This is a genomic window from Paenibacillus sp. FSL A5-0031 (assembly GCF_001956295.1).
Taxonomy (GTDB): Bacteria; Bacillota; Bacilli; order Paenibacillales; family Paenibacillaceae; genus Pristimantibacillus.
On record NZ_MRTD01000028.1, the window covers coordinates 1 to 56,056 of the forward strand.

Sequence of the window (56,056 nt, forward strand, 5' to 3'; positions counted from 1 at the left end):
TCCCGAAGGATTTGCGAGGCAGTTATTACTCGTTGTTCAGTTTTCAAAGAACAATTCATTCTTTCGTGTCAACCGCGTGTGTCTCAGCGGCGACAAGAAATAATATATCACAGGGGCCCAATTAAATGCAACCCCTTTTTTAAAAAAAGTTTTAAAACTTGATTTTATCGATAAGAACGCGCATTTAAAGCATAACGCGATAGCTCTTTCGGGGAGGCAATACGTGCATACATACGGAAGATGATCTTATATCTTCTGGTTATCGCTTGCTTAATATCACCATCTAATCTTGAATCATTCAAGTCGAGCAGCATTTCATCCAGCTCTTTGCGAAGGACGTAGTCGAGTTCTTTGCATTCTTTATCGTTGAATAGTATTCCGAGCATAGCCGTGAGTGACCTCCTTAAGTTGAAAAGCGCAACTTGATCGTCCTTTAACGAACAAAAAAGCAACGTCTCACGCAAATGCGTTTCGACACTGCTTTACTGTTATGCTCAAATATTGGAAAAATTATTACATCTGCAACAACCATAATGTAATTGTACTTTCAATTACCGCCGCAATAAGCAGTGTTATCGTCAAAATAACCATGACAGGAACGGTACGAACAACGAAGCTTTCAAGCTCTCGGCTTATATTCCCTGTCTTAGATCTTGAAAATACAAGAGACCCGGCCGCTTTGAAGATGAGTACTCCAAAACGCATGCCATAAGCACATGCAATAATAATCGCGGGAATTTCCAGAATTCCGTGCGGCAGCAAACCTTTAACAATAAGCTCCATCACATACCCGCCGCCATGTAGCTCAGCTGTCGTTTTCAGTAAATAACCGATCATCATTCCATTTACAACTAAGAAAAAGAACGGCAATACCCCAAACAAAGCACCTAAGTACATAACCAGTATCGATTTGACCGCATTATTCAAAAAAATGAAGATCATCATCGTTAACGTTGGATTTTTGGAATCATCGATCATTTCAGCGAGCTGTCCTAGCCCTTTCAGCTGTTCATCAAGAAAAGCTCTGAACGCCGGGTTCGTGCCTCCGATAACCATGCCTGCTAAAAATAATATAGATCCAAACGCTATATAGGGATTCATTTGCTTAAAATGCTCCCAAATCAAACGCCATTTAAACATTTTATCCCCTCCGCAGCTTGTAAGTTCGCAAGATGGATGAATATCTCTGTAGTACGAGCATAGATTGTACTACAAGCGTAAACGACGGCAGCCTTCGATGGAGGCAAATACTCGTTTCGCAATTAAGGATAAGTGAAGTATAAAGGTCGGATTTATACTTTCTTATCTTTGTACAAGCTTCCATTAGAGAGGAGTGCCCTTCCCAATGAACGTTTTTTATGTTCTGAATGGCCGAAAGTTGAAAAGGTATTTCTTAATCGCTATCGCTGTCGTATTTTCCATTGGCATCATTTACGCCGAACGTGACAACATCACCGTCTTTGCTCCGCAGCAGCCGGCTGCAATCTACAGCGTACCCACTGACAAAAAGGTTGTTGCTCTTACCTTTGACATTAGTTGGGGCGATAAACGCACGGAACCCATTCTTAATGTGCTAAAAGAGAAAAACATTAAGCAGGCTACCTTCTTCTTGTCTTCACCATGGAGCCAGTCCCATCCCGAGATCGTCAGAAAGATTCAAGAGGCTGGTTATGAAATAGGCAGCCATGGCCACAAACATGATAATTACAGCAAGCTTAGCGATGAAGAAATTCGCAAACAAATTACGACTGCACACACCATTTTATCCGACGTAACGGGAAAACAACCGAAATTGATCCGACTTCCTAACGGAGATTTTGACAAGAGGGTACTGCGCATTGCTGAAGAGCTGCAATATAAGGTAATTCAGTGGGATACGGATTCACTCGACTGGATGAACATCGGCACCGACAAAATTATTAATCGGGTCGTTACGCGTGCTCATCCTGGCGACATCATTTTGTTCCATGCGAGTGATTCTGTAAAGCAGACACATGAGGCGCTTCCGATCGTTATTGATCAGCTGCGTGAAAAAGGCTATGAGTTTGTTACGGTAACCGACCTCATCACACAAACTGAGGTTGACGGCAAAGCGGTGCAGGACAAGACATCCTCTACATTCCCGCAAATTAATGCTGCTGAACTAGAATATTAAGTTAAACGACCGGCTTCGCAGCAATCGCTGCTGAGTCGGTTGTTTGTTTTTTGACCAAACGGTGCATCATCATAATTTGGTATGCATTGCAGACGAATAAAGGAACCATCATAAATACAATAGCAGATACGTTCGTTTCTCCTTGCAGCGCAGGCCAAGACTCAATGAATGTAATGAAGAACATCAAAAACATGGTCGGCACAAAAGCGGTTTTGTTCGTTTGCTTAACCTTGAACCATGATACTGCAACAGAAAATAGAAGCAGGGTAAGCGGCAATGTCCAGAAAAACCAGTTGTTCAGGCGCTGCTCATACAACATATACCCCAGCCCTATTGCTGCGAATATCGTCGTATAGCCTTGCAGCGCATTCCATAAATATTTTTTGCCGAATACGCTAAGAGCGATGTAGTTTAACGTTAAATAAGCGAAAAAGCCCATTTGGCTAAACGCTCCAATCATTAAACCAACCAAACCCATCATTAATGCATTAAAGCCGACAGCCTTAAAGCCTAAGAAACCAAACTCCGGATCTACCCAAGCCATCAACGCCCCGGTAATTACGCAGGCAAGCCCGCCTACTACCATGCCGCTCCAAAATAAAAAGAACCACTTTTTTAAATTCACGTTCATTATCCTCCTGTTATCCACATTACCCTTTATTTTACCACGTTCACAATAAAAAGCTAAAGTCTGTCCATGATAATCCGGTGAACTTTGTACATAATAACTATACGATCCATCACTTTTCGAACGATTTGTTTATCCAAACGGTATGCAGCAGCAATGACATAGGAAGGAGCTTGCGAATCATGCGAAAGAGCTTTGCTTTATTTTCGGTTATTTCAGCCATGTTATTTGTTTTATCCGGCTGTGGCGCCGAGTCCTCTGGAGGTAGTAATGAGCAGGTCAGCTACAAGGATTTGAAAACGATGGTTATTGATATCCTCAAAACAGAGGATGCGCAAAAAGCGCTGCAGGAGTCATCACAGCAAATTTCCGGTTATAGTGGCCAAACCTCTAAGCTGCTGTCTGTGCAGGATCAGGAGGAGGTTCGCTTAGCGGTTAAGGATGTCCTTATTTCTCCTCAGTACGACAAGGTAATCAAAAAGCTTATGGTTGATCCACGTTTCGCGGGGGAATTTGCCAAATCCGTTAATAAGCAAAATAAACAAATCCATAAAGAACTAATAAAGGACCCCTCCTATCAAGCTGATTTAATTAAGGTGCTTAAAAACCCTGAAATGGACAAAATGATTCTTGAGGTGCTGCAAAGTACGCAATACCGCAAGGAAGTGATGTCCCTTATGCAGGATGCGATGCAAAATCCATTGTTTCGACTTGAAGTGCTTGATCTGATGAAAAAAGCGGTACAAGAAGAGCTTAAACCAAGCCCAGACCAGAAAGTAGATAAAAAGAAAGAAGAATCAGGCGGTGAGCAAAAGTCTGATGAAGAAGGCGGCGGCGGAGACGATTCAGGCGGCGGTGATGAACAAGGCGGCGATTCGGCTATGTAGCGGTAGAGGTATTGTTTTCATCGCATAAAATGAATTCAAAAAAGCCCGAACAGGTTGTCCGCATGGCAGCAATGATTAGCTGCCTTAGACAACGGTTCGGGCTTTTGTTATTTGACTATTTGCCGCATTTCGCTAATACGCTGTCTGCAAGCTCCAAGTACATCTTCCCTGTTTCAGTATCGGCTTTGTATACCGACGGTGCAAAGTCAGGCTCAGATACATGGTTGTCCGGCGCCCCCAGTGGAATTTGAGCAAGCAGATCTGAATGAAGCGTCTCTGCGAGGCGTGCGCCGCCACCGCGGCCAAATACATATTCTCTCTCGCCGGTAACTTTAGATTCGAAATAGGACATATTCTCAACGATTCCAATGATTTCGTGTTCCGTCTTAATCGCCATTGCGCCTGCCCTAGCTGCAACGAATGCTGCTGTAGCATGCGGGGTAGTTACGATAATTTCTTTGCTTTGCGGAATAATCTGATGAACATCAAGCGCCACATCTCCCGTACCCGGCGGAAGGTCTAGCAGCAGGTAGTCAAGCTCGCCCCATTCAATCTCTTGGAAGAAGTTGCGCAGCATTTTGCCAAGCATCGGTCCGCGCCACACGATTGGACTGTTGTCCTCTACGAAGAAGCCCATGGACATCACCTTAACACCAAACTTCTCAATTGGGATGACCCGTTCATTCACAACATCCGGGCGCTCTTCAATCCCCATCATATCTGGCACGCTGAAGCCGTAGATATCCGCATCGATGATGCCGACGCGCTTGCCCCTGCGGGCTAAAGCGACCGCCAAGTTGACGGTCACTGTCGATTTGCCGACCCCGCCCTTGCCGCTCGCGACGGCGATGAACTGCACCCCGCTGGCAGGATCCAGCAGCGGGTTAGCTAGGCCGGCTCCGTGCCCCTGAACGGGCGCTGGGCCGCTAGATTTGCCAGCACCGGCGCTAGCCGCAGCCGGTGCTGCAGCTGCCGCTGGCGGCGGCGTAGACGCGCCTGCGCCTGCGGCAGGCGCTGCCTCGGCCCGAAACCGGAAATGCACGGTTTCGGCGCCCAGGCGCGCCAGCGCCTCGCGGAGCGAGGCTTCCAGCGCGGGCTCCATTGCCGCGCCAGACCCAAGGACCGTCATCGAAACTTGACGGTCCCGAACCATTACATCACGGATGGTAACCCCATCCGCTTTATGCTGTGCCGTCACGATTTCGACGGCCTCTATAACTTGCTCTCGTGTCAACATAGGTTGTGTCCCACCTTTATATAATTAAAACTATATAATAGTTAGTATAACACAGTAAGCCCATGAACCAAGTCATAGGGTGCAGCTTTGCTTCATTTTCGGCGAAAGGTTTCTTACTTGTCGGTTACCTCATCTTGCAGCACGCTGCCGCTCAGCTTCTCCCCTGCAGTATATCTCAGAATACCCTCATAGATGGACGCAGCTACCGATCTTTGGTACTCCGTATCCGCCAGCCGCTGTGATTCCCCAGGGTTAGATAGAAAGCCCACCTCAACGAGTGCCGTTGGGATGTTCTCGATTGCCTTCAGCACATAAACATCCTTCACGGTAGCGGCAACTCTTGTCGTATTTTCTAAATTGCGTTTAATCTCATCTTGTATAAAGGTTGCGAGAATCCGATTGTCTGGGTGATTGTCCGGATGAAAGAAGGTTTGTGCACCCGTCCACTTAGCTGAAGGGATACTGTTCATATGTATGCTTATGACTGCGGCCGGATTGCTGTTTTTAATAAGGGACACTCGCTTCTTTAAATCCTCTGTCTTGCGCTTGCTATAGGCTCTTGAATCCCCCGTTGCAAGATCGTAATCGCCTTCCCTTGTCATAACGACGACCGCTCCAGCCTGCTGCAAATAATCGCGCAAATAAAGCGCAATCGCTAAGTTCAAATCCTTTTCGATAATGCCCTGCTTACTGACCGCACCGCCGTCTGCCCCGCCATGCCCGGCATCAATGGCTATAGTCTTGCCTGACAAAGGCAGCGTCCAATAAGACCATGCTTTTTTTGAAGGCATCGATTGTGTAAGCAGTATGCCCGTTAGTGCAATAACCAGCAATCCGATACTGATGCGAATTAAACCTTTATACGTCAACCAAATGACAACATGCCGATCAATTCGGCGCATAAAAAAACCACCCCGTTTTCCATCAAATGAATATACAGCAGCAAGCAGCTTAATCAAGCCAAATGCACACATTCATTTATATGGGACGAGATGGTCGTTTATGAGACAAACCTTAAGTTATTCGGTTAATTAAACTACTGGTTGCTCAGACATGCCTTCAATCAGTATTTTAGCAACCTCAGGACGGGAGAACTCAGGCGGCGGGCAAATGCCATCGCGCAGCAATGCGCGTACCTTCGTACCCGAAAGCGTCAAATGATGCTCCTTGTCATGAGGGCAAGTTTTTGATGTAGCCATGTTGCCGCACTCTTTGCAGAAGAAGCTGTGCTCGAAATAAAGTGGAGTAATGCCTAGATCTTCTACTGGAATCGTTTTGAGCAGATCCTGTGCTTCGTATGTTCCATAGTAGTCGCCTACACCGGCATGATCGCGTCCAACAATAAAATGCGAACAGCCATAGTTTTTACGAACAAGAGCATGGAAGATCGCCTCACGAGGCCCAGCGTAACGCATAGCTGCCGGGAATACGCCAAGGAATACACGATCCTTCGGGTAATAGTTGTCAAGCAGTGCGAGATAGCTCTTCATCCGTACATTCGCAGGAACATCATCCGATTTCGTTTCACCAACGAGCGGATTGAGGAAAAGCGCATCAACGATTTCCATTGCTGTTTTTTGAATGTATTCATGCGCGCGGTGAACCGGATTGCGAGTTTGGAAGCCAACAACGGTTTTCCATCCCTTTTCTGCAAATAAACGACGCGTTTCCGCTGGGTCAAAATAAAACTCGTTAAACTTCTCAGGCTGCGGACGGTTCAGCACCGTAATTTCTCCGCCTACATTTATGGAAGAGCGTTCGAACAGCTTTTGGACACCTGGGTGCTCCAAATCATCAGTCTTGAACACATTCACTGATTCAACTTTATGGTCAACCGTATAGATGCTATCAATGCTGATAATTGCGTATGTTACGCCATCTTCACCGATTAGCGCTGCACGTTCTCCTGCGGACAGATCTGCTGCCTTCGCTTCTTCTACAGCAAGCGTAATAGGAATGCTCCAAACCGTGCCATTTGCTAGACGCATGTCTTTCACAACGGACTGGTAATCAGCTTCGTTCATAAAACCAGTAAGTGGGGAAAATGCTCCAACTGCGATCAAATCAAGGTCCGATATGGCCCAAGTGTTGATCGCAATCGATTTAAGGGTAGCAGCTTCAGCTAGTAATGCTTCACGTTGTTCGCCCGTAGCGACACGGTTAACGAGTACGCCGCCGTGCGGTAGAATTTGACTCATTGATATTGCTCCTCCTCGAGAGTGCTTATTTATGCAATCCGCATTCTGTTTTTTCTTGACCTGCCCAGCGTCCAGCGCGTGGATCTTCACCAGGCATTACTTTGCGCGTGCATTGCTCGCAGCCGATGCTCGGGTAGTTTTGATCATGCAATGGGTTGTAAATAACATCATTCTCGCGAATATAGTTCCATACGTCCTCGGATGTCCAGTGAGCGATTGGATTAAATTTAACGAGCCCGAATTTTGTGTCGTACTCAATTTTTTTGGAATTCGCACGAGTAGGTGCTTGATCGCGGCGAATACCCGTAATCCAAGCATCATATTTCGAAAGAATTTGGGTTAATGGTTTAACTTTACGAATGTTGCAGCATGCGTTCGCATCGGATTTCCAAAGCTCTTCGCCAAACTGAGCAGCTTGCTCCTCAGGTGTAATTTCAGGCTTTACTTCTACGAATGGAATGCCTGGGTAGCGCTTAGCCATCAAATCACGAGTTTCATACGTTTCTTTGAAATGGTAATCCGTATCTAAATAGAAAATGTCCGTTTTTGGGCTAATTTTCTGCAGCATATCAACAAGCACAACATCTTCAGCACCAAAGCTGCATGCAAACGTAATATTTGGGAAAGTTTCTACCGCAAACGCAATAATTTCTTCCGGTGTTGCGTTTTCCAGTTCAACTTCCTTTTGTTTGATAAGCGCTTCTTTTTCAAAAAGGTTCATTTTTTTGTCCTCCATTTTTAATTCCTAGTAAATTGCTCTGTATAAAAATTATACGTCCAAAAAGTGAAATGTTCAATATAAGTTTTAACCAAAATGAAATAAAGTTTGAAATTTTTATGGACATACCAAAAAAACACCTTATGCGTCTTCCGATCAGCAAAGGTGTTTTAAGAGGAAATCAGTATAAGTTGAATGTTTTTAAACAAAAAAATGCCCTCTCTGGCAAGCAGAGAAGACATTTTGAAGTATTAACGTTTCGAGAATTGTGGAGCGCGACGAGCCGCTTTAAGACCGTATTTTTTACGCTCTTTCATACGCGGATCACGAGTTAGGAAGCCAGCACGTTTTAGAGCCGGACGGAATTCAGGGTCTGCTTTAAGCAAAGCACGTGAAATACCGTGACGGATAGCGCCTGCTTGACCGGACATACCGCCGCCGTTAGCAATTACTAGAACATCGTAGTTAGACAATGTGTCAGTAAGGTTAAGCGGTTGTTTTACGATCAGCTTCAATGTTTCTAGACCAAAATATTCATTAAGGTCGCGTTTGTTAATAATGATTCGTCCTTCACCCGGCACAAGACGTACACGTGCAACAGAGTGTTTACGACGACCGGTTCCATAGTATTGCACTTGAGCCATGAAACTTGTCCTCCTCTTTATTACCCGCGAAGTTCGTAAACTTCAGGGTTTTGTGCTTGATGCGGATGTTCAGCACCTGCGTATACTTTAAGTTTAAGCTTCATTTTGTTACCAAGACGGTTCTTAGGCAACATGCCGTGTACAGCCAGTTCGATTACGCGTTCTGGCTTGTTTTTAATCATCTCTTGAGCCGGAGTGGATTTCAATCCGCCGGAGTACATGGAGTGACTGTAGTAAATTTTATCTGACATTTTCTTACCTGTCAGATGGATTTTTTCAGCGTTGATAACAACAACGAAATCGCCTGTATCAACATGTGGCGTAAATGTCGGTTTGTGTTTGCCGCGGATCAGGGCAGCAACTTCACTCGCCAAGCGGCCTAGCGTTTTGCCTTCCGCATCGACGACGAACCATTTACGATCAACTTCAGTTGATTTAGCCATATAAGTGGTACGCATGGATGATCCTCCTTAATTTCATACATTAATCGTTTTTATAACAACGTAAACGTTGATTTGTTTGTTCATTGTTGATAGCCAAGTTTGTGACAATCTCAGTCGGGGCTGTGGGTTAGCCACTTCGAAAGCACAAGTTATATTCTACTATAAAGAATAAGTAAGTGCAAGTAATTTATAGTGATTTATCCCTGTATTTCGCTGGAATATTCAACATCCATCAACATCAATCCATGCGGCATTGCCGTAGGACCAGCAAGCGAACGATTTCGCCCCTCAAGGATGTTTTTGATCTCCGATGAAGCCATCTTCCCTTCGCCAACCCATAGTAAAGTTCCCATAATGACTCGAACCATATTGTACAGAAAACCATTGCCTGTCACGTACATATGCACGATTGGGCCTTCCTGAACAAAATCTGCTTCATAGATCGTACGAATATGATGAGGCTTGGTTGAATGTATCGATGTGAAGGAAGTAAAGTCATGTTTACCTACTAGGTAGCTGAGACCTTCCCGCATCGCATCCACATCAAGCGGCGTCGGATGATGAAAGCGATATTGTCGGCCAAATACATCAGGAAACTTACCAGTATCAATCGTATAGCGATACGTTTTGCGCTTAGCGGATCTTCTTGCATGAAAATGTTCTGGCACATCGAATGCTTCTATAATGACGATATCCTTCGGCAACCGCGTATTAAGCGCAATCGCCCATCTCTCTGTCGGAATCGTAGATTCCGTATAGAAATTGAATATTTGTCCCCGCGCATGCACTCCCGCATCTGTGCGACCCGATCCAATAATAATGGTCGTCTCGCCCGTCAGCTTCTTTATGGCCTTCTCTATTTCACCCTGAACCGTTCTGCCGTAAGGCTGCGTCTGAAAACCGTTGAAGCCTGCCCCGTCATAACTGACCTTTACGCATATATTCCTCAACCTATCCCCCCTTTAACTATAGGGATACCTAAACGTCCAAAATTCCCTCTTGCTAAGAGAACCTAAGATGCTAAGCCTTATGGACACCTGTAGGTATCACACAAGCTCATCTATTGCCCCTGGCATGAATAACAAATCATTCTTTTCAAACAAAAAAAGGTGGCCGCAAGGGTCCACCCTTTTCATTAAAATATAAGAAGTATAGGGAGACCCTAATACTTACTTATATTTTATTGCGTTGGCAGCTCATCCCCCACGTTGGCAGGCACAAGCCGTTTACCGCTCGCGTATAAAGCTTGGACAAGGTTTAACGCTGTGGACAAGCTTATACATTTCATTTATTAGGTAACCTACGCGCGGTCAACCAATTCTAGGTAAACCATAGGCGCAGCATCGCCGCGACGGGGTCCTAGTTTTAGAATACGCGTGTAGCCGCCTGCACGCTCCGCATAGCGAGGTGCTAGATCGGAGAATAGCTTTTGAATAGCGTCTTGTGTACCATCGACAGTTTCGCGACGAACATAAGCAGCTACTTGACGACGAGCATGAAGATCACCTTGCTTAGCTTTAGTGATCAGCTTCTCAGCGATTGAACGAACTTCTTTCGCTTTAGCTTCAGTCGTTTGAATACGCTCATAAAGGAACAAGTCAGTAACGAGGTCACGGAACAAAGCTTTCCGTGCACTAGCGTCACGTCCTAATTTTTGATATGCCATCTTGTTTTCCCCTCCCTTGCTCTTAAGTCTTCACTAGTTGGTTACTACTCTTCCATGCGAAGGCCCAAACCAAGCTCTTCAAGCTTCTCTTGAACTTCCTCAAGGGATTTACGGCCTAGGTTACGGACCTTCATCATATCCTCTTCGGATTTCGTAATTAGCTCTTGAACCGTGTTGATTCCAGCGCGTTTCAAGCAGTTGTAAGAACGGACGGAAAGATCAAGTTCCTCGATCGTCATCTCTAGAACTTTCTCTTTCTTATCTTCTTCCTTCTCAACCATTATTTCAGCGTCTTTGGCTTCATCGGTCAATCCAACGAACAAGTCCAAATGCTCGGTCAAAATTTTAGCGCCGAGGCTCACAGCCTCTTCCGGTCTAATACTACCGTCAGTCCATACTTCAAGCGTTAGCTTGTCGTAGTTAGTTACTTGACCAACACGCGTATTTTCAACGCTATAATTTACACGAGTAATTGGCGTGTAAATCGAATCTACAGGAATTACACCAATCGGTTGTTCGTCTTTCTTGTTGCGATCCGCTTGCACGTAACCGCGTCCCCGATTAGCAAATACCCGCATATGGAGCCGCGCGCCGGAGGCCAAGGTTGCGATGTGAAGATCAGGGCTTAAAATCTCGACATCGCTGTCTGCTCGAATGTCGCCCGCTGTAATATTCCCTTCGCCATCCGCGTCGATTTCCAACACCTTTTCTTCATCGGAGTGGATTTTCAACGAGAGGCCCTTCAGGTTCAGAATGATTTCGGTAACATCCTCAATCACTCCGGGAACCGTAGAGAACTCGTGAAGCACTCCATCGATTTGAACCGAAGTTACTGCTGCACCCGGCAACGACGACAACAAAATTCGGCGAAGCGAATTCCCAAGCGTCGTGCCATATCCGCGTTCAAGCGGCTCGACGACGAAACGTCCGTAAGTTCCCTCATCATTCAGTTCTACGGTTTCGATTTTCGGCTTTTCGATCTCAATCACTAATAGTACCCTCCTTCAAACGTCGCTCCGTTAGCTTACGTTATTTTAAGTCAAACCTTGTAGTATGCCAAACCTTCACAACCATTATTCACAAGTTGTTGATATTTGATACCACATCAGATCCAACTATACGCGACGACGTTTCGGAGGACGGCATCCGTTATGAGGAACTGGTGTTACGTCTTTAATGAGGTTAACTTCCAATCCAGCAGCTTGAAGCGAACGAATCGCAGCTTCGCGGCCAGCGCCTGGTCCTTTTACCATCACTTCGACAGTTCTCATGCCATGCTCCATCGCAGCTTTAGCAGCTGTTTCAGCAGCCATTTGAGCTGCGAAAGGCGTGCTCTTACGTGAGCCTCTGAAGCCCATGTTACCAGAGCTTGCCCATGAAATTGCATTGCCGTGAGGATCCGTGATCGTAACGATCGTATTGTTGAATGTCGAGCGAATGTGCGCAACGCCAGTCTCAATATTCTTCCGGTCGCGGCGTTTTGTACGAACGACTTTTTTTGGTTTAGCCATTGTCCATTATCCTCCCTTCTTATTTCTTCTTGTTAGCTACAGTCCGACGAGGACCTTTACGCGTACGTGCATTTGTCTTAGTACGTTGACCGCGAACAGGCAAGCCGCGACGGTGACGAAGTCCACGGTAGCATCCGATTTCAGTCAGACGTTTAATGTTAAGTGAAATTTCACGACGCAAGTCGCCTTCTACTTTAACAGATTTATCAATTGCTTCGCGAAGGCGAGCAAGTTCGTCTTCTGTCAAGTCACGAACACGAGTGTCGTAGCTAACTTCAGCTGTATTCAAAAGTTTTTGCGACGTTGTTTTGCCGATACCGAAAATGTATGTCAGGGCGATTTCGACGCGTTTGTCACGCGGCAAGTCTACACCAGCTATACGTGCCATAGGCTATATTCCCCTCCTTCTATCCTTGTTTTTGTTTGTGTTTCGGATTTTCACAAATCACCATAACGTTGCCTTTGCGACGAATGACTTTGCATTTTTCGCAGATCGGCTTTACCGAAGGTCTAACCTTCATTGTGATTACCTCCCGAATCTTTCGTAATAAGCCCCAAATTGAGCCTATTTACGATAGGTGATGCGCCCTTTTGATAAATCATAAGGCGATAACTGTATAACCACCTTGTCTCCTGTCAGGATGCGAATAAAGTGCATTCTGAGCTTACCGGAAACATGTGCGAGAATTTGATGACCGTTCTCCAGCTCCACCTTGAACGTGGCATTCGGCAACGGTTCAATAACCGTACCTTCGACCTCAATGATGTCTTCCTTAGCCAACCGTCATTCTCCTTTCGCATTTAAATACTTCTGAATTGCATAACGTAACTTTGCGTTGGTCACCCTGCCGGTCTCTTGCATACTGCTTGAAACCTCAGAACTAATTGCAGGCTGTAACTCGAGATGCAGAACGTTCTTTTTCTTCGGTCCATCGAATCGGCGCTTATGGCCATCGGCAATCATGACGAATCGCTCATCAACGATTGCTAGGATAACAGCATAGCTTTCCTCATCTTTACCGCGAAGTACTTTGACGAACTGACCAATCTGGGGACGAGCTTCCATCGTCATACTATGGTTGCTGCGGCAAAATGGTCAATATTTCAAAGCCGTCCTCTGTAACAGCTACTGTATGCTCGAAATGAGCACACCATGAGCCGTCTTCCGTTACAACCGTCCAATTGTCTTCGAGCGTCCGGACATATCGTTCACCGATATTAACCATTGGTTCGATTGCAAGCACCATTCCGGTCTTCAGACGAGGTCCGCGATCTGGTATGCCGTAGTTCGGTATTTGTGGTTCCTCATGGAGGTCCGCGCCGATTCCGTGCCCTACGTATTCCCGTACTACGGAGAATCCTGCATCTTCAATTACCTTTTGAATAGCATGCGAAATTGTATATAGCCTAATATCCGGTTTGACGAGCGCAAGCCCCGCATAAAGCGATGCTTCCGTCACATCGAGCAACTTCTGAACTTCAGGGGTTACAGCTCCTACCGCATAGGTCCAAGCTGAATCACCGTGATAGCCTTCAAATTGCGCACCGATATCGATACTAATTATATCGCCTTCGTTCAACTTGCGTGACCCAGGGAAGCCGTGCACCAGCTCATCATTCACAGAAGCACAAATGCTGGAAGGGAAACCATTGTAACCTTTGAAGGAAGGAGTCGCATTTTGACTCTTAATGTACGTTTCAGCGATTTGGTCAAGCTCACGAGTAGTGATGCCTGGTTTCACAGCCTGCGCCATCAATCGATGCGTTTCCGCAACAATGCGTCCTGCTTCCCTCATATAACGCAGCTCCGATTCGGATTTGCATATAATCATTACAATGAACCTCGCAAGCAGGAAACGATGTCTGATGTTACAACATCAATGTCCTTCTCGCCGTCGACTTCGCGAAGGAGACCTTTAGCACTGTAGTAATCGAGTAGAGGTGCGGTTTTGGATGTATACTCATCCAAACGAGTTCCGACCTTTTCCTCTGTATCATCAGAACGCTGATACAATTCTCCGCCGTCTTTGTCGCAGATACCTTCGACCTTAGGTGGATTAAAGATTACATGATAAGTCGTACCAGTCGTTTTCGATATGCGTCTGCCCGTCAAACGAGCAAGCAGCAAGCTGCGATCAACTTTTAAATTTACAACATGGTCAATACTGCGTCCGAGCTCCGCAAGCATAACATCTAGCGCTTCTGCTTGTTGCAGTGTGCGAGGAAACCCGTCGAGCAAGAATCCATTTTTGCAATCGGCTTGTTCAAGTCTTTCCTTTACAATGCCGTTCGTGATCTCATCGGGAACGAGCAAGCCTTGATCGACATACTCTTTCGCTTTGATTCCGAGTGCGGTTCCTTGTTTCATAGCGAGGCGGAATGCATCACCAGTGGAAATGTGGGGAATACCGAACTCTTCTACGATCCGTTCAGCTTGTGTACCTTTACCGGCACCCGGAGGGCCCATGAATAAAATGTTCATTGCTGAGTTCCTCGCTTTAAGCACAATAGGCTCGGGCGGGCTGCCGCAGAGCGCCTGTTGACGAACGCGGAAGCCCGGTCAGAACCTATTGTTATTTATTGATAAACCCTTTGTAATGGCGTTTGATCAACTGGCTCTCGATTTGCTTCATCGTATCAAGTGCAACACCGATAACGATTAGTAATGAAGTACCACCTAGCTGCACTGACTTAGGTAATCCAGCAAGTGTCCCGAAGAATACCGGAATGATTGAGATAACCGCCAAGAAAATTGCACCTGTCAACGTAATACGCGACATAACGCGTGTTAGGTAAGACGAAGTTGGCTTTCCTGGACGAATACCTGGAATATATCCGCCATTTTTCTTCATTTGATCGGCCATTTGAACCGGATTAATCTGAACGAAAGTGTAGAAGAAGGTAAACCCGATGATTAATAATACGTACAATACCATACCAAGCGGCTGGTCATAGCTCATATTCTTAATAATCCAGTCTGCCCAACCCTGAGTGGACCAAAACTGAGCAATCGTAACCGGGAACATGATGAGTGAAACCGCGAAAATGACCGGAATAACGCCTGCGCCGTTCACTTTCATCGGAATGTGCGTCGATTGTCCGCCGTACATTTTCCGTCCAACAACACGTTTTGCGTATTGAACAGGAATTTTACGAATACCTTGCTGTACGAATATAACACCGACGATGATTGCGATAATCGCAATCAGAATCAGTACCATTTTGATAATGTTCAGGAACAGTTGGTCTTGAGCACCTACGAACTGATCTTCGACGATCGTACGAATGTGTCCAGGAATACCAGCTGCGATTGCTGCAAAGATAAGAATGGAAATACCATTTCCGATTCCTTTTTCCGTAATTTGCTCACCCAGCCACATCAAGAAAGCAGTACCTGCTGTCAAGATAATAGCGATAAGCAAGTAATCAACGAATGTTGCGCCAACGATCATTTCATAACCGTATTGACGGTTAAAGCCGATCGCCGTTGCGAAACCTTGGATCATACCAAGAACAATCGTACCATAACGAGTGATTTGTGCGAGCTTACGTTTACCGTTCTCGCCTTCCTTTGCCCACTCAGCAAATTTCGGGATAACATCCATAGACAACAACTGTACGATAATCGACGCTGTAATATATGGGGTAATTCCGATTGCGAAGATAGAGAATTGGAACAAAGCACCGCCGGAAAACGTGTTAAGCAAGCCGAACAGTTCCGAACCGGCTGTATTAACTTGCTTAAACACATCTTTGTTTACATCAGGTACCGGAATAAAAGCACCGATGCGGTATATTAATAGGATGAAAAGGGTGAAGAGGATCCTTGTACGAAGATCCGCCACTTTCCAAATATTGGACACGGTCTTGAACAATTAGATCACCTCGGTTTTACCGCCGGCAGCCTGGATTTTCTCTACCGCAGATTGAGAGAACTTGTTTGCTTTAACAGTAAGTGTAACGCTAACTTCACCATTACCCAAAATTTTGATTCCTGCGAGCGGGTTCTTAACGATCCCAGTCTCGATGAGAACTTCTGGAGTGACTTCAGTACCTGCTGCAAAAGCATTTAGCTCTTCAATGTTGACAATTGCGTACTCTTTGCGGAACGGGTTGTTAAATCCGCGTTTCGGCACTCGACGATACAAAGGATTTTGTCCGCCCTCGAAACCAGGACGAACGCCGCCGCCGGAACGAGCGTTTTGACCTTTGTGACCTTTACCGGCGGTTTTACCGTTACCGGAACCGATACCGCGACCTTTACGCTTTGGCGCTTGGGTTGAGCCCGGTGCTGGTGCTAGCTCATGCAATTTCATCGTTCGTGCACCTCCTTATTTATTTCTTGGAACAGCTATCTATTCTTGTACTTCTTCTACTTTTACCAAGTGACTAACAGTGTTAACCATGCCGCGGACAGCTGGGCTATCGTTCAAAACAACTGCTTGACGAATCTTCTTAAGACCGAAAGACTCAACCGTTGCACGTTGTTTCTCGTTGCGACCGATTAAACTGCGAACGAGGGTGATTTGCAATTTTGCCATCTTATTTCCCTCCTTAGCGTAACAGCTCTTCGACTGTTTTTCCACGAAGCTTAGCAACTTCTTCCACGCGTTTAAGACGGGAAAGACCTTCAAGCGTTGCATTAACCATATTCATGGAGTTCGAAGAACCTAGCGATTTCGTCAAGATGTCGCCGACACCAGCAAGTTCAAGAACTGCACGAACTGGGCCGCCAGCGATAACGCCAGTACCTTCTGAAGCTGGCTTCAAAAGAACTTCACCTGCACCGAAATGTCCGAGTACAAGATGGGGAATAGTCGTGCCAACGATTGGTACGTGGATCAGGTTTTTCTTAGCATCTTCAATACCTTTGCGGATTGCATCAGGTACTTCGCCTGCTTTACCGATCCCTGCGCCAACGTAGCCTTTACCGTCGCCGACTACTACTAGTGCACTAAAGCTGAAACGGCGTCCGCCTTTTACAACTTTAGATACGCGATTGATATTAACAACTTTTTCAGTCAGTTCTAACGTATTTGGATCTACACGCAAGTCGTTTAACCTCCTTATAAATAAAGTCGATTAGAATTCTAGGCCAGCTTCACGAGCTGCTGTAGCAAGTGCCTGAATTCTGCCGTGATACAAGTAACCGCCGCGATCAAATACTACTTGGGTTACACCCTTAGCTTGAGCGCGTTTCGCAATCAATTCTCCGACTTTGCTAGCTGCATCGATGTTACCACCGTTGCCAATTGCTTCAGTCAATTCTTTATCCTGTGTGGATGCAGAAACGATTGTTACTCCTGAAACATCGTCGATTAATTGAGCATACATATGCTTGGAGGAACGGAATACAGATAGACGCGGACGTGCAGCTGTACCGTTAATTTTTTTACGAACACGAAGGTGTCTTTTCAGACGAGCCTTGTTTTTGTCGCCTTTCGTAATCATACAAAGTTCACTCCTTTCTTTCAGCCTTAAGACGCTATCTTAAGCAAACGAACCGTTTGCTTATTTTTTCTTACCAGCTTTACCTTCTTTGCGGATGATGCGTTCGCCTTCATACTTGATACCTTTACCTTTATACGGTTCTGGTTCACGTACGGAACGAATTTTCGCTGCAGTTGCGCCAACTAGTTCTTTATCGATACCACGAACAGTAATCTTAGTGTTCGCAGGAACGTCAAACTCGATGCCGCTATCTGGAGTAATCTCAACTGGGTGAGAGTAACCAACGTTAAGTGTGATTTTGTCTCCAGTTTTGCTTGCACGGTAACCTACGCCAACTAGCTCCAAGTTCTTGGAGAAGCCTTCAGTAACGCCGCTCACCATGTTAGCGATGATGCTGCGAGTTGTTCCGTGCAACGAGCGATGCAATTTATTATCGGAAGGACGTTCTACTAGGATTTCAGTTTCAGTTACATTCACAACCATATCTTTGTGAATTTCACGAGAAAGTGAGCCTTTCGGTCCTTTTACAGTAATAACTGTGTTGTCCAAGCTGATTGTTACGCCGTTAGGCACTTGGATTGGTTTGCGACCAATACGGGACATTGTTACACCTCCTATCTTTGTGACTTGTTACTTACCAAACGTAGCAAACTACTTCGCCGCCAGATTTAACTTGGCGAGCTTCTTTATCAGTCATAATCCCTTTGGAAGTGGAAATAATTGCAATTCCAAGTCCACCGAGTACACGAGGGATTTCAGTTGATTGTGTATAAACGCGAAGGCCTGGTTTTGAAATACGTTTCAAGCCAGTAATAACGCGTTCTTGGTTAGGGCCGTATTTCAAGAAAATACGGATAATCCCTTGTTTGTTGTCTTCGATATATTCAGCGTCGCGGATAAAACCCTCGCGCTTCAAAATCTCAGCGATTTGCTTCTTCATTTTCGAAGCGGGCATTTCCACGGTCTCGTGACGAACGACATTCGCGTTACGAATACGCGTCAACATATCTGCAACCGGATCAGACATAACCATTGTGTTAACCTCCTTCCCAAACTAGGCTGATTACCAGCTTGCTTTTTTAACGCCAGGAATCTGGCCCTTATGTGCTAACTCACGGAAACAAATCCGGCAAACTTTAAACTTTTGCAAAACAGAATGCGGACGGCCGCAACGCTCACAGCGCGTATACGCGCGCACTTTAAATTTCGGTGTGCGTTGTTGCTTCACTTTCATCGAAGTTTTTGCCACTGGGTATTACACCTCCTAAAAGTGGATTACTTCGTAAACGGCATGCCCATTTGGGTCAGCAGTTCACGAGATTCTTCGTCCGTTTTTGCCGTCGTGACGATGACGATGTCCATACCGCGCACTTTATCGACTTTGTCGTACTCGATCTCTGGGAATATCAATTGCTCTTTCAAACCAAGCGTATAGTTACCGCGGCCATCAAAAGCTTTGTTTGATACACCGCGGAAGTCACGTACACGCGGAAGAGAAATGTTGAACAGTTTATCAAGGAAATGGTACATACGCTCACCGCGCAAAGTAACTTTAACCCCGATTGGCATGTTCTCACGAAGTTTAAAGCCTGCAATAGACTTCTTCGCACGAGTAACGACTGGTTTTTGACCGGAAATGATACGTAGTTCTTCAACAGCTACATCAAGGATTTTCGAATTGGAAACCGCTTCGCCTACCCCCATGTTGATAACTACCTTCTCAATTTTCGGCACTTGCATAACAGACGTATAGTTGAACTTCTGCATAAGAGCAGGAGTTATTTCGTTTAAGAAACGACCTTTCAATCTTGCTGCCATTGATCATGGACCTCCTTTCCTACCGTAACGATTAGTCGATTACTTCTCCGGAACGTTTCGCGATCCGAACTTTCTTGCCGTTGTCTAGCACTTTGTATCCGATACGTGTTACTTTACCGCTCTTCGGATCGATATGCATAACGTTTGATACGTGAATTGGTGCTTCTTGTTCGATAATACCGCCCTGTGGGTTAGCTTGTGATGGACGAGTATGTTTCTTAACAGTATTTACACCTTCTACAAGAACGCGATTTTCACGCGGGTATGCAGCGATAACGCGGCCCTTCTTACCTTTATCTTTACCGGTAATTACGATAACCGTATCGTCTTTTTTCACGTGCAATTTGTTGTTATGGGATTCGAGTACTTTTTTCAGCCTTGGCATGAGTTACACCTCCTGCACGCTTGTGCTTTCAAGCTTATATAGGTTGTTAGATTACTTCTGGAGCAAGCGATACGATTTTCATGAAATCTCTATCGCGAAGTTCACGGGCAACTGGTCCAAAGATACGTGTGCCACGTGGGCTTTTGTCTTCTTTAACGATAACAGCTGCGTTTTCGTCAAATGCGATGTACGAACCGTCTTTACGACGAACCGAACGTTTTGTACGAACGATAACCGCTTTAACAACGTCACCCTTTTTGACAACGCCGCCTGGTGTTGCTTGTTTTACTGAGCAAACGATCAAATCGCCGATGTGTCCAACGCGACGTCCCGTTCCACCAAGTACACGGATACACATCAATTGTTTTGCGCCAGAGTTGTCAGCAACCGCTAAGCGCGAAAATGGTTGAATCATTTCAACGTCCTCCTTTCGGAAAAATGCTCAGATACTGCATACGCTCATTAGATAATAACAGCAACTTCAACAACTTCCACAAGTCTGAAGCGCTTATCTTTCGATAGCGGACGAGTCTCCATGATTTTCACGATGTCGCCAATCTTCGCTTGGTTATTTTCATCGTGCGCTTTAAATTTTTTCGTAACTTTAATGCGTTTATGGTACAATTCGTGTTTTTTATATGTTTCAATAGCAACTACGATTGTTTTATCCATCTTGTCGCTTACCACTTTGCCAATTAACACTTTGCGGGCATTGCGTTCGCTCATGTTCTTCCTCCTTCCTTCAGCCATGATTATGCATTCATGTAAGGGATTTACTAGCTGCTAATTCCGAGTTCTCTTTCACGCAAAATCGTTTTAGCACGAGCGATTCCTTTACGCACATCACGGATCCGAGTCGGGTTATCCAATTGGCCAGTAGCCAGTTGGAAACGAAGATTGAAAAGCTCTTCTTTAAAACCAGCGACCTGTTGTTCAAGCTCAGCAGAGGTTAGGTTTCTAAATTCACTAGCTTTCATTTGCTTCACCACCCACTTCTTCACGCTTCACGAATTTAGTCTTGATTGGCAATTTATGAGCCGCAAGACGCATCGCTTCACGAGCGGTTTCTTCGGATACACCAGCAAGTTCAAACAGGATTTTACCTGGTTTAACTACGGCTACCCATTTCTCAACGTTACCTTTACCACTACCCATACGCACTTCAAGAGGCTTTTGAGTAATTGGTTTTGCAGGGAAAATCTTGATCCAAACTTTACCGCCACGTTTAATGTAGCGAGTCATAGCGATACGAGCCGCTTCAATCTGACGGTTTGTGATCCATGATGGTTCTAGAGCTTGTAGACCGAATTCACCGAATGCTACTGTAGTGCCGCCTTTAGCGCGACCCTTCATATGACCGCGTTGTTGTTTGCGGTGTTTGACACGTTTAGGTACCAACATGATTAGTTGCCTCCTTCCTGGGGAGCTTTCTTCTTAATCGGAAGGACTTCGCCGCGATAGATCCATACTTTTACGCCGATACGGCCGTATGTTGTAGCCGCTTCAGCCGTGCCATAATCGATATCTGCACGTAGTGTATGAAGTGGTACTGTTCCTTCGCTGTAGCCTTCCGAACGTGCGATTTCCGCGCCACCGAGACGACCGCTAACTGCGGTTTTGATCCCTTTAGCACCTGAACGCATGGAGCGTTGAATTGCTTGCTTCAATGCGCGACGGAAAGATACACGACGCTCAAGTTGTTGTGCAATGCTTTCAGCTACAAGAATAGCGTCAAGATCTGCATGTTTGATTTCAGAAATGTTGATGTGAACTTTTTTGCCTTTAGAAATTTTACCAAGCTCAGTACGTAGGTTTTCTACCTCTGAACCGCCTTTACCAATAACCATACCTGGTTTTGCGGTTTGAATCGTAACGTTCACGCGGTTAGCTGCACGTTCGATCTCGATGTGAGAAACTGCTGCGTCTTTCAGCTTGTTTTTCAAATATTCACGGATTTTAACGTCTTCCATAAGAAGATCGCCGAAATCTTTGCCAGCGAACCATTTGGACTCCCAATCACGGATAACACCGACCCGGAAGCCTATTGGATTTACCTTTTGACCCACACGTATTCCCTCCTTATTTTTCAGATACCACCAAGGTAATGTGGCTGGTTCTTTTATTGATCCGGCTTGCGCGACCCATCGCACGTGGACGGAAACGTTTCATCGTTGGCCCTTGGTTAACAAAGGCTTGCGAGATAACCAATTTGTTCACGTCAAGCTGGTAGTTATGCTCAGCGTTAGCAATCGCAGAGTTCAACAGCTTCTCCAAAATTGGGGATGCAGACTTAGGCGTGTGACGCAAAATCGCGATTGCTTCGCCAACTTGTTTACCGCGAATCAAATCCGCAACAAGCTGTGCTTTACGAGGTGCAATACGAATATATTTAGCGTGCGCTTTAGCTTCTGGCATGTAGGAACCTCCTCTCGTTCAGTTAGAGATGTTTAAGGGCAAATTAACGTCTGCCCGTTTTTTTGTCTTCACCGGCATGGCCTTTATACGTACGAGTTGGTGCAAATTCACCAAGCTTGTGTCCAACCATATCTTCCGTTACATATACAGGCACGTGCTTGCGTCCGTCATATACCGCAAACGTGTGACCTATGAATTGTGGGAAAATGGTCGAGCGGCGGGACCAGGTTTTGATAACGACCTTTTTCTCAGCTTCGTTCAATACCTCGACTTTTTTAAGCAGGTATCCGTCAATAAACGGACCTTTCTTTAAACTGCGACCCATTTGTGTTCCTCCCTTCAAATAAGCGGTAGCGATACTTACGTATCACGCGGTTTTTATCAAGCAGCTATTATTTCGTGCGACGACGAATAATGTATTGGCTTGATGCTTTTTTCTTCTTACGTGTTTTGTAACCAAGAGTTGGTTTACCCCATGGTGACAACGGAGATTTACGTCCGATTGGAGCACGGCCTTCACCACCACCGTGTGGGTGATCGTTAGGGTTCATGACAACACCACGTACAGTAGGACGATTGCCCAACCAACGGTTACGGCCGGCTTTACCGATTTTCACGAGTTCGTGATCTTCGTTACCAACAGAACCAATTGTTGCACGGCAAGTGTTCAAGATACGACGAACTTCACCTGAAGACAAACGAACGGATACATAGTTTTCTTCTTTACCAAGAAGTTGAGCACTAGTACCAGCTGCACGAACAAGTTGTCCGCCTTTGCCTGGTTTCAATTCGATGTTGTGGATAACTGTACCGACAGGGATATTAACAAGCGGCATTGCATTGCCGGGTTTAATATCAGAGCCTACTCCAGATACCACTTGATCTCCAACTTTCAAACCTTTAGGAGCGATGATATATGCTTTTGCACCATCAACATAATGGATCAAAGCGATGTTGGAAGAACGGTTTGGATCATACTCGATCGTAGCTACGTTACCAACGATACCGTCTTTAGTACGTTTGAAGTCGATGATACGGTATTTACGTTTGTGTCCGCCGCCATGGTGACGAACCGTAATTTTACCTTGGTTGTTGCGTCCAGCTTTTTTGAAAAGTGGAGCAAGCAACGATTTCTCCGGTGTACTTGTCGTGATCTCTTCGAAAGTCGAGACCGACATGTTACGACGTGCAGGAGAGGTCGGTTTGTACTTTTTAATAGGCACTTTGATTTCCTCCTTTTCTAAACAGACGTTTCAAAGAATTCAAGTTCTTTGCTATCAGCGCTCAATTGAACGATGGCTTTTTTCCAATCCGGTCTGTATCCGCTATGTTTACCATAACGTTTCGGTTTACCCGCAACACGCATTGTGTTAACGCCGGTTACTTTTACTTTAAAGATTGATTCAATCGCAAGTTTGATTTCAGTTTTGTTTGAACGAAGATCAACTTCGAAAACATACTTTTTATCAACCATGTAATCGCTCGTACGTTCCGTGATAACCGGGCGCTTGATAATATCGCGTGGATTTTTCATTACGCAAGCACCTCCTGTACTTTCTCTACTGCTTCTTTAGTGATGATAAGGTTGTCATGCACCAAAACATCCAGAACATTGATGCCGTCAGCTGCAACGAACTTCACACCTGGGATGTTACGAGCAGACAATGCTACGTTATCTTCATAATTAGCCGTTACTACAAGAGCTTTGCGGCCAACTTTAAGGTTGCTTAGAATTGCTGCGAATTCTTTCGTCTTAGGAGCTGCAAATGTCAGTTGATCCAAAACGATAATCTCGTTTGCAATCACTTTCGAAGACAATGCTGATTTAATCGCTAGACGACGAACTTTCTTAGGAAGTTTGAAGCCATAAGAGCGTGGAGTCGGTCCGAAAACCACACCGCCGCCAACCCATTGCGGGGAGCGAATACTACCTTGACGAGCACGGCCAGTACCTTTTTGTTTCCAAGGTTTACGACCGCCACCACGTACTTCGGAGCGTCCTTTAGTTTTGTGATTGCCGAAGCGTTCAGATGCTTGTTGATTAACAACAGCACTGTGCAAAACGTGAACATTTGGTTGAATTCCGAAAACCGTTTCAGCCAGTTCAAGTTCGCCCACTTGCGCGCCACTCACGTTATATACTGTTACTTTTGGCATTTCCTGTTCCTCCTTTCTTTAAGATCAATTATTTCTTAACAGTTTGCTTAACTTTTACGAATCCGTTTTTCGGGCCCGGAATCGAACCTTTTATTAGAAGAACGTTACGTTCTACATCTACACGGATAACTTCAAGTTTTTGAATCGTAATTGTTTCGTGACCCATATGTCCTGGAAGGCGTTTGCCTTTCGGTACACGGTTCGCTTGGATAGAACCCATCGAACCTGGTCCACGGTGGTAACGGGAACCGTGAGACATAGGACCCGTGCTTTGTCCCCAACGTTTGATAACGCCGGCAAAGCCTTTACCTTTTGAAATACCTGTTACGTCAACGAATTCGCCTTCTGTGAATAGGTCAGCTTTAACTTCTTGGCCAACTTCATAATCACCTAGATTAATTCCGCGAATTTCACGAACGTAGCGCTTAGGTGTTGTGTTAGCTTTTTTAGCGTGACCAGCTTCTGGCTTGTTCGATCTGCTCTCCTTCTTATCGGAGAAACCGAATTGAACTGCTTCGTAGCCATCGTTTTCTTGGTCTTTCTTTTGAAGTACTACGCAAGGTCCAGCTTCGATAACCGTTACAGGAACGACATTACCTTCAGCAGTAAACACTTGAGTCATACCAAGTTTTTTTCCTAAGATACCTTTCATGTTGACACCTCATTTCCTTTCTATAATCGCATATGCTGATATTACAGTTTGATTTCGATATCTACACCGGATGGTAAATCCAGGCGCATCAACGCATCAACCGTTTGCGGCGTTGGGTTTACAATGTCGATCAAACGCTTATGAGTGCGTTGTTCGAATTGCTCCCTAGAATCCTTGTACTTGTGTACCGCACGGAGAATGGTGATGATTTGCTTTTCCGTTGGCAACGGAATCGGCCCGGATACGCCTGCACCGGAACGTTTTGCAGTTTCAACGATTTTCTCTGCGGATTGATCAAGAATCCTGTGATCGTATGCTTTCAAGCGGATACGAATCTTTTGCTTTGCCATATAAGTCCCTCCTTCTTTCGCCCAATTTATTATCGGACATACTCCGTGAGAAAACCCTGCACATGCCCCATGGCAAAGGGGCCGGGTGTGTCGGCAACCTCTCACATCATCGCAACGTCAGACCAACAGTCAATATTATACCGAATCTAATAGGCAAATGCAACATAAAGTTTCTTCTTTCTTTTTACCGTCATACAACTGCAGAAAGATTAACAATAATGTCTTGTAAGCCATCCCTACATTCGCCCATTATGTCCCTTATTACAAGTATTTAGAACACTATCATTATAATAACGGACTTAATGGGCGCTATATGATTATATACATCATCCGGATGAAAATACACCACCAAATAACGCCAACCTTCACATTTACATAAAAAACACGCAGCGACCACATGTCGCTGCGTGCTTTCCTTCTATAATAACAGGGTTGAAGTGAAGTATCCGCAGGCTCTGATTCTACTTGTTTAGAAGGTGCAGGCAGCTATGACTTTTCTAACAGAGCTGCACACTCTCCATCCAACACTTCATATTCAGAGTTATAACGTGCTAACCAAGTACGATACGATCATCCGCAAGTTTCTTTCCGCTTATCAACTCAAACTCACCTAGCAGTTGTTGTACGGTAAGATCCTTTTTGCGTTCTTCTGGTACATCAAGTATAATCCGGCCTTTGTCCATCATAATAAGTCGATTGCCTAGACGTATGGCCTGCTCCATATTATGAGTAACCATAAGTGTAGTCAAATTCATCTCGCGAACTAGGTTTTCCGTTAAAGTCGTAATGAGCTCCGCTCTTGAAGGATCAAGCGCTGCCGTATGTTCATCAAGCAATAAGATTTGCGGTCTTGTAAAGGTAGCCATCAATAGGCTTAACGCTTGGCGTTCTCCACCTGACAATAAACCCACCTTTGCCCCAAGTCGATTTTCGAGACCTATACCGAGGCGCTGCAGCTCTTTCTTAAAAATGGCACGTTTTGCGCGTGTTACGCCAAAGGAAAAACCACGTGACTTTCCACGAGCATAAGCTATCGCCAAGTTTTCTTCAATGGACATGCGTGGCGCTGTTCCTGCCATCGGATCCTGAAATACTCGGCCAATCCAGCGGCTGCGCTCATATTCCGATAGATGACTTATATTGTTGCCGTCAATTCGGACTTCGCCCGCATCCGGTTTCATCACGCCGGATATAATGTTCATTAATGTAGATTTGCCTGCTCCGTTACTACCGATAACCGTAATAAAATCGCCTGGCTTCATAATAAGATTGGCACCAACGAGCGCTGTCTTCTCATCAACGGTACCAGGATTAAACAGCTTGGACACTTTAGCGATCTCCAACATTAGCGTCCACCTCCAGGCTGAATATTATCCAAGGATGCCAGCATTTCTGCCGTTCGTCTTTTAGCTACATTCTTTTGCTTCAATGTTCTTCTTATCGTAGGTATGATCAATGCAAAAATGATGATTACTGCTGTAATAAGCTTCATATCAGAAGCATCCAACCATTCAACACGCAGTGCAAACGCATAAATAATTCGGTAAATAATCGAACCAAGTATAACAGCCAACGTTGCTCTAAAGATTGTACGGGATCCGAATATCGCTTCACCAATAATAACGGATGCAAGACCAATAACGATCATACCAATACCCATGCTATTATCCGCATATTTATTGTAATGTGCGACTAATGCACCTGAGGTCGCAACTAGTGAATTCGACAAAGCCACGCCAAAAATCGTCGTAACATCTGTATTTGCGCCAAAGCTGCGAATCATGCGAGAGTTATCCCCAGTTGCACGAAGACTCAATCCGAGATCCGTACGGAAAAATAGATCGAGAACCAACTTAACCACAACAACAAAAATGATCATAACAACTAATGTGGATACATTACTAAATAGATTTTCCTGTCCCCTTAAGGAAACGTTTGGTTTTCCCAAAATTCTTAAATTGATTGAATACAGTGCTATCATCATAATAATGCCTGACAATAGTCCGTTTATTTTCCCCTTTGTATGCAGTAAGCCAGTACATGTACCCGCTATAGCCCCGCCTGCAAATGCGCATAATACAGCAATCCATGGAGCTGTTCCATTAACCGTCATAACCGTACCGATAGCTGCGCCTGTTGTAAAGCTGCCATCTACCGTCAAATCCGGAAAATCAAGAATTCGAAACGTTATATATACTCCAAGTGCCATAAGCGCATACAATAATCCACTCTCTAAAGCTCCCTGCATTGATACGAGCATATGACATACCTCCTTTTTCATAACAAGGGGGTGAACGAGTAGCCCGGTCACCCCTTTTGAACTTATGAGCCTGTTATTTTTAGCAAATGAATTTTAATTTACTCGATAATGTTGTTAGCTTGATCTTTAACGAATGCTTTCATCTCGTCAGTAACGGTAATGCCTTGCTCAGCTGCTGCTTTCAAGTTGAAAATGAAGTCAAGTTTCTGTGGCACTGTAACATCCATGTCTGCTGGTTTTTTACCATTTTTCAAAATCTCAACTGCCATTTGGCCAACTTCATAACCATGATCATAATATTTGAAGCCTACTGCCGCAAAAGCACCTTTTTCTACCGTATCACGGTCAGCAGAGAAGAAAGGAATATCATTTTTATTAGCCACTTCAATAATAGCGTCAACGCCGCTTACAACCATATTATCCAAAGTGATGTAGATAGCTTCTACACGACCAACTAGTGATTCTGCTGCTTGTTTAACATCTGAAGAGTTCGCTACTGAAGCTTTAACGAGCTTAATGCCATGTTCAGCAAGTGCCTTTTCAGCAATGTCGCCCATTACAACCGCGTTTGGTTCTCCTTCATTAATAACAAGGCCCACATTTTTTACATTAGGAAATTGAGCAGCGATAAAATCCATCGTTTGTTTAATGGCATCTGGATTCGTATCAGAAGCACCAGTAACATTTCCTCCTGGAGCTTTCAATTGTGTAACGATTCCTGCATCAATCGGATCTGTAACTGCAGCGAATAATACAGGGATATCCTTGACTTCATCAGCCAAGCTTTGTGCAGTCGGAGTTGCAATTCCTAATGCAAGGTCACTTTTACTTGATTTAATCTTTTGTGCAATTGTAGCAATATTCGCTTGCTCACCTTGTGCATTATTGAAGTCGATTTTAAGATTTTTGCCTTCTTCAAATCCACCATCCTTTAGTGCTGCAATAAAGCCTTCGCGCGTTGCATCCAATGATGGGTGCTCAACAATTTGTGAGATCGCGATCGTATACTGTTTCTCACTGTTGCCTGAACCCGATTTATTTCCTTCGTTCTCTGTGCCTGCTTTACCTGAGTTTGCACCACATGCTGCTGTTACTACCATAACTGAAGCTAATACTAAGCTAAGTAAAAATTTTCTGTTCATTCTTCAAACCCCTCTCATCATATCAATTCTCTTGTAATGAAGCCGTTTGCAAAAAAAAATGTACAGCAAAGCATTATCGCTTTCTATCATTAAAGCCTATGTCTGTGCGTAATGACTACAATTAATGAGTGAAGGACAAGCTCTACCTACTTTCCTTAATATTAAATGGGCTTAAGGCATGCAGTCAATGAATAGTTATTTGTAAAATTAAGTAAGAAGCCCTATTGACCGTTTTACATAGAAAAATAAAAAGCCCTCACCGAAGTGAGGGCTTTTGTCATTCATAGCGGCTAAGCCGCAATGAATTATTTTTGGATAGAAGCTACAGCGCCAGCGCCTACAGTACGGCCGCCTTCACGAATAGAGAAACGAGTTCCCTCTTCAACAGCGATTGGAGCGATAAGCTCAACCGTTACAGTGATGTTGTCGCCAGGCATAACCATTTCAGTACCTTCTGGCAAGTTGATGATACCCGTTACGTCAGTTGTACGGAAGTAGAACTGTGGACGGTAACCAGTGAAGAAAGGCTTGTGACGGCCACCCTCTTCTTTAGTTAGAACGTAGATTTGAGCAGTGAAGTTAGTGTGTGGTTTAACCGAACCCGGTTTAGCCAAAACTTGACCACGCTCGATGTTGCTGCGGTCTACACCACGAAGCAAAGCACCTACGTTGTCACCAGCTTGAGCGGAGTCAAGCAATTTACGGAACATTTCAACGCCTGTTACTACGGACTTACGGGATTCTTCAGCAAGACCGATAATTTCGATCTCGTCGCCAACTTTGATAACGCCACGCTCAACACGACCTGTAGCAACAGTACCACGGCCAGTGATTGTGAATACGTCCTCGACAGGCATAAGGAAAGGCTTAGCAGTATCGCGCTCAGGAGTAGGGATATAAGTATCCACTTGCTCGAAAAGCTCGATGATTTTTTCAGCCCAAGGACCATCTGGGTTAGCAAGTGCTTCACGAGCTGCACCACGGATGATTGGAGTGTCGTCGCCTGGGAACTCATACTCAGAAAGAAGGTCACGAACTTCCATTTCAACTAGCTCAAGAAGCTCTTCGTCTTCAACCATGTCGCATTTGTTCAAGAATACAACGATGTAAGGTACGCCTACTTGTTTCGAAAGCAAGATGTGCTCACGAGTTTGTGGCATAGGACCGTCAGTAGCGGAAACTACAAGAATAGCTCCGTCCATTTGAGCAGCACCAGTGATCATGTTTTTTACATAGTCGGCGTGACCTGGGCAGTCAACGTGTGCGTAGTGACGAGCAGGCGTCTCATACTCAACGTGAGCTGTCGAGATCGTGATACCACGCTCGCGCTCTTCTGGAGCTTTATCGATTTGGTCGAATGCGATTGCTGCACCGCCGTATTTTTTGGAAAGTACAGTTGTGATAGCTGCAGTCAAAGTCGTTTTACCGTGATCGACGTGACCGATAGTACCGATATTAACGTGCGGTTTGTTACGTTCAAATTTTGCCTTAGCCATTGAACTTGAGCCTCCTCAATTTAACATCATATTTTTTATGTGTGGCCGACATTTGGCTCGCAAGCAAACCAAAATGACGGCAAAAGCAATTTGTTGAGCGCTAATCCAAAAACGATTACTCGCCTTTGTTTTTAGCAATAATTTCATCAGCGATTGATTTAGGAACTTCTTCATAGTGAGAAAGCTCCATGGAGAATACGCCGCGTCCTTGTGTACCGGAACGTAGTGTAGTGGAATAACCAAACATCTCGGAGAGAGGTACCTTGGAGCGGATAATTTGTGCACCTGCACGAGTATCCATACCTTCGATACGACCACGACGGGAGTTAAGCATACCCATAACATCGCCCATGTACTCTTCTGGAACAGTAACTTCAACTTTCATGATTGGCTCAAGAAGAACTGGCTTACATTTTTCTTTGGCAGCTTTAAGCGCCATCGAACCTGCAATTTTAAACGCCATCTCCGAGGAGTCAACATCATGGTAAGATCCGTCAACAACAACAGCTTTAACATCAACGAGCGGGAAGCCGGCTACAACACCGTTCTTCATTGACTCTTCGATACCAGCTTGGATTGGAGCGATAAATTCACGAGGAATTGATCCACCAACTGTTTTGTTTTCGAATATGAAGCCTGTACCAGGCTCAAGTGGTGAAAACTCAACCCAACAATGACCGAATTGACCTTTACCACCGGACTGACGAACGAACTTACCTTCAACCTTCGCAGCTTGACGGAACGTTTCACGGTAAGCAACTTGTGGTTTACCAACGTTTGTCTCAACTTTGAATTCGCGGAACATACGGTCAACAAGGATCTCAAGGTGAAGCTCACCCATACCAGAGATAATTGTTTGGTTTGTTTCTTCATCCGTATGTGCACGGAAAGTAGGATCTTCTTCAGCAAGCTTGGAAATAGCGATACCTAGTTTGTCTTGGTCAGCTTTCGTTTTTGGTTCGATAGCAACCGAGATAACCGGCTCAGGGAAGTTCATCGATTCAAGAACGATGATGTGCTTCTCATCACAAAGTGTATCACCAGTAGTAGTATCTTTCAAACCTACAGCTGCAGCGATATCGCCGGAATAAACTTCCGTGATCTCTTGACGGCTGTTTGCGTGCATTTGAAGAATACGTCCAATACGCTCACGTTTGCCTTTAGTTGAGTTAAGGACATACGAACCGGATTTTAGTACACCAGAATACACACGGAAGAAAGTAAGTCTACCAACATAAGGGTCAGTCATGATTTTGAATGCCAAAGCCGCGAAAGGCTCTGTGTCTGAAGATGGACGTTCTCCTTCTTCACCGTCTTCAAGAGTACCTTTGATAGCTGGTACATCAAGAGGTGAAGGTAGGTAATCCACAACAGCATCCAACATCGGTTGAACACCTTTGTTACGGTATGAGGAGCCAGCTACAACTGGGAAGATTTTAACTTCGCAAACACCTTTACGGAGTGCTGCTTTAATTTCTGGAATAGTGATTTCTTCACCTTCCAAATATTTCATCGTTAATTCTTCATCCAATTCTGCTACTTTCTCAATCAATTCCGTACGTAGTGCATCTACTTGCTCTACATACTCAGCTGGAACTTCAACTTTTTCAGGGTCTTTACCAGTATCGTCTTTGTAGATATAAGCTACACGTTCAACGATATCGATAATACCTTTAAAGTCGCTTTCCGCGCCGATTGGAATTTGAATTGCTACGGCATTGGCACCAAGACGCTCACGCATGTCTTTGATTACGTTTAGGTAATCTGCACCAATGATATCCATCTTGTTTACGTAGGCAATCCGAGGTACGTTGTAACGGTCAGCCTGACGCCATACGGTTTCAGACTGTGGCTCAACGCCTTCTTTTGCACTGAAAACCCCAACGGCCCCGTCCAATACGCGTAGGGAACGTTCAACTTCAACAGTGAAGTCAACGTGTCCCGGGGTGTCGATAATATTAATGCGGTGTCCATGCCATTGAGCAGTTGTCGCGGCAGACGTAATTGTAATACCGCGCTCTTGTTCTTGTTCCATCCAGTCCATCGTAGCTGCACCTTCGTGCACCTCTCCGATTTTGTGAGTACGGCCCGTGAAGAACAAGATCCGTTCAGTAGTTGTGGTTTTACCGGCATCAATATGCGCCATAATCCCGATGTTACGCGTATTTTTCAAGGAGAACTCTCTTGACATAAAATTGTCTCCTCTCGAATGTAAAAATTCTACCAGCGGTAGTGAGCAAACGCTTTGTTCGCTTCAGCCATTTTGTGAGTATCTTCGCGCTTTTTAACAGCTGCGCCAGTGTTATTGGAAGCATCTGTGATTTCAGCAGCTAAACGCTCTTCCATCGTTTTCTCACCGCGGTTACGTGAGTAGTTCACGAGCCAACGGAGACCAAGTGCCGTACGGCGCTCTGGTTTAACTTCGATCGGCACTTGATAGTTTGCACCGCCGACACGGCGTGCTTTAACCTCAAGTACAGGCATAATATTTTTCAAAGCAGCTTCGAACACTTCCATCGGATCTTTACCCGTGCGTTCTTGAATCAGTTTGAAAGCATCATACAATAGTGTTTGTGCAACGCCTCTTTTACCGTCAAGCATAATGCGGTTGATTAGGCGCGTTACCAGTTTGCTATTATATAGCGGATCTGGAAGCACATCGCGTTTCGTTACAGGACCTTTGCGTGGCATGAGAAAGTCCCCCTTTCTTCTAATAGTTGCTATTTCTAGCATTTCAATAACCTGTTAAGGTTATGATTATGATTTTTTAACTTTCGGACGTTTCGTACCGTATTTCGAACGAGCTTGCATACGGTTGTTTACACCTGCAGTATCAAGTGCACCGCGAACGATGTGATAACGTACTCCTGCTAAGTCTTTTACTTTACCACCACGGATCAAAACAACGCTGTGCTCTTGCAAGTTGTGTCCGATACCTGGAATGTAAGCCGTAACTTCTAAGCGGTTCGTTAAACGAACACGAGCATATTTACGAAGTGCGGAGTTCGGTTTCCTTGGAGTCATTGTACCTACACGAGTGCACACACCGCGTTTTTGAGGAGCGCTGATGTTTGTAGCTTCACGTTTCAATGCATTGAAACCTTTTTGCAATGCCGGCGATTTCGATTTAACGACTTTCGCTTGGCGTCCTTTACGGACTAGCTGGTTAATAGTTGGCATGTTGCCACCCCCTTCCCTATATTCATGTCTTTTGAAAATATAAGCATTTATAAAGAAGTTGTTTATAAATCAACTTATATTCTTTTTCGCGTAAGCGGGCTCTTCCCACCAAAAGTCGTCAATAGCCGTTTACGCATGTATGGTAGACATTTTACCTAAAATTAAGCCCACAGATCCAGGCGGATCATAAAAGAACAAACAAAAGTTCTCGCCAGCTAATCATCGCTAAATAATCAACTAACAAAAACGGCTATTGCGTTATTCTTCTTCGGTTACGAGTGCTGCCATCGCGGCCCCGACATCGATGCCGCAGGTTTCCCCAAGCTCTACCATCGTGTCGATCCATTTCATTGGAACTCCCGTCCGCTCACATAGATGAACAATCTTATCTTTCATCTGCGGATCTGCATCTCGTGCGACATAGACTTTAATGGCTCTTTGTTGCTCGAGCATCTTCGTCGTTTGCTTCGCGCCGACTTTGAATTGCATGATAATCACCTTCAATTCTTCCATTCAGCGAACACACAATTAGGCACACTTCGATATAGTATCACCTACTATGTGCTTGTGTCAAGAACCTTCTAGGATAATCACTTGTAAACTTTTTGTAAATGAATTTCATACTGTAAACATATAAAAGAGCGGTCATCTTCCGCTTCCAAGGAAACGGAAGATGTGACGCTCCTTCGATATTAGTTAGTATCCGGTTTTAAGAACATAATCTGTTCAAGCCGATTAGTCGACTGTTACAGCTTCTGTTTCTAGTTCGCCTTCAACTGCAGTAGTTGTTTCATCTTCAAGTCCAGCAAAACGAATGTTACGATAACGGGCCATTCCAGTACCTGCTGGAATCAACTTACCGATAATAACATTTTCCTTGAGTCCAAGCAACTGGTCAACTTTGCCTTTAATAGCTGCATCAGTCAATACACGAGTTGTTTCTTGGAAGGAAGCTGCTGACAAGAACGAATCTGTCTCAAGCGATGCCTTCGTAATACCGAGCAAAACTGGTTTTGCAACAGCTGGTTCGAGATCTGCGAAAATCGCAGTGCGGTTTTGAGCTTCATATTCATGAATATCAACGAACGCACCAGGAAGCAACGTTGTGCCGCCTGCATCTACGATACGAATTTTACGGAGCATTTGTTTAATCATGACCTCAACGTGCTTGTCATTGATTTCTACCCCTTGATTTCGGTAAACGCGCTGTACTTCTTGCAAAATGTAGTTTTGAACGCCACGGATACCTTTGATACGCAGCATATCTTTAGGGTCAATTGAACCGTCAGTCAGCTCATCGCCGGCTTCGATTTGTTGACCTTGCGTTACGCGGATACGCGAACCATAGGTAACAGCATACACTTTCGATTCCGCTTCACCTTGAACCTCGATTTCACGACGGTCCTTCGCTTCACGGATTTCTTTAACCACACCGTCAAGCTCAGAAATAATCGCTTGACCTTTCGGATTACGCGCCTCAAACAACTCTTGGATACGCGGCAAACCTTGTGTGATATCGTCTCCCGCAACGCCGCCCGTATGGAACGTACGCATTGTGAGCTGTGTTCCTGGCTCACCGATGGATTGAGCTGCGATAATACCTACCGCTTCCCCAATCTCAACGTGTTTACCAGTTGCAAGGTTACGTCCGTAACAGATCTTACATACGCCATGACGAGCACGGCAGCTTAGTACGGAACGAATTTGCAGTTTTTCAACGCCAGCGTCGATAATTGCATCCGCTTTGTTCGAGTCAATCAACTCACTGCGGTTAACAATAATCTCGCCTGTTTTTGGATTACGAACCGTTTCAAACGCATAGCGGCCTTCAATACGGTCATAAAGATCTTCAATAACCTCTTTACCGTCTTGAATTTTGCTTACAGAGAAGCCTTTATCGGTACCGCAATCTTCTTCACGTACGATTACGTCTTGTGCAACGTCAACAAGTCGACGAGTCAAGTAACCGGAATCGGCAGTACGAAGAGCAGTATCGGCAAGACCTTTCCGCGCTCCGTGAGTAGAAATAAAGTACTCGAGTACTGTAAGACCCTCGCGGAAGTTCGATTTAATTGGCAACTCGATGATACGACCGGATGGATTGGCCATCAAACCACGCATACCGCCAAGCTGTGTAATTTGAGATTTGTTACCCCGTGCTTTGGAGTCCACCATGAGCATGATGTTGTTGTAACGATCCATCGATTTCATAAGAACTTCGGTGATCTCGTCTTTACATTTACCCCAAATTGTAATGATCCGGTCATAACGCTCTTCGTTTGTAATCAAACCACGACGGTATTGATTCATAACGGTAGCAACCTTCTCATCGGAGCGCTTCATGATTTCGTCTTTCTCTTTCGGAATGATAACGTCAGCTACGCCGATCGTAATACCAGCCTTAGTCGAGTAAGTGAAACCAAGCTGCTTAATGCGGTCAAGAAGCATCGCAGTAAGCGTAGTATGGTATTGGCGGAAACATTCTGCAATAACTAATGCAAGATAGTCTTTACCTACCGCACCAGGCGTTTCGATTGCATCCAAGAATTTAGGAAGATCTGCGCCTTTTTCGTAAACGAAATATTTATCTGGTGTACCGTGCAATAGGTTCGTTTTTGTTGCTTCGTTGATGTAAGGGAAATCTTCAGGGAAAATTTCATTGAAGATAACTTTACCAACTGTCGTAACGAGAAGCGAATTTTGCTGTTGCTCGGTGAAATTAACTTTTTTCAACACGCGAACTGGAATGAAAATCCGCGCATGCAAGGAAACAATACCACGTTGGTAAGCAGAGATTGCTTCATTAATGGTACCAAATACGGAACCACTGCCTTTAGCCTCTTTGTTATCCATCGTCAAGTAGAAGCTTCCTAGTACCATATCCTGTGAAGGAGTAACGACCGGTTTGCCGTCTTTCGGGTTAAGGATATTGCCTGATGCAAGCATTAGCAAACGTGCTTCCGCTTGTGCTTCAGCAGACAATGGAACGTGAACGGCCATTTGGTCACCGTCGAAGTCAGCGTTGTAAGCTGTACATACGAGTGGGTGAAGCTTAATTGCGCGACCTTCAACCAAGATAGGCTCAAATGCTTGAATACCTAATCTGTGAAGCGTCGGGGCACGGTTAAGCAATACTGGGTGCTCCTTGATTACTTCCTCAAGAACATCCCATACCTCAGGGCTTACGCGTTCAACCTTGCGCTTCGCACTCTTAATGTTATGCGCTAGGCCTTTATTAACAAGCTCTTTCATAACGAAAGGCTTGAACAATTCTAGTGCCATTTCCTTAGGAAGACCGCACTGGAACATTTTGAGGTTTGGACCTACTACGATAACCGAACGACCAGAGTAGTCAACCCGTTTACCGAGCAAGTTCTGACGGAAACGTCCTTGCTTACCTTTCAGCATATGGCTGAGGGATTTAAGCGGACGGTTACCCGGACCTGTAACAGGACGACCGCGACGACCGTTATCGATCAATGCGTCAACCGCTTCTTGCAGCATCCGTTTTTCATTTTGCACGATAATATCAGGAGCGCCCAGATCAAGCAAACGCTTCAGACGGTTGTTACGGTTAATAACACGACGATACAAATCATTGAGGTCAGAAGTCGCAAAACGACCGCCATCAAGCTGTACCATCGGACGAAGCTCAGGAGGGATGACAGGAAGCACGTCTAGAATCATCCATTCCGGTTCGTTGCCGGAATTGCGGAATGCTTCTACCACTTCAAGACGTTTGATCGCACGATTGCGTCGTTGTCCTTGAGCAGTACGCAGTTCTTCTTTCAATTGCTCCAATTCTTTGTCAACGTCGATATCTTGCAAAAGTTTTTTAACAGCTTCGGCACCCATACCAGCATGGAATCCATACCCGTATTTCTCACGGTAGCTGCGGTATTCTTTCTCCGATAGAAGTTGTTTCTTCTCAAGTGGGGTATCACCTGGATCCGTTACGACATAGGATGCAAAATAAATGATCTCCTCAAGCGAACGAGGCGACATATCAAGTGCAAGGCCCATACGGCTTGGAATCCCTTTGAAGTACCAAATATGAGAAACTGGAGCTGCTAGCTCGATGTGACCCATACGTTCGCGGCGAACTTTAGCGCGAGTTACTTCAACGCCACAGCGATCACAAACGACGCCTTTATAGCGTACACGTTTGTATTTACCGCAATGACATTCCCAGTCTTTTGTAGGTCCAAAAATTTTCTCGCAGAAGAGTCCTTCCTTCTCCGGTTTTAAGGTCCTATAGTTGATCGTCTCCGGTTTTTTAACTTCTCCGCGGGACCACGAGCGAATTTTATCCGGCGAAGCCAGACCTATCTTCATATACTCGAAGTTGTTCACGTCCAACAAGGAGCAACCCTCCTCCGTCATGTATGACAATGTCTATCTAATCAGCTAGATTCCGTCATAGGCGCGTGACCATTTGACGGAATCTAGCAACTAGTTTATTCAGCAGCGCCGACTTCGGCACCTTCTATATTGAGGTTAAGCTTATCGCCTGTTGCCTCGTCTTCATCATCCATTTCCTTCATTTCGATCTCTTCTTCATTCTCGGATAGAATTTTAACGTCCATACCCAAACTTTGAAGCTCTTTGATCAAAACTTTGAACGATTCCGGAACACCTGGCTCTGGTACGTTTTCGCCTTTAACGATGGATTCGTACGTTTTAACACGACCAACCACGTCATCGGATTTAACAGTCAATATTTCTTGAAGCGTGTACGCAGCGCCATATGCCTCAAGCGCCCATACCTCCATCTCCCCGAAACGTTGTCCACCGAACTGTGCTTTACCACCGAGCGGCTGTTGTGTAACGAGTGAGTAAGGACCAGTGGAACGGGCATGGATTTTATCATCGACCATGTGCGCCAGTTTGATCATGTACATGACCCCAACTGTAACTTCACGTTCGAAATTCTCGCCTGTCCGTCCGTCATACAATACGGTTTTACCGTTACGCTGCATGCCTGCTTCTTCCATCGTATCGAAAACGTCATTCTCGCGCGCGCCATCAAATACTGGCGTAGCAGCGTGGATGCCGAGATGCTTACAAGCCATACCCAAGTGAACTTCAAGCGCCTGGCCGATGTTCATCCGCGACGGTACGCCGAGCGGGTTAAGAACAACTTCTACAGGTGTGCCATCCGGTAGGAAAGGCATATCTTCTTCAGGCATGATACGAGCGATTACCCCTTTGTTACCATGACGTCCGGCCATTTTGTCGCCTTCGGAAATTTTCCGTTTTTGAGCAATATAAGCACGAACGAGCTGGTTAACGCCTGGTGGCAATTCGTCGCCATTCTCCCGCGTAAATACTTTAACGTCAACAACGATACCGTCTGTACCATGCGGCACACGTAGCGATGTATCACGTACTTCACGAGCCTTCTCACCAAAGATAGCGTGCAGCAATCTTTCTTCCGCAGTTAGCTCTGTTACACCCTTAGGCGTTACTTTACCAACTAGGATATCGCCAGCGCCGATTTCAGCTCCGACACGAATGATTCCGCGCTCATCCAGGTTGCGAAGAGCTTCTTCACCGACATTCGGAATGTCGCGTGTAATTTCTTCAGGTCCAAGCTTCGTATCACGAGCCTCAGACTCGTATTCCTCGATGTGAATGGATGTATAAACATCCTCTTTCACTAGCTTTTCACTTAGCAGGATCGCATCCTCATAGTTGTAGCCTTCCCACGTCATGAATGCAACAACGACGTTGCGTCCAAGAGCCAATTCGCCTTTTTCAGTGGAAGGACCATCCGCAAGGATATCACCTTTTTTAATAACGTCGCCTTTACGTACAAGCGGGCGTTGATTGATGCACGTTCCTTGGTTAGAGCGCATAAACTTGTGTAGTTTATGTTTTACCAAGTCACCGGTAACCGGCTTGCCATCGATTTGCTCGACGCGACGAAGCCAGATTTCATTAGCGGAAGAACGTTCGATTATACCGTCATGCTTCGCTACGATACAAACGCCTGAGTCTTTCGCTGCCTTGTGCTCCATACCTGTACCAACAAGTGGTGATCTAGGGATAAGAAGCGGTACCGCTTGACGTTGCATGTTGGATCCCATGAGGGCACGGTTGGAGTCATCGTTTTCCAAGAAAGGAATTAACGCTGTCGCAACAGATACTACCTGTTTAGGCGATACATCCATGTAATCAACGCGATCACTAGGCATAGTCAAAATGTTGTCGGCTTGTTTATTGTAACGAACGATCGTATTCTCTTCTGCAAACTTGTCGTCTGGAGTCAGCTTCGCATTCGCTTGCGCGATTACGTAGTTATCTTCCTCGTCAGCAGTCAGATATGCGATTTGTTCAGTAACAATTCCAGTCTTCGGATCTACCCAACGATATGGTGCTTCAATGAAGCCATATTCGTTAATACGAGCAAAGGAAGACAAGGAGTTGATCAAACCGATATTCGGTCCCTCTGGCGTCTCGATCGGACACATCCGCCCATAGTGGGAGTGATGGACGTCACGAACTTCAAAGCCTGCGCGTTCCCGAGTCAAACCGCCGGGTCCAAGTGCTGACAATCGACGCTTATGCGTCAATTCAGCAAGCGGATTCGTTTGGTCCATAAACTGGGACAGCTGCGAGGAGCCGAAGAACTCTTTTATAGATGCAATAACCGGACGAATGTTAATTAACGCTTGCGGCGTAATTGCATTCGCGTCTTGAATGGACATTCTCTCACGCACAACGCGCTCCATACGAGACAGACCGATACGGAATTGGTTTTGAAGCAGTTCGCCAACAGAACGCAGACGACGGTTACCCAGATGATCGATATCATCCGTGCTGCCTACGCCATGAAGCAAGTTGATAAAGTAGTTAATGGAAGAAATGATGTCCGCAGGCGTGATATGCTTGACGGATTTATCAATAATGCCATTCGCAATAACTTTAATTACTTTGCTTTCGTCATATGGTGAGAATACGCTGATCGTTTGTAGTGGAATACTATCAGCATCAAGAACGCCATTAGCAACATGATACGTTTTGAAACCAACATCCTTCTCAAGCTTCTCGAGAATTTCATCAAGCAAACGACGGTCAATCATTTGTCCGGACTCAGCAATAATTTCGCCAGTCGCAGGATCAATTAGATTTTCCGCAAGACGTTGATTAAACAAACGGTTCTTGATGTGAAGTTTTTTGTTTATTTTGTAACGGCCTACGTTGGCCAAGTCATAACGTTTTGGATCAAAGAAACGAGCAACTAGCAAGCTCTTCGCATTATCCAAAGTCGGAGGCTCGCCTGGACGAAGACGCTCATAAATTTCAATAAGCGCTTTTTCAGTCGAATCCGTGTTATCTTTGTCTAGCGTGTTGCGAATGTACTCATCATGGCCTAGCAGTTCAAGAATCTCAGCGTCAGTACCGAATCCAAGCGAACGCAAAAGTACCGTTACCGGTATTTTCCGGGTCCGGTCAATACGAACGTAGATGATATCTTTAGCATCCGTTTCAAGCTCTAACCAAGCGCCACGGTTAGGAATAACAGTAGCTGTGTAGTTTTTCTTCCCGTTCTTATCGACCTTCGTGCTGAAGTACACACTCGGGGATCGAACCAATTGGCTGACTATGACACGCTCGGCTCCGTTAATAATAAACGTGCCCGTCTCTGTCATAAGCGGGAAATCACCCATGAAAACTTCTTGTTCCTTTACTTCGCCAGTTTCCTTATTGAAAAGTCGCACCTTAACGCGTAAAGGAGCTGCATACGTCACATCGCGCTCTTTTGATTCATCGACCGAATATTTCGGTTCGCCCAAGCTATAGTCGATAAACTCAAGCGATAGATTGCCCGTAAAGTCCGAAATCGGAGAAATATCTTGGAACAACTCAATTAGGTCGCTGTCCAAAAACTTCTCATACGATTTTTGTTGGATTTCAATCAGGTTCGGGACTTCCAGCACCTCGTTGATCCTGGCGTAGCTTCTGCGCGCGCGCCGACCATACTGAACAAGTTGTCCTGCCAACTTAACCTCACCCCTCATGTCTGTATCACAGCATCGATAATCACTGCGTCACTATAGACGAACCAGCCGCCTATATAGTCAAATAAAGAAAAGCCCTTATCGAATGGTTCGAAAAAAGAGCATGTTCCGGCAGTTAACTAATCACAGCGCGGCCGTGACAGTCTCATATCAAATAATTTTGCCCAAAACGTAAACATTATACGTCAAATGTGTAAAACTTATGCATTCCGCGCTTTAAATTTACACTTGACATTTTAGTTAACTAAAGAGATCGAGCCCAATTTAATGCTGACATTTTATAATCTTACCATATTGCAAATGTCAAGTCAATAAATATTATTCAGTTTTCAAACATATTTTCAAAACATATTTTTCTCTAATTTTCTAAGCTTTTACAGCTTTGAAAATACGGTAGCCTTTATCCTTCGTTACTTCTTCTACATCTGCAAATAATGACTCTAATTTAGCTTTCGCCGAAGGTGCCCCTTGCTTCTTCTGTATGACAACCCACATGCTGCCGCCTTGTTCGAGCAATTCATAACCCTCTTCAAAAATCCGATGAACGACTGACTTCCCCGCCCTGATCGGCGGATTTGTAACGATGACATCGAACTTCATTTGCTTAACTGCTTCAAATAGATCACTTTGCAAAACGGTAACATTAGATATCTGGTTAAGCTTTGCGTTCTCACGCGAAAGCTCTACCGCTCGTTCATTTATATCAATCATCGTTACTTGCCCATGCTCAGCGAGTTTTGCTGATGTTAATCCAATAGGACCATAACCACAGCCAACATCAAGAATGTTTGCATTTGCATTTAGCTCCAAAGCATCGATCAACACCTGACTCCCGTAATCAACTCCTGATTTCGAGAATACGCCGGCATCCGTCATAAACTTTAAAGAAAAGCCTCGGAGTATCGCTTCATGAACTTGACGATTATGCTTAACATCTGGGCTCTGTGAGTAATAGTGATTCGACATTATTCATCACTCCCCGCTATTCCATATTGCATCGAGTATATTGATATCGCCTTGTTTCAGCGAAAAAATACTCGATTCTCGTTGAAGGATAAGAATGGACAAGCCAAAAACTTGCACATTCTTATCCTTCAACATACAACGAACCCCTTGAAACCTGACGTTTCAAGGGGCTCGCCGGCCGATTCATCATTCAATCGCATGATCAGCTTATTTTATTGAAAGAAATACTACTTAACTTCTACGGAAGCGCCAGCTTCAGTAAGCTTAGCTGCAACAGCTTCTGCTTCTTCTTTAGCAACTTTCTCTTTAACTGCTTTAGGAGCGCTATCAACCAAGTCTTTCGCTTCTTTCAGGCCAAGACCTGTGATTTCGCGAACAACTTTGATTACGTTGATTTTTGAAGCGCCAGCGCCGTTAAGGATAACGTCAAATTCAGTTTGCTCAGCTTCTACAGCTGCGCCAGCACCTGCTGCTGCTACTGGAGCTGCTGCAGTTACGCCGAATTCTTCTTCAATTGCTTTAACAAGATCGTTCAGTTCAAGAACGTTCATAACTTTAATCGCTTCTAAGATTTGTTCTTTAGACATGATTATACCTCCGGGAATATGGTTTATTTTTTTGGTTTATCCTACAGCCGACTTGCGTCGGTTCATTACTATAAGGGACTCTTGAAAAAAATTAAGCTTGTGCTTCTTGTTTCTCGCCGACTGCTTTAACTGCAAGCGCGAAGTTGCGCACTGGAGCTTGCAATACGCTGAGGAGCATAGAGAGCAAACCGTCGCGGGACGGAAGTTCCGCAAGAGCTTTAATTTCTTCTTGAGATACGACTTTACCTTCAACAACGCCGCCTTTAAGTTTCAAAGCATCGTTTTTCTTAGCGAAATCGTTCAAAATTTTAGCTGGAGCAACAGCGTCTTCTTTACCGAATGCAATTGCTGTAGGACCTGTAAGAATGTTGTTCAATTCTACATAATCCGTACCTTCAGTTGCGCGACGAACGAGCGAGTTTTTAAGAACTTGGAATTCAATTCCTGCTTCACGAAGTTGTTTCCGAAGTTCAGTTACTTGAGCAACGTTCAATCCACGATAGTCAGCTACTACTGTGCTAGAGCTATTAGCAATTTTTGCCGCGATTACGGCAACTGCCTCTTGTTTCTCTTGGATGATATTTGCGTTAGCCAAACTGTACACCTCCCGTAATAGTATACATTCCGTTAATTACGACGGGCTTTCCACGCCTCGATGCATGAGAAAGGCCTTCGCAGACACTGCGAAGGCCATGATGTCGTTATCGCGCATCAACCCTAAAGGATCGAATGTTGCTTACAAACGTTTTATCATAACACCTCGGTAGGAAATTAAGCCTTAAGGCACCTACTGTCTACGGTATGCGTATTCGAATTTAGTTCCGTTCTTCTTAGCGGTAAGCCGCTGTAGAAACACGAGCGCCAGGGCCCATTGTTGAAGAAACGGCAATGTTTTTCAGGTAAACACCTTTTGACGCAGCCGGTTTAGCACGATTAAGTGCATCGATCAATGATTTGAGGTTCTCGTTGAGTTTCTCAGCATCGAAAGATACTTTACCGATTGGCGCATGGATTTGACCTGCTTTATCAAGACGGTATTCAATCTTACCGGCTTTGATTTCTTGAACGGCTTTAGCAACGTCAAACGTTACTGTACCAGCTTTAGGGTTCGGCATCAAGCCTTTACCACCAAGGATACGTCCAAGTTTACCAACTTCAGCCATCATGTCCGGCGTTGCTACGCAAACGTCGAATTCGAACCAGCCTTGTTGGATTTTGTTGATCATGTCTGCATCGCCGACAAAATCAGCGCCCGCAGCTTCCGCTTCTTTCACTTTTTCGCCTTTTGCGAAAACGAGAACGCGTTTAGTTTTACCAGTGCCGTGTGGTAGTACAACTACGCCACGAACAGCTTGGTCTTGTTTACGTGGGTCTACACCCAAACGAACTGCTACTTCAACGGACTCGTCGAATTTAGCTGTTGCAGCCTTCTTAACAAGCTCAATCGCTTCTAGAGGCTCGTAAGTTGCTTCACTATCAAATAGCTTAGCAGCTTCTACATATTTTTTACCTTGTTTAGCCATTGTAATTTCCTCCTCATGTGGTTGTAGCGGAAAATCCTCCTAGGGATGATCCTCCCACTCGCGAAAGCCGAAGCTAACGCAAAGCAAGCTACCTCGCGGTATTAGTCAACAATAGTTACGCCCATGCTGCGAGCAGTACCTTCAACCATACGCATTGCTGATTCTACAGACGCTGCGTTAAGATCCGGCATTTTTTGCTCAGCGATTTCGCGAACTTTGTCACGTTTTACAGTAGCGACCTTTTTCTTGTTCGGTTCGCCTGAACCTTTTTCGATACCAGCTGCGACGCGAAGCAATACTGCTGCCGGCGGCGTTTTTGTTTCGAAAGTGAAAGAACGGTCTTCAAATACTGTAATAACAACCGGAATAATCAAGCCTGCTTGATCTGCGGTACGAGCATTAAACTCTTTACAAAACGCCATGATGTTAACGCCTGCTTGACCAAGTGCTGGACCGATCGGCGGCGCTGGGTTTGCTTTACCTGCAGGAACTTGCAATTTGACCATCTTGATGACCTTTTTTGCCATGCCTGACACACCTCCTAACCCTTTATTCCATGCGTAAATAGCATCCGCCTCCGCAAGGGGGCATTGCTATTTCGCGTCCAAACCTCCACTAGTTTAACCCAGTGGGTTCGGAAACCAGATATTATATCTTTTCCACTTGAGTGTAATCCAGCTCTAGCGGGGTCTCCCTGCCAAACATGTTTACATGAACCTTCAACTTCGCTTTGTCCAGCAAAATTTCTTCTACTGTACCAACAAAATCTGCGAAAGGACCCACTTTGACGCGAACCGTTTCTTTCAAATCGAACTCGATTTTCGGTTTTGGTTCTTCCATGCCCATGTGTTTGAGTATTTGCTCAACCTCATCTGGCAATAGAGGAATCGGTTTTGAACCGGAACCTGTTGATCCTACGAATCCAGTTACACCTGGTGTATTTCGAACAACGTACCATGAATCGTCGGTTTGAACCATTTCCACAAGAACATAGCCGGGGTAGACCTTACGTTGGACAGTCTTCTTCTTACCATCCTTCTCTACCACTTCTTCTTCCATAGGAACAAGCACACGGAAAATCTTATCTTCCATGCCCATTGATTCAACACGGCGTTCCAAATTGGCTTTCACCTTGTTCTCATAACCTGAGTAGGTATGCACGACGTACCATCTTTTTTCCATCACAAATCCACCTTTGGACCCTTCTTAAACAATGAGTTCAACCAGAGACGAGATCCCGATGTCAAGAAGCCAGAAGTAAATAGTCACAAGCGTAATCGTGAGCAAAACCACGATCGAATAGCTTGTCAACTCTTTACGGCTTGGCCAGCGAACCTTCTTAAGTTCCGCCCAGCTGTCGGCAAAAAAACTAAACGTTGTACCAAAGCTTTGCTTTAGTTTAGCCAAAAATGCCACGTTCACACCTCCAATTGACTATCTCGTCTCGCGATGAGGAGTCTGCTCGTTACAGAACTTGCAAAACTTCTTCAACTCGATGCGGTCGGGGTGATTGCGTTTGTTCTTGCTGCTCGCATAGTTTCTCTGTTTGCAGTTTGTGCATGCCAACGTGATAATTACCCGCATTGAATTACACCTCCCGAACTGCTACAAAATACGAATCATGAAGCTCTATATGAAAGTTCATTGATTCCAACGCCAAAACGAAATAAAACCTCGATTTTAGGCCTACCTAAACACTTTATCATACAGCAATTTTGATGTCAATGTAAAAGATAAGTGTTAAGCCTGTGAATGATTGGAAACAAAAGCGCCATCGGTCTCGTATCTACCAGTATAGTCTACTTTTGTCCATTTAAAACTAAAAGGACCGTATATTCCACCTAGACACCGCCAGATGGAAGACAGTCCTCGTAAAAATGATTTACGTATAAATGCGGCTAGCCGCTAATGTCTCTGACTTCCAAGTAACGTTCGAGCTTGCGTTTCACCCTTTGAAGAGCGTTGTCGATAGATTTCACATGTCTATCCAAATCAACAGCAATTTCCTGATAGGACCTTCCATCCAAATAAAGCATAAGCACCTTGCGTTCAAGGTCGCTTAATATTTCGGACATCTTATCTTCAAGGCCAATGAATTCTTCTTGATTAATAATTAATTCTTCTGGATCAGATACTCGCGTACCACAAATGACATCCAGCAGTGTGCGATCCGAATCTTCATCATAAATGGGCTTATCTAGCGAAACGTAGGAATTTAGCGGAATGTGTTTCTGACGCGTGGCTGTTTTGATGGCGGTAATAATTTGTCTGGTTATACACAATTCAGCAAAGGCTTTGAAGCTTGCTAGCTTGTCCCCTTTAAAATCTCGAATTGCCTTATAAAGACCAATCATACCCTCCTGCACGATATCTTCACGATCCGCACCTATAAGAAAATACGAGCGCGCTTTGGCTCTCACAAAATTCTTATACTTGTTTATCAAATATTCCAACGCTATGCTATCACCATTGCGGACCGCTTCGACGATATCCTCGTCCGTACTGCTGTCATACTCGAGCGTACTCCATTCTTTGAGGTCGATACTCACGAACTATCCCTCCGGCCTGCAAGGCGTACACCGCTAGATTCTTATTCACGCAAACCTATCTGATTGCACTCAAAGTCTGAGCTCAACAGCGTTTCACGTCGAAAGATAAGAATGTATACTGAACAAAATCAACACGTTCTTATCGCTAATAATAGAGTCAGTATACATTATGTAACCTTACACCGTCAACCAATCTGAGCCCCGACAACCACAGATATACTGGGAATTTTGTAACTTAGTGGAACGATCCGAGTCAATCATTCTATATCTATTTGAAGATTATCGCTTTTCCAATCTTTTATTTCTCTCCGCGCCGAAGTTTCTCCAGCTGGCTTCGAACCTCTAAACTAATTCTGCCGTCTACTGAATTCCGTTTTCCCGGCTGTTCCTCACGGAGTGTCTGCTCGATATTTTTGCGATTCTGGCCTATATCAATAAGCAATTCCCGTGCCGATACACGAAGCGCACCTTTACCGAATGCCACATGCTGCTCGACCAAATCCGAAGTGGCTACATATATATTTCGACGTCTGAGGACCAGCTCCGAGCATAAACGCTCGATGCATTCATCAGCTGTTTCCTTCTCTTTTGTGTAAACGATAGTCAGCCTGTGGTGCCTGTAAGTAGCGCCTAAGCCAGGCACCTGATGCGCATCGAACACAACATACACTTTCATTCCTGTAAAACCTTGATAATCCGCCATTAAATCGAGCAATTTATCCCGCGCTTCTTCCAGATCATGTTCCTTCAGCTTCTCGAGTACCGGCCAAGCGCCAATTATGTTATAACCGTCGACTAATAAAATATCGTCGCGCCGGTTCATAACCTAAATGCTCCGGCGCTGCCGAACGACCTCATACATAAGAACACCAGCTGCAACGGAAGCATTTAGCGAGTTCAACTGACCGAGCATAGGAAGTTTAACGAGAAAATCACATTTCTCCTTAATAAGCCTTCCCATACCTTTACTCTCGTTGCCTATAACGACAACCAGCGGCATGTCGAATTTCATTTTATAAACATCCTGCTTTGCACTTACATCCGTTCCCGCTACCCATACGCCCGCTTCCTTCAGCCTATCGATCGTTTGCGCCAAATTAGTAACGCGTGCAACCGGTACATGCTCAGCAGCACCTGCAGATGTTTTAAGCACCGTAGCCGTCAACCCTGCTGCACGACGTTTTGGAATGATAACACCATGCACGCCCGTGCATTCCGCTGTCCGCAATATTGAGCCCAAATTATGAGGATCTTCGATTTCATCCAGTAGCAAAATAAATGGAACCTCGTCCCGTTGTTTTGCTCGTTCCAGAATGTCCTCAACATCCACATAAGCGAAGGCCGCTGCCTGAGCGACAACTCCCTGATGTGTAACTCCAGGAGCTAAGCTGTCGAGTTTCCGCTTGTCGACAAACTGTACGATGATACCGGATTTCTTGGCTTCCGCTACAATGGGCTGCGTCAACGTTTTTTGTGCACCGTCAGCGATCCATATTTTATTAATTTCTCGTCCGGAACGCAGTGCTTCGAGCACAGGATGTTTACCGGCTATCATTTCATCTTGATCTTGAATCGTTTCTTCTGTCATCGGTAACCCTCCTTTATTTTTTCATTTACAAAATAGCCTCATGAGCCTTGTTAATTCTCATGCTTCTTTATTGCAATGGCAAATAGTTCATGTATTCTTTCGATTCGGCCTTCATAATAAAGAAATCCAACCAAGCTCTCCAACGCTGTTGCTAGACGATAATCAGCTAAATCAGCGTTTTTGGGAGGCGCTCCCGATTTTGAATTGCGGCCTCGGCGGACGATGTCCGCCTCCTCCTCGGTTAAATGCGGCTGCCAGAGATCCAACGTTTTCTTTTGTCCTTTGGCAGAAACAAATTTTGTTGCCTCACGGTGAAGGTGATGCGATTTCTGATTTGGGAGTGAAATAAAATATTGTCTTACAAGAAGCTCAAACACAGCATCGCCCATATAAGCGAGAACGACCGGGTTCATTAGCTGCGGTGATTTGGACGGCGGGTAAAAGAGCAAGCGGTTCGTATCGATATGCTCGCTCATTTACGCCGCCAGCGGATACCTTGCGGTGTATCCTCAAGGACGATGTTTTTCTCTATGAGCAAATCACGAATTTCATCCGCTCTAGACCAGTTTTTGGACTGGCGAGCTTCGGTCCGCTCCACTATAAGCTGTTCGATATCCGCATCCAGCAGTTCAGCGTCCGCTTGTTGCTGCGGCAGCAAGCCAAGTACAGCATCCATACGCTCAAACAATGTAAGCAATGCATAAATCGCTTCAGCAGATGCGTCTGCACGATTCAAATATTGATTAGCCTCAGCTACCAAATCAAACACCGTTGTAATCGCGTCAGGGGTGTTGAAATCATCGCTCATTTTGGCATGGAATTGTTCATGAATCACTTTTAATCTTGCATCCAGCGCTTCGTCGCCAGAAGGGACAAGTCCGTTGCCACTGCCTGCCGCCTCATTTAGCTTGCCTTCAAACGATGAAAGCCTATGCTTTAGATTCGCTGCACTGTTTGCAATCCGCTCGACGCTGTTCTCAGCTTGCGCAACCGTGTCATCACTGAAGTTGAGTGGACTGCGGTAGTGTGTAGAGAGCATAAAATAACGAATCGCATGAGGTTTAACCCGCTTCACCAGCTCATGCACCGAAATGCCATTGCCAAGCGATTTGGACATTTTCTCATTATTTATATGAATATAGCCGTTATGCATCCAATAGTTCGCCAGCGGTTTGCCTGTCAGCGCCTCAGATTGCGCAACCTCGCATTCATGATGCGGAAACTGCAAATCATGACCGCCGCCATGGATATCAAGAGTATCCCCAAGGTATGCGCGAGCCATAGCCGAGCATTCGATATGCCAGCCTGGGCGTCCGTCGCCGAAAGGACTTTCCCATTTGATTTCGCCCGGCTTAGCGCCTTTCCATAATACAAAATCCTGTTGATTCTCTTTGCGGTCGCCAATTTCTACTCGAATACCGAATTGAAGCTCTTCAATATTCTGATGGGAGAGCTTGCCGTAATCCGCGAATGCAGACGTACGATAATAAACGTCTCCGTCACTCATATAAGCATAGCCTTTATCTATCAAACCTTGAATAAACGCAACGATTTGCGGAATATGCTCCGTAACCCTTGGATTAAGTGTCGCCTTATGGACACCCAGCGATTCGATATCTGCATAAAATGCCGCAATAAACGTCTCCGCTACTTCAGGGACTGTCGTACCAAGCTGTTCTGCTTTACGAATCAGCTTATCATCGACATCTGTAAAGTTAACCACATATTGAACTTCATTACCTACGTCCTCCAAATAACGACGAACAACGTCAAAGAAAATAACCGGACGAGCGTTTCCAATATGAATGTAGTCATAAACGGTTGGTCCGCAAACGTACATTTTCACCTTACCTGGCTCTTGCGATACAAAAGGCTCTTTTAGCCGCGATACTGTATTATAAATGGATACTGTCATTTTCGTATTTCTCCTCCAGCTACAGGATTCCGAAGCTTATCGAGCTCGGATTTTAATTCGTCTATTTCCTTCTGCATTGTACGGAACATTTCGATGACTGGATCGGGCAGCTTCGTATGATCAAGTCGATCGCCTACACGTTCGCCGTTTCTTTTGACCACGCGTCCCGGGTTTCCAACTACCGTACAATTGGCAGGAACCTCTCTGAGTACAACCGCGTTTGATCCTATGTTAGAAAATTCGCCCACTTGAAATGAGCCGAGCACCTTCGCTCCTGAGCCAATAACTACATTATTGCCAATTGTCGGGTGACGCTTCCCTTTTTCTTTACCCGTTCCGCCAAGAGTTACTCCCTGATAAATAACGACATCATCGCCGATCTCACAGGTTTCACCAATGACGACACCCATGCCATGATCGATAAACAATCGCTCGCCGATACGAGCACCTGGATGAATTTCGATTCCGGTCATAAAGCGGCTAACCTGGGAGATCAAGCGCGCTGTAGTATACCAACCTCTACGGTACAAGGGATGGGCAATGCGATGCGCCCAAATTGCGTGCACACCTGAATAGGTGAAAATAACCTCGAAGCGACTGCGAGCAGCCGGATCATTCTCAAAAACAGCTAGTATGTCCGATCGAAAATGACGAAACATAAACAATGCTCCTTTTTCCTACGCTCATAAATTTCTAATAAAAGAAAAGCCTCTGCAGCATAATATGCTGCAGAGGCGTGTGATCTCGCGGTTCCACTCTGCTTGAATAAATCGACAGCTGTCCTCGCTGAAGTTTATTCACCTTAAGGTCTTTAACGCAGACGATACGTTGCTGCCTACCCTGTCCAGACAAATATATGCCAATATTGCCGATTAAGCGTCGCCGCCATCCTCATCATTGCGCATTACCTGCTGACACAGCTCGGAACAAAGCTCCCAGGTGCATATTTCCGTTTGGCGGACCAGACAACTTGCAGCCCCATTACGTTTCCTCATAGTCACATGGTGATGCGACTCCGACTCGAATGACGGTTGTCCTCTCTGCGAATCCACAAGCAAACGTACTTCTCCTGTTCATGGCCGTTTGATTCATTCATTTATTAGTCATAGTATACCGAATACCCAAAAATGTGACAAGGGCATTATGCATACTCATATTTACAAGAATTAAGCTAAAGATCCTGCCAAACGCGCGCGCAGACGATCAGCAACCTTATCTTTGCCTAGCAAAGCTAGCGATTGATTCAAATCAGGACCATGCGTTTGTCCAGTAAGGGCTGCACGAATCGGCATGAACAGCTGCTTGCCTTTAAATCCAGTTTCCTTCTGTACAGCTTTGATCATCTCTTTGATGCCATCCACTTCAAAGGCTGTTTCTCCCGCTTCGATTTTTGATAGGAAGGCCTGCAATACAGTTGGCACTTGCTCTTCGGCAAGAACCTCTACCGCTTCGCTTTCATCCTCTACCGTATCACGGAAAAATAGCTCTGTCATTGGAACGATTTCTGAGGCGGAACGCAGTTTGTCCTGATGAAGCGCTACTAATGCAGTCACCCAGGCTCTGCCTTCTGCATCAAGTTCAGCAGCGACTCGACCCGCATTTTGCAGGTGTGGCAGGCAAAGATCAACAACACGGTTCAAGTCCGCTTTTTTCAAATATTCATTGTTCATCCAGCTAAGCTTCTGCGTATCGAATACGGCAGGGCTTTTGCTTAGACGCTCAGGATTAAACACATTAACCAATTCTTCGCGAGTAAACATTTCCTGTTCACCCTCTGGCGACCATCCAAGCAATGTAATAAAGTTAAACATCGCTTCCGGCAAATAACCGAGATCGTCATACTGCGAAATAAACTGAATGATGGATTCATCTCGTTTACTTAGTTTTTTGCGCTGCTCATTGACGATTAGCGTCATATGGCCGAATTTTGGAGCTTCCCAGCCAAAAGCTTCATAAATCATCAACTGGCGCGGCGTATTCGAGATATGGTCTTCTCCACGCAATACGTGACTGATTTTCATCAAATAATCGTCCAGTACTACAGCGAAGTTATAAGTCGGGATACCGTCCTTCTTCACGATGACGAAATCGCCCATCTCTGTTGTATCAAAGCTGATTGAGCCTTTTACGATATCATCAAAAGCATAGGTCCGATTTTCCGGTACACGGAAACGAATACTCGGAACACGTCCTTCCGCTTCGAAAGCTTGGCGCTGTTCTTCCGTCAGATTGCGATGGCGTCCGGAATAACGAGGCGTTTCGCCGCGCTCCGTTTGCTCTTCCCGCTCCTTCTCAAGCTCCTCTTCCGAGCAGTAGCAGCGATAAGCAAGACCACGATCAAGCAATTCCTGCCAGTACTTGTTGTATATATCAAGACGCTCAGTCTGACGGTAAGGTCCGTACCCGCCGCCAATGTCGATACTCTCATCCCAATCCATGCCCAGCCATTTCAAATACTTAAGCTGGCTCTCTTCTCCGCCCTCAACATTGCGCTTTACATCCGTATCTTCTATCCGAATAATAAATTTACCGCCCTGGTTTCTTGCGAACAAATAATTGAATAAGGCCGTTCTTGCATTACCAATATGTAAATGACCCGTTGGGGATGGGGCATAACGTACACGAACTTCTGCAGTCATATAAATAACCTCCTAAAAGTTTTGCGAAGCATAAACTGGCTTCGTAAGCATATACAGATAAAGTTTTGCGAAGCATAAACTAACTTCGTAAGCATATACAGGTAACGTTTTGCGAAGCAAAATCTAGTCTCGCAAGCATATGCTGATTAATGAATACTCCCGATCATAGCACATCCTTGATCAGACAGACAACGGATTGCGCTGCAATTCCTTCACCGCGTCCTGTGAATCCAAGCTGCTCGGTTGTCGTTGCTTTTACATTCACCTGTGTTACATCAGCCTCAAGCGCCTTCGCTATAATTTCAGCCATTTGCGGAATATATGGCAGCATTTTGGGCTTTTGAGCAATAATCGTGGAATCAATGTTGCCAAGCTTATATCCGCGCTCACGCACAAACTTCCATACTTCCTCCAGCAGCTTTAAGCTGTCTGCATCTTTAAACGCGGCATCTGTATCCGGAAAATGTTTACCGATATCGCCAAGTCCAAGCGCGCCCAGTATTGCATCCGTTATGGCATGCAACAGAACATCCGCATCAGAATGACCTAGAAGTCCCTTCTCATATGGAATCGTTACTCCCCCAATAATGCATGGACGGCCTTCTACCAATTGATGCACATCAAATCCATTTCCAACTCGAATCATCCTTGCTCACCTTTCCCCTCTGCCCTATCGGCATGACGCTTCGCAAACAAAAATTCCGCCCACGGCAAATCTTCAGGCGTCGTAATTTTAATATTCGTATATTCGCCTTCTGCAACAGTAACGCTAGCGCCCATGCGCTCTACAACCATTGCGTCATCTGTTCCAATGAACTCTTCTGCAAGTGCTCGCTCATGCGCCTCCTGCAGTAGAACACGTCGAAAAGCTTGCGGCGTTTGTATCGCCCACAAGCTTCGGCGGTCCGGAGTAGAAACGATAACTCCCGCTTCATTGACTTGTTTAATCGTATCCTTTACTGGAACAGCCAGCACAGATGCACCGCTCTGCTCAGCCTGCGAACAGCAAGCACGGACGGCATTCGCCGATACCAGCGGACGTACACCGTCATGCACCATCACCCAGTCGCTCTTCAGCTCCTGCAGACCTAAGTATACCGAGTTCTGTCGTTCTTTCCCCCCGGCAACAATAGCGGTTACCTTCGTTATGCCATATAGGGAAGCCCAATTGCGGCAACGCTCCACGTCCTCGCTGCCTACGACCAGAACCACTTCTTTTACCAAATCCATCGATTGAAACAGCTCTAGCGTATGCACAAGAATAGGCTTGTCCGCCAGCTTCAAATACTGCTTGCTTTCTTTCGTTCCCATCCGCGTGCCTCGTCCGGCTGCTACGATGATAACTCCCCAATCTGCTCCCATGCCTCGACCCGCCTCACACTGAGTTAAAACATAAGTATTTATAAACCTAGCTTTTTATAAATAAACTTACATTTCTCTGCGAAACGAGCTTGTGCCGTCTTTTGTCGACGTTAGCCGTTTGCGCTATAACAATAGTACTATCATACCTTGTTACTGCGCTTTTTCCAACAGCTTCGGCTTTGCAAATATCATTCGGCCCGCAGAGGTTTGAAGCACGCTCGTTACAAGCACTTCCATCGTTGTTCCGATATATTCACGTCCGCCCTCAACGACGATCATCGTGCCATCATCCAAATATGCGACACCTTGTCCATGCTCTTTGCCGTCTTTTATCACTTGTACGATGATTTCTTCTCCAGGTAGAACAACCGGCTTCACAGCATTAGCCAAATCATTAATATTGAGCACCGACACGCCTTGAAGCTCACATACTTTGTTTAAGTTGAAGTCGTTGGTAACAACTTTACCATGAAGCGCCTTTGCCAGCTTGACCAGCTTGCTGTCTACTTCTCCAATTTCTTCAAAATCCCCTTCATAAATAAGAACCTTTACGTCCAGCTCTTTCTGAATCTTGTTCAAAATATCAAGTCCGCGGCGTCCCCTATTGCGCTTCAATAAATCAGATGAATCAGCAATATGCTGCAGCTCCTCAAGCACAAACTCAGGAATGACTAATGTGCCTTCAATAAATCCAGTTTTACAGATGTCTGCAATACGGCCGTCAATAATAACGCTGGTATCGAGTATCTTATGCTCCTCGTAACCACCCGCCTCATCTACAGGCGCGACTCTCCGTTTCTCCAGCAGAGCTGCAAAACCTTCTGCCAGCTCCTCCTGCTTATGCAGACCAATTCGCATGCCCAAATAACCGAAGCATAACATCATAGCAGCAGGAAGGAGACTTCCTATACCATCTAGACCCGATACTGCGGGATAGATCAGAACAGTAAGCAATAAACCTGCTAGAAGACCGCCAGCTCCAGCAATCAGCTGCTGCATAGGAAGCGCTGCGGTTTGCTCCGCACCCTTCTGCATATAGCGAATGACTTGCCCTGCAACCATCGTTGCCACAACTACACCAAAAACCGCGCCAATTGCTACATTCATGTAATAAGTGCCGGATCGCTGTAGCATTCCGAAGGATGAGCCAGACCATACGGCCGCTCCATTTATCCATCCGTATACTTCACCGCCTGCCATACCACCGAACAACATACCCAATATTTGAATTATTCGTCTAACCATTATGGTTCACCTCCACTATAATTATGTTCCAATAATTGGATCGCTAACCGTGGGGGCACGGATTAATTGAAAACATTTATAATTTTTAATAATTCACATTTTGTAAAAGGGGGGTAGGAGGCTTATAATGGATATTAGGAAGAAAACATAAGAGGTTGGTGAAAGAGGTGGAACCGATGAGCGCTCCTACACTGGATCAATTTCAGCAGCAAGTATCCGAATTGTTGCTTCGGCACCGCAGCTTGCTAGATGTTATGTCCAAATT

At 45.2% G+C, this 56,056-nt stretch carries 73 protein-coding genes and 1 other annotated feature (1 of these 74 cut by a window edge); of the genes, 3 read left to right on the top strand and 70 right to left on the bottom strand.

The window, feature by feature from the left end; translation table 11 throughout:
• Window positions 1–164 precede the first annotated feature (164 nt).
• A complete protein-coding gene (locus BK120_RS31260) occupies window positions 165–386 on the bottom strand; it encodes a hypothetical protein (RefSeq protein ID WP_053373934.1) in 222 nt (73 codons plus the stop codon).
• Window positions 387–513: 127 nt separating this feature from the next.
• Window positions 514–1,140, bottom strand: coding sequence for a stage II sporulation protein M (locus tag BK120_RS31265; protein ID WP_076271410.1), 627 nt, complete (start codon window positions 1,138–1,140; stop codon window positions 514–516).
• A 205-nt stretch (window positions 1,141–1,345) separates the two neighbouring features.
• On the opposite strand from BK120_RS31265, the gene pdaB reads away from it, so the two are divergent.
• The gene (pdaB, locus tag BK120_RS31270; protein ID WP_076271411.1) at window positions 1,346–2,155 is read left to right on the top strand and encodes a polysaccharide deacetylase family sporulation protein PdaB; all 810 of its coding nucleotides are present in this window, start codon (window positions 1,346–1,348) and stop codon (window positions 2,153–2,155) included.
• Window position 2,156: 1 nt separating this feature from the next.
• Here pdaB and BK120_RS31275 read toward each other — a convergent pair whose 3' ends face one another.
• Window positions 2,157–2,780, bottom strand: a complete 624-nt coding sequence (locus BK120_RS31275) for a KinB-signaling pathway activation protein (protein ID WP_076271412.1) — start codon at window positions 2,778–2,780, stop codon at window positions 2,157–2,159.
• A 185-nt stretch (window positions 2,781–2,965) separates the two neighbouring features.
• On the opposite strand from BK120_RS31275, the gene gerD reads away from it, so the two are divergent.
• Window positions 2,966–3,670, top strand: a complete 705-nt coding sequence (gene gerD, locus BK120_RS31280; protein ID WP_076271413.1) for a spore germination lipoprotein GerD — start codon at window positions 2,966–2,968, stop codon at window positions 3,668–3,670.
• Window positions 3,671–3,785: 115 nt separating this feature from the next.
• Here the strand turns inward: gerD and BK120_RS31285 are convergent, their stop codons facing one another.
• The 67 genes from BK120_RS31285 to BK120_RS31615 all read right to left on the bottom strand — a co-directional run bounded on the left by BK120_RS31285 (window position 3,786) and on the right by BK120_RS31615 (window position 55,791).
• On the bottom strand, window positions 3,786–4,907 hold the full coding sequence (locus tag BK120_RS31285; RefSeq protein WP_076271414.1) for a P-loop NTPase: 1,122 nt from the start codon (window positions 4,905–4,907) through the stop codon (window positions 3,786–3,788).
• Between the two features lie 113 nt (window positions 4,908–5,020).
• Window positions 5,021–5,809, bottom strand: a complete 789-nt coding sequence (gene cwlD, locus BK120_RS31290; protein WP_076271459.1) for an N-acetylmuramoyl-L-alanine amidase CwlD — start codon at window positions 5,807–5,809, stop codon at window positions 5,021–5,023.
• Between the two features lie 129 nt (window positions 5,810–5,938).
• Entirely contained in the window at window positions 5,939–7,105 is a 1,167-nt protein-coding gene (gene sat / locus BK120_RS31295; RefSeq protein WP_076271415.1) for a sulfate adenylyltransferase, read from the bottom strand.
• Between the two features lie 25 nt (window positions 7,106–7,130).
• Window positions 7,131–7,826: a phosphoadenylyl-sulfate reductase gene (locus BK120_RS31300; RefSeq protein WP_076271416.1), complete on the bottom strand. Its 696-nt coding sequence runs from the start codon at window positions 7,824–7,826 to the stop codon at window positions 7,131–7,133.
• A 248-nt stretch (window positions 7,827–8,074) separates the two neighbouring features.
• Complete coding sequence (rpsI, locus tag BK120_RS31305; protein ID WP_054025303.1) at window positions 8,075–8,467, bottom strand: 30S ribosomal protein S9; 393 nt, start codon at window positions 8,465–8,467, stop codon at window positions 8,075–8,077.
• 20 nt (window positions 8,468–8,487) lie between these two features.
• Window positions 8,488–8,925, bottom strand: a complete 438-nt coding sequence (gene rplM, locus BK120_RS31310) for a 50S ribosomal protein L13 (RefSeq protein WP_054025304.1) — start codon at window positions 8,923–8,925, stop codon at window positions 8,488–8,490.
• Between the two features lie 182 nt (window positions 8,926–9,107).
• Entirely contained in the window at window positions 9,108–9,860 is a 753-nt protein-coding gene (truA, locus tag BK120_RS31315; protein ID WP_054025305.1) for a tRNA pseudouridine(38-40) synthase TruA, read from the bottom strand.
• A 350-nt stretch (window positions 9,861–10,210) separates the two neighbouring features.
• Complete coding sequence (gene rplQ / locus BK120_RS31320) at window positions 10,211–10,576, bottom strand: 50S ribosomal protein L17 (protein ID WP_076271417.1); 366 nt, start codon at window positions 10,574–10,576, stop codon at window positions 10,211–10,213.
• A 44-nt stretch (window positions 10,577–10,620) separates the two neighbouring features.
• A complete protein-coding gene (locus BK120_RS31325; protein ID WP_053373922.1) occupies window positions 10,621–11,565 on the bottom strand; it encodes a DNA-directed RNA polymerase subunit alpha in 945 nt (314 codons plus the stop codon).
• A gap of 126 nt (window positions 11,566–11,691) precedes the next feature.
• The gene (gene rpsK / locus BK120_RS31330) at window positions 11,692–12,087 is read right to left on the bottom strand and encodes a 30S ribosomal protein S11 (protein WP_054025307.1); all 396 of its coding nucleotides are present in this window, start codon (window positions 12,085–12,087) and stop codon (window positions 11,692–11,694) included.
• A 19-nt stretch (window positions 12,088–12,106) separates the two neighbouring features.
• Window positions 12,107–12,475: a 30S ribosomal protein S13 gene (rpsM, locus tag BK120_RS31335; RefSeq protein ID WP_054025308.1), complete on the bottom strand. Its 369-nt coding sequence runs from the start codon at window positions 12,473–12,475 to the stop codon at window positions 12,107–12,109.
• 19 nt (window positions 12,476–12,494) lie between these two features.
• Window positions 12,495–12,608, bottom strand: a complete 114-nt coding sequence (gene rpmJ, locus BK120_RS31340) for a 50S ribosomal protein L36 (protein ID WP_003333770.1) — start codon at window positions 12,606–12,608, stop codon at window positions 12,495–12,497.
• Window positions 12,609–12,652: 44 nt separating this feature from the next.
• On the bottom strand, window positions 12,653–12,868 hold the full coding sequence (gene infA / locus BK120_RS31345; RefSeq protein ID WP_053373919.1) for a translation initiation factor IF-1: 216 nt from the start codon (window positions 12,866–12,868) through the stop codon (window positions 12,653–12,655).
• A gap of 3 nt (window positions 12,869–12,871) precedes the next feature.
• Window positions 12,872–13,153, bottom strand: coding sequence for a KOW domain-containing RNA-binding protein (locus tag BK120_RS31350; protein WP_144376900.1), 282 nt, complete (start codon window positions 13,151–13,153; stop codon window positions 12,872–12,874).
• Window positions 13,154–13,160: 7 nt separating this feature from the next.
• Window positions 13,161–13,919 (bottom strand): type I methionyl aminopeptidase, encoded by a 759-nt coding sequence (gene map / locus BK120_RS31355; protein WP_076271419.1) that lies wholly within the window; start codon window positions 13,917–13,919, stop codon window positions 13,161–13,163.
• Window positions 13,919–14,569 carry an adenylate kinase gene (locus BK120_RS31360; protein WP_076271420.1) on the bottom strand — a complete coding sequence of 217 codons (651 nt, stop codon included), beginning with the start codon at window positions 14,567–14,569 and terminating at the stop codon, window positions 13,919–13,921. The genes map and BK120_RS31360 overlap by 1 nt, the downstream gene beginning before the upstream one ends.
• A gap of 91 nt (window positions 14,570–14,660) precedes the next feature.
• Window positions 14,661–15,962, bottom strand: coding sequence for a preprotein translocase subunit SecY (gene secY / locus BK120_RS31365; RefSeq protein WP_076271421.1), 1,302 nt, complete (start codon window positions 15,960–15,962; stop codon window positions 14,661–14,663).
• Window positions 15,963–16,403: a 50S ribosomal protein L15 gene (rplO, locus tag BK120_RS31370; RefSeq protein WP_053373914.1), complete on the bottom strand. Its 441-nt coding sequence runs from the start codon at window positions 16,401–16,403 to the stop codon at window positions 15,963–15,965.
• 39 nt (window positions 16,404–16,442) lie between these two features.
• Window positions 16,443–16,628, bottom strand: coding sequence for a 50S ribosomal protein L30 (gene rpmD / locus BK120_RS35770; RefSeq protein ID WP_076271422.1), 186 nt, complete (start codon window positions 16,626–16,628; stop codon window positions 16,443–16,445).
• Window positions 16,629–16,641: 13 nt separating this feature from the next.
• Window positions 16,642–17,139: a 30S ribosomal protein S5 gene (rpsE, locus tag BK120_RS31380; RefSeq protein WP_054025314.1), complete on the bottom strand. Its 498-nt coding sequence runs from the start codon at window positions 17,137–17,139 to the stop codon at window positions 16,642–16,644.
• A 30-nt stretch (window positions 17,140–17,169) separates the two neighbouring features.
• Complete coding sequence (gene rplR, locus BK120_RS31385; protein WP_054025315.1) at window positions 17,170–17,538, bottom strand: 50S ribosomal protein L18; 369 nt, start codon at window positions 17,536–17,538, stop codon at window positions 17,170–17,172.
• Between the two features lie 60 nt (window positions 17,539–17,598).
• Window positions 17,599–18,141 (bottom strand): 50S ribosomal protein L6, encoded by a 543-nt coding sequence (gene rplF, locus BK120_RS31390; protein WP_076271423.1) that lies wholly within the window; start codon window positions 18,139–18,141, stop codon window positions 17,599–17,601.
• A 31-nt stretch (window positions 18,142–18,172) separates the two neighbouring features.
• A complete protein-coding gene (gene rpsH / locus BK120_RS31395; protein WP_053373909.1) occupies window positions 18,173–18,571 on the bottom strand; it encodes a 30S ribosomal protein S8 in 399 nt (132 codons plus the stop codon).
• A gap of 30 nt (window positions 18,572–18,601) precedes the next feature.
• A complete protein-coding gene (locus tag BK120_RS31400) occupies window positions 18,602–18,787 on the bottom strand; it encodes a type Z 30S ribosomal protein S14 (protein ID WP_054025317.1) in 186 nt (61 codons plus the stop codon).
• A 26-nt stretch (window positions 18,788–18,813) separates the two neighbouring features.
• A complete protein-coding gene (gene rplE / locus BK120_RS31405; protein WP_053373908.1) occupies window positions 18,814–19,356 on the bottom strand; it encodes a 50S ribosomal protein L5 in 543 nt (180 codons plus the stop codon).
• Between the two features lie 31 nt (window positions 19,357–19,387).
• Entirely contained in the window at window positions 19,388–19,741 is a 354-nt protein-coding gene (rplX, locus tag BK120_RS31410) for a 50S ribosomal protein L24 (RefSeq protein ID WP_076271424.1), read from the bottom strand.
• A gap of 46 nt (window positions 19,742–19,787) precedes the next feature.
• A complete protein-coding gene (gene rplN / locus BK120_RS31415) occupies window positions 19,788–20,156 on the bottom strand; it encodes a 50S ribosomal protein L14 (RefSeq protein WP_076271425.1) in 369 nt (122 codons plus the stop codon).
• 47 nt (window positions 20,157–20,203) lie between these two features.
• A complete protein-coding gene (gene rpsQ / locus BK120_RS31420) occupies window positions 20,204–20,467 on the bottom strand; it encodes a 30S ribosomal protein S17 (protein WP_076271426.1) in 264 nt (87 codons plus the stop codon).
• 50 nt (window positions 20,468–20,517) lie between these two features.
• The gene (gene rpmC, locus BK120_RS31425) at window positions 20,518–20,718 is read right to left on the bottom strand and encodes a 50S ribosomal protein L29 (RefSeq protein WP_053373905.1); all 201 of its coding nucleotides are present in this window, start codon (window positions 20,716–20,718) and stop codon (window positions 20,518–20,520) included.
• Window positions 20,708–21,142: a 50S ribosomal protein L16 gene (gene rplP, locus BK120_RS31430; protein ID WP_028609647.1), complete on the bottom strand. Its 435-nt coding sequence runs from the start codon at window positions 21,140–21,142 to the stop codon at window positions 20,708–20,710. Before rplP ends, rpmC begins: the two co-directional genes overlap by 11 nt.
• Before the next feature lie 2 nt (window positions 21,143–21,144).
• Window positions 21,145–21,807: a 30S ribosomal protein S3 gene (rpsC, locus tag BK120_RS31435; RefSeq protein ID WP_054025321.1), complete on the bottom strand. Its 663-nt coding sequence runs from the start codon at window positions 21,805–21,807 to the stop codon at window positions 21,145–21,147.
• Between the two features lie 13 nt (window positions 21,808–21,820).
• On the bottom strand, window positions 21,821–22,156 hold the full coding sequence (gene rplV, locus BK120_RS31440; RefSeq protein ID WP_076271427.1) for a 50S ribosomal protein L22: 336 nt from the start codon (window positions 22,154–22,156) through the stop codon (window positions 21,821–21,823).
• Between the two features lie 43 nt (window positions 22,157–22,199).
• On the bottom strand, window positions 22,200–22,481 hold the full coding sequence (gene rpsS / locus BK120_RS31445; RefSeq protein WP_053373902.1) for a 30S ribosomal protein S19: 282 nt from the start codon (window positions 22,479–22,481) through the stop codon (window positions 22,200–22,202).
• 67 nt (window positions 22,482–22,548) lie between these two features.
• Window positions 22,549–23,379, bottom strand: coding sequence for a 50S ribosomal protein L2 (gene rplB, locus BK120_RS31450; protein WP_076271428.1), 831 nt, complete (start codon window positions 23,377–23,379; stop codon window positions 22,549–22,551).
• Between the two features lie 17 nt (window positions 23,380–23,396).
• The gene (gene rplW / locus BK120_RS31455; protein WP_054025324.1) at window positions 23,397–23,690 is read right to left on the bottom strand and encodes a 50S ribosomal protein L23; all 294 of its coding nucleotides are present in this window, start codon (window positions 23,688–23,690) and stop codon (window positions 23,397–23,399) included.
• Window positions 23,690–24,313 carry a 50S ribosomal protein L4 gene (gene rplD, locus BK120_RS31460; RefSeq protein ID WP_053373899.1) on the bottom strand — a complete coding sequence of 208 codons (624 nt, stop codon included), beginning with the start codon at window positions 24,311–24,313 and terminating at the stop codon, window positions 23,690–23,692. Before rplD ends, rplW begins: the two co-directional genes overlap by 1 nt.
• 28 nt (window positions 24,314–24,341) lie before the next feature.
• Window positions 24,342–24,965: a 50S ribosomal protein L3 gene (gene rplC, locus BK120_RS31465; protein ID WP_076271429.1), complete on the bottom strand. Its 624-nt coding sequence runs from the start codon at window positions 24,963–24,965 to the stop codon at window positions 24,342–24,344.
• Window positions 24,966–25,006: 41 nt separating this feature from the next.
• A complete protein-coding gene (gene rpsJ / locus BK120_RS31470; RefSeq protein WP_017692074.1) occupies window positions 25,007–25,315 on the bottom strand; it encodes a 30S ribosomal protein S10 in 309 nt (102 codons plus the stop codon).
• Between the two features lie 551 nt (window positions 25,316–25,866).
• Window positions 25,867–26,661, bottom strand: a complete 795-nt coding sequence (locus BK120_RS31475; protein WP_076271430.1) for an ABC transporter ATP-binding protein — start codon at window positions 26,659–26,661, stop codon at window positions 25,867–25,869.
• A complete protein-coding gene (locus tag BK120_RS31480) occupies window positions 26,661–27,575 on the bottom strand; it encodes an ABC transporter permease (protein ID WP_076271431.1) in 915 nt (304 codons plus the stop codon). Before BK120_RS31480 ends, BK120_RS31475 begins: the two co-directional genes overlap by 1 nt.
• A 98-nt stretch (window positions 27,576–27,673) precedes the next feature.
• The gene (locus BK120_RS31485; protein ID WP_076271432.1) at window positions 27,674–28,717 is read right to left on the bottom strand and encodes an ABC transporter substrate-binding protein; all 1,044 of its coding nucleotides are present in this window, start codon (window positions 28,715–28,717) and stop codon (window positions 27,674–27,676) included.
• Window positions 28,718–29,022: 305 nt separating this feature from the next.
• A complete protein-coding gene (gene tuf, locus BK120_RS31490; RefSeq protein ID WP_076271433.1) occupies window positions 29,023–30,213 on the bottom strand; it encodes an elongation factor Tu in 1,191 nt (396 codons plus the stop codon).
• A 115-nt stretch (window positions 30,214–30,328) separates the two neighbouring features.
• Window positions 30,329–32,404, bottom strand: coding sequence for an elongation factor G (gene fusA / locus BK120_RS31495; RefSeq protein WP_076271434.1), 2,076 nt, complete (start codon window positions 32,402–32,404; stop codon window positions 30,329–30,331).
• Window positions 32,405–32,433: 29 nt separating this feature from the next.
• Window positions 32,434–32,904 carry a 30S ribosomal protein S7 gene (gene rpsG / locus BK120_RS31500; RefSeq protein WP_028609662.1) on the bottom strand — a complete coding sequence of 157 codons (471 nt, stop codon included), beginning with the start codon at window positions 32,902–32,904 and terminating at the stop codon, window positions 32,434–32,436.
• 66 nt (window positions 32,905–32,970) lie between these two features.
• Window positions 32,971–33,393: a 30S ribosomal protein S12 gene (gene rpsL / locus BK120_RS31505; RefSeq protein ID WP_054025332.1), complete on the bottom strand. Its 423-nt coding sequence runs from the start codon at window positions 33,391–33,393 to the stop codon at window positions 32,971–32,973.
• A 258-nt stretch (window positions 33,394–33,651) separates the two neighbouring features.
• A complete protein-coding gene (locus BK120_RS31510) occupies window positions 33,652–33,882 on the bottom strand; it encodes a ribosomal L7Ae/L30e/S12e/Gadd45 family protein (RefSeq protein WP_076271435.1) in 231 nt (76 codons plus the stop codon).
• Window positions 33,883–34,128: 246 nt separating this feature from the next.
• A complete protein-coding gene (rpoC, locus tag BK120_RS31515) occupies window positions 34,129–37,755 on the bottom strand; it encodes a DNA-directed RNA polymerase subunit beta' (RefSeq protein ID WP_076271436.1) in 3,627 nt (1,208 codons plus the stop codon).
• 95 nt (window positions 37,756–37,850) lie between these two features.
• Window positions 37,851–41,399, bottom strand: coding sequence for a DNA-directed RNA polymerase subunit beta (rpoB, locus tag BK120_RS31520; RefSeq protein WP_076271437.1), 3,549 nt, complete (start codon window positions 41,397–41,399; stop codon window positions 37,851–37,853).
• 384 nt (window positions 41,400–41,783) lie between these two features.
• Window positions 41,784–42,383 carry a class I SAM-dependent methyltransferase gene (locus BK120_RS31525; protein ID WP_179089939.1) on the bottom strand — a complete coding sequence of 200 codons (600 nt, stop codon included), beginning with the start codon at window positions 42,381–42,383 and terminating at the stop codon, window positions 41,784–41,786.
• 6 nt (window positions 42,384–42,389) lie between these two features.
• Window positions 42,390–42,518 carry a hypothetical protein gene (locus tag BK120_RS36200; RefSeq protein WP_256711079.1) on the bottom strand — a complete coding sequence of 43 codons (129 nt, stop codon included), beginning with the start codon at window positions 42,516–42,518 and terminating at the stop codon, window positions 42,390–42,392.
• 92 nt (window positions 42,519–42,610) lie between these two features.
• On the bottom strand, window positions 42,611–42,970 hold the full coding sequence (gene rplL / locus BK120_RS31530; protein ID WP_076271439.1) for a 50S ribosomal protein L7/L12: 360 nt from the start codon (window positions 42,968–42,970) through the stop codon (window positions 42,611–42,613).
• Between the two features lie 91 nt (window positions 42,971–43,061).
• On the bottom strand, window positions 43,062–43,565 hold the full coding sequence (gene rplJ / locus BK120_RS31535; protein WP_054025338.1) for a 50S ribosomal protein L10: 504 nt from the start codon (window positions 43,563–43,565) through the stop codon (window positions 43,062–43,064).
• A gap of 57 nt (window positions 43,566–43,622) precedes the next feature.
• Window positions 43,623–43,788 (bottom strand) — a sequence feature (ribosomal protein L10 leader region).
• 12 nt (window positions 43,789–43,800) lie between these two features.
• Complete coding sequence (gene rplA, locus BK120_RS31540; protein ID WP_076271440.1) at window positions 43,801–44,493, bottom strand: 50S ribosomal protein L1; 693 nt, start codon at window positions 44,491–44,493, stop codon at window positions 43,801–43,803.
• 101 nt (window positions 44,494–44,594) lie between these two features.
• Complete coding sequence (rplK, locus tag BK120_RS31545) at window positions 44,595–45,020, bottom strand: 50S ribosomal protein L11 (protein ID WP_054025340.1); 426 nt, start codon at window positions 45,018–45,020, stop codon at window positions 44,595–44,597.
• 121 nt (window positions 45,021–45,141) lie between these two features.
• On the bottom strand, window positions 45,142–45,675 hold the full coding sequence (gene nusG, locus BK120_RS31550) for a transcription termination/antitermination protein NusG (protein WP_054025341.1): 534 nt from the start codon (window positions 45,673–45,675) through the stop codon (window positions 45,142–45,144).
• A gap of 24 nt (window positions 45,676–45,699) precedes the next feature.
• Window positions 45,700–45,909 carry a preprotein translocase subunit SecE gene (gene secE / locus BK120_RS31555; RefSeq protein WP_053373883.1) on the bottom strand — a complete coding sequence of 70 codons (210 nt, stop codon included), beginning with the start codon at window positions 45,907–45,909 and terminating at the stop codon, window positions 45,700–45,702.
• An 18-nt stretch (window positions 45,910–45,927) separates the two neighbouring features.
• The gene (gene rpmG / locus BK120_RS31560) at window positions 45,928–46,077 is read right to left on the bottom strand and encodes a 50S ribosomal protein L33 (protein ID WP_015847242.1); all 150 of its coding nucleotides are present in this window, start codon (window positions 46,075–46,077) and stop codon (window positions 45,928–45,930) included.
• A gap of 314 nt (window positions 46,078–46,391) precedes the next feature.
• Window positions 46,392–47,042 carry an RNA polymerase sporulation sigma factor SigH gene (gene sigH / locus BK120_RS31565; RefSeq protein ID WP_053373882.1) on the bottom strand — a complete coding sequence of 217 codons (651 nt, stop codon included), beginning with the start codon at window positions 47,040–47,042 and terminating at the stop codon, window positions 46,392–46,394.
• 298 nt (window positions 47,043–47,340) lie between these two features.
• The gene (locus tag BK120_RS31570) at window positions 47,341–47,865 is read right to left on the bottom strand and encodes an NYN domain-containing protein (RefSeq protein ID WP_076271441.1); all 525 of its coding nucleotides are present in this window, start codon (window positions 47,863–47,865) and stop codon (window positions 47,341–47,343) included.
• Between the two features lie 3 nt (window positions 47,866–47,868).
• Window positions 47,869–48,630, bottom strand: a complete 762-nt coding sequence (gene rlmB / locus BK120_RS31575) for a 23S rRNA (guanosine(2251)-2'-O)-methyltransferase RlmB (RefSeq protein ID WP_076271442.1) — start codon at window positions 48,628–48,630, stop codon at window positions 47,869–47,871.
• A gap of 50 nt (window positions 48,631–48,680) precedes the next feature.
• Window positions 48,681–49,106, bottom strand: a complete 426-nt coding sequence (locus tag BK120_RS31580; RefSeq protein ID WP_076271443.1) for a Mini-ribonuclease 3 — start codon at window positions 49,104–49,106, stop codon at window positions 48,681–48,683.
• The gene (gene cysS / locus BK120_RS31585) at window positions 49,103–50,545 is read right to left on the bottom strand and encodes a cysteine--tRNA ligase (protein ID WP_076271444.1); all 1,443 of its coding nucleotides are present in this window, start codon (window positions 50,543–50,545) and stop codon (window positions 49,103–49,105) included. Before cysS ends, BK120_RS31580 begins: the two co-directional genes overlap by 4 nt.
• Complete coding sequence (gene cysE, locus BK120_RS31590; protein WP_076271445.1) at window positions 50,542–51,204, bottom strand: serine O-acetyltransferase; 663 nt, start codon at window positions 51,202–51,204, stop codon at window positions 50,542–50,544. The genes cysS and cysE overlap by 4 nt, the downstream gene beginning before the upstream one ends.
• Window positions 51,205–51,711: 507 nt before the next feature.
• A complete protein-coding gene (gltX, locus tag BK120_RS31600) occupies window positions 51,712–53,184 on the bottom strand; it encodes a glutamate--tRNA ligase (protein ID WP_076271447.1) in 1,473 nt (490 codons plus the stop codon).
• A gap of 163 nt (window positions 53,185–53,347) precedes the next feature.
• Window positions 53,348–53,830: a 2-C-methyl-D-erythritol 2,4-cyclodiphosphate synthase gene (ispF, locus tag BK120_RS31605; RefSeq protein ID WP_076271448.1), complete on the bottom strand. Its 483-nt coding sequence runs from the start codon at window positions 53,828–53,830 to the stop codon at window positions 53,348–53,350.
• Complete coding sequence (gene ispD, locus BK120_RS31610) at window positions 53,827–54,546, bottom strand: 2-C-methyl-D-erythritol 4-phosphate cytidylyltransferase (protein WP_076271449.1); 720 nt, start codon at window positions 54,544–54,546, stop codon at window positions 53,827–53,829. Before ispD ends, ispF begins: the two co-directional genes overlap by 4 nt.
• Before the next feature lie 150 nt (window positions 54,547–54,696).
• Window positions 54,697–55,791, bottom strand: coding sequence for a PIN/TRAM domain-containing protein (locus BK120_RS31615; protein ID WP_076271450.1), 1,095 nt, complete (start codon window positions 55,789–55,791; stop codon window positions 54,697–54,699).
• Window positions 55,792–55,967: 176 nt separating this feature from the next.
• On the opposite strand from BK120_RS31615, the gene BK120_RS31620 reads away from it, so the two are divergent.
• Window positions 55,968–56,056: the 5' portion of a nucleoside triphosphate pyrophosphohydrolase family protein gene (locus tag BK120_RS31620; RefSeq protein WP_054025352.1), read on the top strand. It continues 307 nt past the right edge of the window; 89 of the gene's 396 nt are visible here — the first part of the coding sequence; it begins with the start codon at window positions 55,968–55,970; the stop codon falls past the right edge of the window.

Bases quoted from the DNA above. Each gene is read 5' to 3' on its own strand.
- BK120_RS31360 (WP_076271420.1), bottom strand. From the start codon at position 14,569: ATGAACATTTTATTCATGGGCCCTCCGGGTGCCGGTAAAGGTACACAA.
- rpmJ (WP_003333770.1), bottom strand. From the start codon at position 12,608: ATGAAGGTTAGACCTTCGGTAAAGCCGATCTGCGAAAAATGCAAAGTC.
- BK120_RS31485 (WP_076271432.1), bottom strand. From the start codon at position 28,717: ATGAACAGAAAATTTTTACTTAGCTTAGTATTAGCTTCAGTTATGGTA.
- BK120_RS31285 (WP_076271414.1), bottom strand. From the start codon at position 4,907: ATGTTGACACGAGAGCAAGTTATAGAGGCCGTCGAAATCGTGACGGCA.
- rpsH (WP_053373909.1), bottom strand. From the start codon at position 18,571: ATGGTTATGTCTGATCCGGTTGCAGATATGTTGACGCGTATTCGTAAC.
- rplO (WP_053373914.1), bottom strand. From the start codon at position 16,403: ATGAAATTGCATGAGCTAGCACCAGCACCGGGCTCAACCCAAGCGCCA.
- rpsQ (WP_076271426.1), bottom strand. From the start codon at position 20,467: ATGAGCGAACGCAATGCCCGCAAAGTGTTAATTGGCAAAGTGGTAAGC.
- rplM (WP_054025304.1), bottom strand. From the start codon at position 8,925: ATGCGTACCACTTATATGGCTAAATCAACTGAAGTTGATCGTAAATGG.
- rplD (WP_053373899.1), bottom strand. From the start codon at position 24,313: ATGCCAAAAGTAACAGTATATAACGTGAGTGGCGCGCAAGTGGGCGAA.
- cwlD (WP_076271459.1), bottom strand. From the start codon at position 5,809: ATGCGCCGAATTGATCGGCATGTTGTCATTTGGTTGACGTATAAAGGT.
- nusG (WP_054025341.1), bottom strand. From the start codon at position 45,675: ATGGAAAAAAGATGGTACGTCGTGCATACCTACTCAGGTTATGAGAAC.
- rpmG (WP_015847242.1), bottom strand. From the start codon at position 46,077: ATGCGGGTAATTATCACGTTGGCATGCACAAACTGCAAACAGAGAAAC.
- map (WP_076271419.1), bottom strand. From the start codon at position 13,919: ATGATTATATGCAAATCCGAATCGGAGCTGCGTTATATGAGGGAAGCA.
- BK120_RS31480 (WP_076271431.1), bottom strand. From the start codon at position 27,575: ATGCTCGTATCAATGCAGGGAGCTTTAGAGAGTGGATTATTGTATGCG.
- rplF (WP_076271423.1), bottom strand. From the start codon at position 18,141: ATGTCCCGTATTGGTCGCAAACCAATCCAAGTGCCTAACGGCGTAACA.
- cysS (WP_076271444.1), bottom strand. From the start codon at position 50,545: ATGACAGTATCCATTTATAATACAGTATCGCGGCTAAAAGAGCCTTTT.
- ispF (WP_076271448.1), bottom strand. From the start codon at position 53,830: ATGATTCGAGTTGGAAATGGATTTGATGTGCATCAATTGGTAGAAGGC.
- pdaB (WP_076271411.1), top strand. From the start codon at position 1,346: ATGAACGTTTTTTATGTTCTGAATGGCCGAAAGTTGAAAAGGTATTTC.
- gerD (WP_076271413.1), top strand. From the start codon at position 2,966: ATGCGAAAGAGCTTTGCTTTATTTTCGGTTATTTCAGCCATGTTATTT.
- BK120_RS31300 (WP_076271416.1), bottom strand. From the start codon at position 7,826: ATGAACCTTTTTGAAAAAGAAGCGCTTATCAAACAAAAGGAAGTTGAA.
- ispD (WP_076271449.1), bottom strand. From the start codon at position 54,546: ATGGGAGCAGATTGGGGAGTTATCATCGTAGCAGCCGGACGAGGCACG.
- BK120_RS31350 (WP_144376900.1), bottom strand. From the start codon at position 13,153: ATGGAAGCTCGTCCCCAGATTGGTCAGTTCGTCAAAGTACTTCGCGGT.
- BK120_RS31260 (WP_053373934.1), bottom strand. From the start codon at position 386: ATGCTCGGAATACTATTCAACGATAAAGAATGCAAAGAACTCGACTAC.
- rpsI (WP_054025303.1), bottom strand. From the start codon at position 8,467: ATGGCTCAAGTGCAATACTATGGAACCGGTCGTCGTAAACACTCTGTT.
- rpsL (WP_054025332.1), bottom strand. From the start codon at position 33,393: ATGCCAACTATTAACCAGCTAGTCCGTAAAGGACGCCAAGCGAAAGTC.
- rpsM (WP_054025308.1), bottom strand. From the start codon at position 12,475: ATGGCACGTATAGCTGGTGTAGACTTGCCGCGTGACAAACGCGTCGAA.
- rpsJ (WP_017692074.1), bottom strand. From the start codon at position 25,315: ATGGCAAAGCAAAAGATTCGTATCCGCTTGAAAGCATACGATCACAGG.
- BK120_RS36200 (WP_256711079.1), bottom strand. From the start codon at position 42,518: ATGTTGAAGGATAAGAATGTGCAAGTTTTTGGCTTGTCCATTCTTATC.
- rplW (WP_054025324.1), bottom strand. From the start codon at position 23,690: ATGAAAAATCCACGCGATATTATCAAGCGCCCGGTTATCACGGAACGT.
- rplC (WP_076271429.1), bottom strand. From the start codon at position 24,965: ATGAAAGGTATCTTAGGAAAAAAACTTGGTATGACTCAAGTGTTTACT.
- rplL (WP_076271439.1), bottom strand. From the start codon at position 42,970: ATGTCTAAAGAACAAATCTTAGAAGCGATTAAAGTTATGAACGTTCTT.
- fusA (WP_076271434.1), bottom strand. From the start codon at position 32,404: ATGTCAAGAGAGTTCTCCTTGAAAAATACGCGTAACATCGGGATTATG.
- sat (WP_076271415.1), bottom strand. From the start codon at position 7,105: ATGAGTCAAATTCTACCGCACGGCGGCGTACTCGTTAACCGTGTCGCT.
- tuf (WP_076271433.1), bottom strand. From the start codon at position 30,213: ATGGCTAAGGCAAAATTTGAACGTAACAAACCGCACGTTAATATCGGT.
- rpsG (WP_028609662.1), bottom strand. From the start codon at position 32,904: ATGCCACGCAAAGGTCCTGTAACGAAACGCGATGTGCTTCCAGATCCG.
- rplA (WP_076271440.1), bottom strand. From the start codon at position 44,493: ATGGCTAAACAAGGTAAAAAATATGTAGAAGCTGCTAAGCTATTTGAT.
- BK120_RS31475 (WP_076271430.1), bottom strand. From the start codon at position 26,661: ATGTTGGAGATCGCTAAAGTGTCCAAGCTGTTTAATCCTGGTACCGTT.
- BK120_RS31265 (WP_076271410.1), bottom strand. From the start codon at position 1,140: ATGTTTAAATGGCGTTTGATTTGGGAGCATTTTAAGCAAATGAATCCC.
- rpmD (WP_076271422.1), bottom strand. From the start codon at position 16,628: ATGGCAAAATTGCAAATCACCCTCGTTCGCAGTTTAATCGGTCGCAAC.
- rpsK (WP_054025307.1), bottom strand. From the start codon at position 12,087: ATGGCTAAACCAAAAAAAGTCGTTCGTACAAAACGCCGCGACCGGAAG.
- rpmC (WP_053373905.1), bottom strand. From the start codon at position 20,718: ATGAAAGCTAGTGAATTTAGAAACCTAACCTCTGCTGAGCTTGAACAA.
- gltX (WP_076271447.1), bottom strand. From the start codon at position 53,184: ATGACTGCAGAAGTTCGTGTACGTTATGCCCCATCCCCAACGGGTCAT.
- BK120_RS31570 (WP_076271441.1), bottom strand. From the start codon at position 47,865: ATGAACCGGCGCGACGATATTTTATTAGTCGACGGTTATAACATAATT.
- rplP (WP_028609647.1), bottom strand. From the start codon at position 21,142: ATGTTGGTACCTAAACGTGTCAAACACCGCAAACAACAACGCGGTCAT.
- BK120_RS31615 (WP_076271450.1), bottom strand. From the start codon at position 55,791: ATGGTTAGACGAATAATTCAAATATTGGGTATGTTGTTCGGTGGTATG.
- rlmB (WP_076271442.1), bottom strand. From the start codon at position 48,630: ATGACAGAAGAAACGATTCAAGATCAAGATGAAATGATAGCCGGTAAA.
- rplK (WP_054025340.1), bottom strand. From the start codon at position 45,020: ATGGCAAAAAAGGTCATCAAGATGGTCAAATTGCAAGTTCCTGCAGGT.
- BK120_RS31525 (WP_179089939.1), bottom strand. From the start codon at position 42,383: ATGTCGAATCACTATTACTCACAGAGCCCAGATGTTAAGCATAATCGT.
- rplN (WP_076271425.1), bottom strand. From the start codon at position 20,156: ATGATTCAACCATTTTCGCGCTTAGCGGTTGCTGACAACTCTGGCGCA.
- rpsS (WP_053373902.1), bottom strand. From the start codon at position 22,481: ATGGGTCGCAGTTTAAAGAAAGGTCCGTTTATTGACGGATACCTGCTT.
- rplR (WP_054025315.1), bottom strand. From the start codon at position 17,538: ATGATTACGAAAGGCGACAAAAACAAGGCTCGTCTGAAAAGACACCTT.
- cysE (WP_076271445.1), bottom strand. From the start codon at position 51,204: ATGTTTCGTCATTTTCGATCGGACATACTAGCTGTTTTTGAGAATGAT.
- rplE (WP_053373908.1), bottom strand. From the start codon at position 19,356: ATGGCAGCAAGATTGAAAGGTCGTTTCTTAAACGAAATAACTCCTGCT.
- rplQ (WP_076271417.1), bottom strand. From the start codon at position 10,576: ATGGCATATCAAAAATTAGGACGTGACGCTAGTGCACGGAAAGCTTTG.
- BK120_RS31510 (WP_076271435.1), bottom strand. From the start codon at position 33,882: ATGCAATTCAAAGTCGGCGCGAAGCAAACGACGAAGATGCTCGAGCAA.
- BK120_RS31580 (WP_076271443.1), bottom strand. From the start codon at position 49,106: ATGAGCGAGCATATCGATACGAACCGCTTGCTCTTTTACCCGCCGTCC.
- rplV (WP_076271427.1), bottom strand. From the start codon at position 22,156: ATGCCAGAAGCTAAAGCGCACGCTAAATATATTCGTATTGCACCTCGT.
- rplX (WP_076271424.1), bottom strand. From the start codon at position 19,741: ATGCCAAGGCTGAAAAAAGTACTCGAATCCCATAACAACAAATTGCAC.